This window comes from Scytonema sp. HK-05 (assembly GCF_963872035.1).
Classification (GTDB): domain Bacteria; phylum Cyanobacteriota; class Cyanobacteriia; order Cyanobacteriales; family Nostocaceae; genus Kalymmatonema.
Genome location: NZ_CAWMYC010000106.1, coordinates 1 through 57671, shown reverse-complemented (window position 1 = coordinate 57671; position 57671 = coordinate 1). Strand labels below are relative to the sequence as shown.

Genomic DNA, 57671 nt, shown 5'->3' with positions numbered 1-57671 from the left:
GCTTTCCAAAGTGATCAGTACCCCATCACTCGACGGTTATTTGTGATTGTGAAACAAAATGGTCAAACAGATCAGCAAGCAGGAGAAGCTTACGCTAAGTTACTGCTGACAAATCAAGGTCAGGAATTAATTTCTAAAGCTGGATTTGTTAGAATTCGCTGATTGAGAAGAACTCAGCTTCGGCTGAACGCAAAACACAGCTTAAGACAAGGATGTTCAAAGGGAGATTCCGCATGGAAGAATTCTTTTTCTTCTCTCGCCTTTAAATTCAAAGAGCCACTGCAGTCGACGGGTTCTGTGGCATAAAGCAAGTGGCGCGGGCTTAGTATTATTCCTCGGCACCCAGTCAGACAGAATTCACCTGGGAATTTTGACGTAGGTTGCTGAGTTGTTTGTTGCTCAAACAATTTGTGCAAGACGTCTTGGGTGGTCAAGCTTTGCTTGCCTAACGTGGAAGCAAGTTCCACGACCACCCAAGCGTCGCAAAAAAGCGGCTGGTCGTCCTAGTAGCATCTACTACACTTTTGCCCCAGAGATTATTCCTCAATGTTCAATCCAGCCCTTGCCGTTGGGGCACAAACAAGGGCAATTTGTTGCTCCCTACCAAAAAACTCTTGTCCTCCCTTATGAATTTCCTGGTAAACGAAACAAATTGAACATTAAGGCTTTCCAACCCGGAAAGTACCCAATTATGTGCAATCTGTTTGTGGTGGTCAAACAGATTGGTCAAATCAAGCAGCAAGCAAGTGTCGCTTTCGTCAACTTACTGCTAACTCAGCAGGGATACGAACTCATTACCCAAGCAGGGTTTGTCAAAATTCGCTCTCCACTGCATCTGGTCTTGTTTTAGCTGACTCTGTTAATGGACTCTGCTGGCAAGCAAATGAGATTGTCGCCTTGAGTGAGGATTAATCCGCGTTGACGCAGTTTGCCCATCAAGCGGGTGACGGTGACACGGGTCGAACCGATCGCACTGCCAATTTGGGCATGGGTGAGGGGGAAGGGCAGGCAATAACCGCGAATCACATCTGGATCGGTATCGCTCATTGCTGGCTCTCCATATTCCTCAATCAATAAGGTGAGGAATCCTAAGAGTCGGTCAATTGTGCGCCGTTGTCCTAAGGCACTCAGCCACAGCAGCTTGCGCTGGTGCTGATACCTAAAGGCATCCATAACTTCGCGGCGGAAGTGAGGCCAGTTGTCCAAATCGTGCCAGTACATCCACAACACCGCAGTTTGATCAACGTGGGCGTAGGCTTGGAGTGTGAACGGTGACTGAGCAACAATTTCAAACGGTTGTCCCGCACCAACAAACCCTAAGAAAGCTTCTTCTGGCGTTCTGTTGATACGTCGAGATGTTAGCTGACTGGCAGTTGCACTAACTTGGGCCGTTCCCACCATGCGGATCGCGCCCCTTTGCACCAAATACAGCAATCCAGGTCGGGCTGGAATGCGCTCATCTTTGCTAAAGGTGCGGCAGCGGTAGTGTTCCTGAGCCCAATCAAGAATTCGTTGCCAAGTCAAAAAAGGACGTGATGCCTCAGAAAAGGAGGATGGAGATTGCATAGGTAACTAAGAGCGTTCGGCTGAAGACAAAGACGTCATAAAAAGGTGCAAGGAGTGCCTTTTTGTTGGCACTTCAGGCATAAAACCTAGCCGTGCCAGTCATCCAAAAGGTAGAAAGCTATGTTCTACTCTTTTGTTATACTTCTTACTGTACAATGATGGTAGTAAAATTTACCCCTTATTAATTAAATTTTGCACAATTCTAATTTTTCTTTTTCTAAAATAAACTTATCTCCTAAGACAGATGACATAAACATCACACCTTCAGCCTACAGTGAGTTTACCTGAGAATTGCCTGCATCAAAATTTACTGGTTAGTAAAGACACAGCAATTAAGCAGTTCATATACAGCATTTTAGAGACATCAGTAAGTATTTATACGAAAGGTCAATCTAGGTCAATCACAACTGAGAAAAAGATTCCTCTATCCCAGGGTAGAGATGAAAGTAAAATTATTTATATTTCAGGCATAGCTTTGCAGCTGTCAAAATCTGAGAAATTTCCCGCTATAGAGATTGCCAATGGCATTGTTTCTCATATTTCAGGAAACTATGACTCATATTTCAAAATTCAAGTCGTTTCCCCTGGCTGGATTCATTTGGAAGTGACTCACCCGCTCTTGGCTGCTTGGCTGCAAAGCATCGCCGTTGGCACAGGGGGAGTAATCAATTCAAAATTCAAAATCGCCAAGCGTCCTGAGCGAAGCGAAGGATCTAATTCAAAATTAAGGCTCTCTCCCTCATCCCCCTCATCTTCCTCATCTTCCTCATCTCCCTCATGCTCCTCATCTGTCTTATTCACTGCTCAATACACTCATGCACGCTGCTGCTCACTACTGCGGTTGGCGATTCAAGAGGGATTGGTTCAACAGGGGGAAGCAAATCAAGATGATAGTGAAAGTTCCAAGCAAAGGCTTTTGTCAAGCATTCTTACCCCCAATCCTATTCCTTGGCTGAACTGTGATGAAAAACTCCGCTTCAATCACCCTGCTTCCTATCGCCTCATTAACGAGTTAGTACGAGTGGTAGACTCTTTGGGGTGTCCTGATTTGGGTACATCACTCAACTGGGAAAAAGCTGCGACGGCTTTAAATCGAGCTTTTGAAACTTTCTGGTGTAAATGCCGGATTTTTAGCGAGGTGAAAACTGCCTCACCAGAACTAGCTCAAGCCAGAATAGGATTAGTCTTGGCTACACAGTCAGTGTTGAAATTTCTGTTGGAAGAAAAATTAGGTATTATTGCGCCTTATGAAGTATAAAGAATAAAATCTACAAAAAATAAACTTTTTTTAACAACTATTGACTCGTCTAATCCACCAATGTATATTATCTGGTGTGTGAGGAGCGAACCAGCAAGAGCACCGAGACGAAACACGGCCAGTCGTCGGTGCTCTTTCTGATTTTGTTAGAGACGCGCCAGGTTGCGTCTGTAGATTTGTTAGTTCTCAAAAAGAACTACCAACCATTCAGGAAAGTAAAAATTTTTCAATAGCTGCTGCGGCTCCATCTTGCTCAACGTCAGGAGCTACCCACTGGGCGATCGCTTGCACTGCAGCTGGTGCATTACCCATAGCGACACCAATGGCAGCATACTCTAACATTTCCACATCATTGAAGTTATCGCCAATGGTCATAACGTTGGCTCTTTGCAGTCCCAGTAATTCTTCAGCTAAGTAACGAACTCCAGCACCTTTGTTGACAGTCGGGTTAGTCGCTTCAAAAAACGTGGCAACAGATGTGGTGAGATACAGTTCTGCTGGAGTATATTGGCGGCGCAAATTTCCCAGTAACTGTTGAATAACATTTGTGTCATCGCACAAAGCCAAAACTTTTGTGGGTTCGTCGCTAGTGACTTCGCGTAAGTCTCCCACAGCAATCGGGGTAATACCACTACGTTCTGCGTAAAGTGCAGTTTCCCTGGTTATCTCGCGTACGTAGAGCTGGTCATTAATGTAAAAATGAACAGATAAGAGCGATCGCAGTTCGGGTTGTTCAAAATAATCTAGAAGCTTGTGTGCTAATTCTCGAGAAACCGGCAAATGGCGATGAATTTTTTGGGTGGCAGGGTCTTGAATCCAAGCTCCCTGGTAGGCTAACAATGGTAGACTAGAGCCAATTTCTTGATGAAAGCGCAAAGCTGAACGATACATACGACCGGTGGCGATCGCCACCTGAACACCACGGGAACGCGCCGCAGCAATTGCCTGCTTTACGGCTGTGCTAATGCTGTTAGATTTTCCGGCGATCGTCCCATCGATATCTACAACCAGCAGTTGAATATCAACAGTAGATAGACTCCCAATACCAGGTGATGCCAATTCTGTGGTAGACACTTTATGCATAACTCATGAGTGAATATTAAAGTCCCAGTAAGAGATTAACAGCCTATTAATCTGCTGAAAGTGGTAAGGGCGAAGAAGGTTGACGAGTTAATGCTATCAAACGTATGAAAGCATAGTTATATAGATATATAGCTTAGAGTAGTGGAACTGTGGGTATTAGCTCGTAGATCTTAGATAGAAAGAAAAATCTTACCTACGAACTATTACTTACTACCGACTTACAAATTCTTTAAAAATATAAGATAAATAATTTTTATATTTATATTTTTTATAGAAATATAAAATGTGGGGTGTGATTTAGATCATTGATGGTGCAACGATTGTGCCATTCACTTAATGACAATGGGAAAATAGGTTTTTTCGGAAAACAACATTATAAAAAGCTCAAATTTCATAATTTTGAAATAGAGAATCGGAAAATATAAAAATTCAACAAATTCTGCTTTTAGATATAGTTACTTAATACAATACCAAGATATAACTTAGTTAATCAGCCAAATCACAGTATTGAAAGCAGGTGATTGAGCTTAGGAAGCAGAGTATTTTACAATTTAAGACTAAAAAATAAAGGGTTTTTATGATCAAGAAAAAATTAACAGGATTCTTTGCTGCTGCGGCTGCTATCACAAGTGTATTTTCCGCTGTTGCTCCTGCAAGCGCCGCCACATTTACCTGGGATAATTTACAAACCTATGGCGTCAAAGACAAATCAACTGATGATTCAGGGTTCCAATCTCGGATTCCCCAGTTCCAGCAATATGTACAACAAGAAGGAATTTCAATTCCCGAAGACAAATTAAATAAACTAGACCCCTCAAAGCTGAGCCTGAAAAGGGACAATAATATTCGCGTTTGGTTCCTAAATGAGGGTGCGTTCTACAAAGATCAGTTGGCTTATGAAGCCATCAAAGGCTCTGAATACCAAAAAGGATTGGTTTTCGATAACATTTCCTGTAATACCTCTAATAGCGCCAATTCAGCATGTCAGCTTGGGGAAAATTCTGGTGCTTTGGATATTGGGGATTACGTTGATTTAGGCAAGATATCAGGTGGCACACAGCTCAACTTCTTCCTAAAAGCAGATGGATTTAATAATCCGAATGGCAGTGTGTATGGCGCAGATCCAACTCAAAATCCAGACAACTTGGATCACATAGTAGCTTATGAAGTAGATGATTACCTCTTGTTGGGTTTTGAAGATTTATATGGACCACAAGGTTCGACAGCAGACGGAAATGGCAATATAGCATCTGATCGCGACTTCAACGACGTAGTTTTCCTAGTTGATTTTGGTAGGGACAATATCGCTACAGTTCCAGAACCAGCAAGTGCGATCGCTCTTTTGGGTGTAGGAGCAGTTGGTATGCTGAAGCTGCGTCGCCGTCGCCAAAACCAAGGTAAAGAAACAGCTTAATTCTTTCTACAGGTCAGATTCGTAGTGGAAGTCCCTGGCTAAAATAGGTTTATGTCCCAAACAATACCTGTAAACCAGTTGGCTTCCGATTCCTTGACGACAACACGCCCCACATTCATCCTAGTAGATGGTCACTCCCTGGCATTTCGTTCGTACTTCGCTTTTGCAAAAGGAAGAGACGGCGGACTACGAACAAAAACAGGGATTCCTACAAGTGTATGTTTTGGTTTTCTCAAATCCCTGTTGGAGGTTATGGGAAGCCAACAGCCACAAGCAATGGCGATCGCCTTTGATTTGGGCTTGCCAACTTTCCGCCACGAAGCAGACGATACATATAAAGCAGATCGTCCAGGGACACCGGAAGACTTTGTTCCAGATTTGAAAAATCTGCAAGAGTTACTTGATGCTTTGAATCTGAAAATTGTCACTGCTCCTGGTTACGAAGCAGACGATGTGTTGGGAACTTTAGCACAAACTGCGACGGCGGCTGGATATCAAGTGAAAATTCTCACAGGCGATCGCGATTTATTTCAACTTGTTGACCCCGCAAAAGAAATCAGCGTTCTCTATTTTAGTCCGGAAGCGCTGAAGGGTTCAAGAGCAAGCATTACCGAATTTGGACCAGAACAAGTTAAAGAAAAGCTTGGTGTAGCACCATCCCAAGTTGTTGATTATAAAGCTCTTTGCGGCGATAAGTCTGATAATATTCCTGGTGTCAAGGGAATTGGTGACAAAACAGCCGTGCAGTTGCTCAATACTTACGGTTCCCTTGAGAAAATTTATGCGGAGTTGGGTGAAATCAAAGGCGCAACTCAGAAAAAATTAGAAGCTGGAAAAGAAGATGCACAAAAATCTCGTTACTTAGCGGCGATCGTCGTTGATGTTCCCCTAGAAGTTGATTTAAAAAATTGCATTCTCCAAGGCTTTGACACAAACAACCTCACACCCATTTTAGAAAAGCTAGAATTCAAATCTTTTTTAGGCAAAATTAACGAACTTCAGCAACAGTTCGGTGGCAAAGTTGAAGAAACACCAGAAGCAGAAACATCAGAACCACTTCCCACTCCCCACTTCCCACTCCCCAGTCATGAGGATAATGAGGATAATGATTTGTGGTTTTTCACTGCGGCTGATACAGCAGCTCAACAGCAACCCGCTGCTTCTGCTATTAAACCACGCATCATTAACACGCCAGAGCAACTCAGCGACTTGGTGAACCTGCTGCAAAAATTTACAAACCCACAGACACCCGTTGCTTGGGATACTGAAACCAGCGATTTAGAACCACGGGACGCTTCGTTAGTGGGAATTGGTTGCTGCTGGGGAACAGAACCTGATGAAGTCGCTTACATACCCATTGGTCACAAAATTGGGGAAAATTTAAACAAAGACCTTGCACTAGAAGCACTACGCCCAATTTTAGAAAGTGCTGATTATCCTAAGGCTTTGCAAAATGCCAAATTTGACCGCTTAGTTCTACGGTGTCAAGGAATCAAGCTGGCGGGAGTCGTATTTGATCCGATGCTAGCAAGTTATGTCCTTAATCCAGATAGTAACCATAATCTGAGTGACTTGGCTCTGCGTTACTTGGGTTTGACAGCGAAAAGTTATGCCGAATTAGTTCCAAAAGGGAAAACTATTGGCGATTTGGACATTCCCACCGTAGCAGATTATTGCGGCATGGATGCTTATAGCACATTCCAACTGGTGCCAAAATTGCGGGAGGAACTGGAGAAAATTGATGTACAGATGAGAGGTGGTACGTCTCTACAGAAGCTACTACTGGAAGTGGAACAGCCACTAGAACCAGTTTTAGCTCAAATGGAGTATACAGGCGTCCGCATAAATACAGCTTATCTGCAAGAACTGTCGCAGCAGTTAGAAGTAGATTTAGCCAAGTTTGAACAGCAAGTTTACGGCATTGCTGGGGAGAAATTCAACTTGGGTTCCCCCAAACAATTGAGCCAGATATTGTTTGAAAAATTAAAATTAAGCACTAAGTCTTCCCGTAAAATTCAAACCGGTTATTCTACAGATGCTGCGACATTGGAAAAACTGCAAGAAGTCGATACAACTGGCGTTATTGATGCCATTATCGAGTATCGTACCTTATCGAAATTGAAGTCCACTTATGTAGATTCTTTACCAACATTGGTGCGTCCGGATACTCAAAGGGTGCATACCAATTTTAACCAAACGGTGACATCTACTGGCAGGTTGTCTTCTTCTAATCCGAATTTACAAAATATCCCGATTCGCACTGCTTTTAGCCGCCAAATTCGTAAAGCATTTGTGCCAGAACCAGGCTGGCTGTTAATCGCTGCTGATTATTCACAAGTTGAATTGCGCATTTTGGCTCATTTGAGTCAAGAGCCTGTTTTAGTGGAAGCTTATCAACAAAATGAGGATATTCATACCGTAACGGCGCGGTTAATTTTTGAAAAAGAAAATGTAACATCAGACGAGCGACGGTTAGCAAAAACCATCAACTTTGGTGTAATATATGGAATGGGTTCTGTTAGGTTTTCACGCTCAACTGGTGTAGATAAAGCCGACGCCAACGAGTTTATCAAGCGCTTTAACAACCGTTATCCCAAAGTATTTGAATATTTGGAGAAAGTGAAAAAGCAGGCGATCGCCCAAGGTTATGTACAAACAATTTTAGGGCGTCGTCGTTATTTCGAGTTTACCAGTAACAGCATACGCAAGTACAAAGGCAACAAACCAGAAGATATTGACCTGAAAAAACTTGGTAATTTAGGTGCTTACGATGCAGGGTTACTGCGTGCTGCTGCCAATGCACCGATTCAAGGTTCTAGCGCTGATATTATCAAAATTGCGATGGTGAGGCTGCATGAAATTTTGCAGAATTACCAAGCGCGTCTTTTGTTACAAGTACACGACGAATTGGTGTTTGAAGTTCCACCAAAAGAATGGGAAGAATTACAACCGCAAATTAAGTCCGTAATGGAAAGTGCAGTATCGTTGAGTGTACCGTTAGTTGTAGATGTGCGTGCAGGAGAAAATTGGATGGAGACGAAGTAGGAAAGTGACAGGAAATATTTAATATTTCCCCTTTCTACTTGTTCTGACTTAAAATAAAAATTCAATACGTGTTTATCTGATTTCTCTGTCAAATTTCTGTATTCCGAAGTTGAGAGAGGAGGGAAAAAGTAGGATTGGAATCGACTTAAGCTTTCACAAGTTTCTAAGGGAAAAGGTTTTTTCTCGGGAACATCATCCCACCCTATCACAAGGACACCACCTTCACGGAAACACTGATAGCATCCTCAAAATGCTTCTTCCACGTCTTTTCTATCATTAAATCCCCAACCAAAAACTCCATTACTTACATCTTGCACCAAGAAAAATCGTTGTTATTTAGTTACTCAGTATTAACCCAAAAGTCTTTTATTTAGCGAGAAAATCCAATAAAAATAATGTAGCTTTATCGCGCATCTTTTTAGCTTGTACGGTTTTCTACGGAGAGGTGCAAGATATGAGCCTCTAACTAGCGGCGCGGAGTCCGCTAGTGATATATGAAAGAAACACAGAAGAGGAAAATTTGAGAGCTTGGCGTTACAATTAGTAATTACCCTGACAGTTAAAACCGTCTTTACAGTGGTGCAAATTGTGCCCGTATATGAGCCTGGTTCTGGGTGATGTTGGTGAATTTATTGGCGAAGTGGCAAGAGTCACTATCCCGGTTAAGAGATTAGATTTAGACACCGCACCCAGGTCAGGGTATATTCTTCGCTCCATGCGTCAGCTGTCGCATTTAGGAGGCTAATATGAACAAACAGGAATCTGCACGTGATTCATTTAATACTAATCTACCATTAATTAACATTAATGCAGCGGGAATTGATATCGGAGCGGATAGACACTGGGTCAGTGTGCCTATTGGACGAGACAGCGAGAATGTACGTAGTTTTGCCTGTTTTACTGCTGACCTTTATGCGATGGCTGACTGGCTGCATCAATGCGGTGTAACAACCGTAGCGATGGAATCTACAGGAGTGTATTGGTTACCAGTATACGAAGTATTGGAAAGCCGTGGGCTTGAGGTCAAACTTGTTAATGCTCACTATGTCAAAACTGTACCTGGTCGTAAAACTGATGTACGCTTATTGCCAATGGCTACAACAGTTACACACTTATGGCTTATTGGCAGGTTCATTTCGTCCAGAAGACCAAATTTGTGTTCTCCGTAGTTACATCCGCCAACGCGATAACCTAATTAAAAGTACTTGTGTCCATGTACAACGGATGCAAAAAGCGTTGACTGAGATGAATGTACAACTGCATCGGGTAATTAGCAGCAATTGGGTACTACTGGTATGGCAATTATCCGTGCAATTGTTGCCGGAGAACGCGATCCGAAGAAACTAGCGGCTTTCAAAGATGGACGCATCAAAGCTAGCTCGTTAGAAATTGCATCCGCTTTAACAGGTAACTATCGTCCAGAATTGGTGTTCATTCTGCAACAGGAGTTACAACTTTACGAGTTTTACCAACAACAAATTGCTACTTGTGATTTCCAAATTGAGCAGTGTTTAATCTCCTTTGCAGACAAAGTTGATGTGACAAAAAAAACTTTACCTAAACCTAAACGCCGAGGCAAAAAGCAGCCAGGAAATGCACCTCAATTTGACCTGCGTACTCATTTGTATCGGATTAGTGGTGTTGACTTCACTCAAATTAATGGTTTTGGTGCTTTGACCGTACTAATACTGCTTTCTGAGTTAGGTTTAGACCCAACACGCTTTCCTACTGTAAAGCACTTTACCTCAAGGCTCACGGTTTGTGCCCTGGCAGCCGTATCACTGGTGGTAAAGTCAAAAGTTCTAAAACTCGTCCTGTTGTTAACCGGGCCGCCAATGCTTGACCTATGGCTGCACAAACTCTGTGCCGAAGTCACTCTGCTTTGGGAGCATACTATCGACGGGCAGCAGGCACGTTTGGGTGCGCCCAAAGCTTTTTCCCGCTGCCGCACATAAATTAGCACGTCTTTTTTATCGTCTTTGGACATCTGGAGGAGCCTATACAGACCCTGGTATTGATGCCTATGAGCAACAGTATCGCGATCGCACGGTGAAGTATCTCCAGAAAAAAGCTCATACTTTAGGCTTTAATCTCGTTGCTCAATCTACGGCGACGGAATGTGTTTCTTAAGAGATTACAGATAATTAAATCTAAATCGTTATCTTTGAAGTGAAGGTTTAAATCACTCATAGAGCCAGTAATATGTTTTTTGGCTCCATAATTTTTTTTCATTGGGTTAATATCAATCGTCCAGTATTCTTTTTTTTCAAACCATTTTTCATAGTGCTTTGTATAAGAACCACATCCTACAAATAGCACTTTAGTAAATTCTTTTCGCTCAACAAAATAGGCAATAATTTTTTGTTCCAATATGTAGCGATCGTGATTTATGATTGGCATTTCCCAACCAAGAACTGTGTAGGTAACGACTTTTAAGGCTCGCAAAATCATTTTCGGGTTAGTGAACATATGTAATTTTTAACACATAGATACTTGCCAATACGTGTATTACTCCCTTCCCAGTCTAAAATTACCTAAATCTCTCTAACTCTTACCTCTGTGTCCTCTGCGCCTCTGCGGTTTTTTAATTAGGTAATCTTCGGGCGGGAAGGGAGTAAACAGGACAGACTTAAAATTTAAGTTAATAAAAATTTAAATATGAGTAAAAACATGATTGTGCAAGTATGTTTTTACTAGTGGATGTATGTGCTGGTAAAAATAATTATTAAACCTCTTACACTTCTTTATGAATCAATAGAGAAGAACGCACCAACGCAGTATTTTTCCTGATTTATCAGTTTTGTGTTCTGTGTTCTCTCCCCTCACAAAAAATCGTTTTTTTCAAGAAGCCTATTCATCAAGACCGCACGAATTATTTCAGCGCCTTTGGTGAAACTGTACCCTCAAAACTCTTCATCGACAAAAAATTCGCTGTCGTCTGATTCAGAATTCCTTTCCTTGGAACCAGCAAGACCCCAAAGGGGTTGCAGCAGCGCCACCCCAATTATCCCTACGCCAGCACTGAAAGCTAGCACTAAACCTACTGGGATTTGAATGGACTGGAAGGTAAGAAATCTTAAAGATACTGGTTCAGCGTTTTGAACTGCGAGAATGGCTGTTCCCACCACCCATAATGCTACAACTATCGATATCAAAAGATTAGCAAAAGTTTTCATAGGAACCTCACGGGATGCGGGAAACCCTGTGGCTTTAGCCCTGGGAGGGAAGCGGCACGGGGCAATTTATTGCCCGTCGTATTCTCAAAATCCATAATTGTAACCATCTTTTTTGTGAACTGAAACACAGTTTTTATAGCCAATTCCTTGAATTAATCCGTTTGCAGTTGAAATGTTGAAACTTCCAGTAGAACGTACCGCAACCCTACCAACATACGTTCCAATTTTTTTACCAGTCGTGACAACCGCTTTGACAATATCGCCAGTCTGAAAACCATGAACAAATTTATTTTGTGGTACGTAACGAGAAGGAAATCCAAACTTATCAGTACGGCACATTTGACGAGTTCCGTGACCCGTCGCTTTAATTAGCAATGGCTTTTCAGTCAGTATTGAGAGCGTTTCAACTTGACCCACACACGCAGCATCTAGCCAGTGAGTTTTAGCTAATCCTAGTCGAGTGCGGTTGAACTTAGTCAAACCACCTGAGCTAGTTGATATTGATAGACCTGTTTCTTTAAGTCGATTGAATAGCGCCCATCGTGTTGAATTTACAGCCGCTGCATCTTTGAGTGGTTGTTTTGCTTGTGCTTTAATTTTTTTCAACAAATCCGGTTTCTTAGCTAAGAATTGCTCAATATCTTGCGTCCCCTTTTTTAAGTTACATTTCTCACAAGCGAGACTTAGATTATAAATCCGATTTGAGCCTCCTTTGGCTCTCGGATGAATATGTTCAACTTGGAGCGGGATATTTTCAGCGCCGCAATAAGTACATTTTCTATCCCATTTATTGAGAAGATATTCTCTGACCTCGTATCCCCTAAGTTCTCCTTGTTGATACTCGACACCAGAAATTTCAGGATTTTCTAACTGCTGCAAATCAAACCGAACAAGCTCTTGAATAATTGACTTTAGAGGTGTAAGTCGAATGAATTTCTTCACCCAAGTCATAGTTGTTTCCACACGATGTTGCAAGCTAGGTGCTAACCAACCTTTCGGTCTAGTTCGGTTCAAAAATCTGGCTTGACGATAGCGAGTATGCCGAGTTCGCCTACCGCGTCGCAAACTACGGCGGGATTCTAAACTAGCTTTGATTGTTTGACCACGGTGAGTTAGTTCGGCAGCAAAAATAACTTTTGAACCTTGAAGTAAGGCAATACCCGTTGTTTTAGATCCGGGGTCTAATTTGATTGTGATAGGAGCGGGGGTTGTATCTACTTTCTTTTTGAGGATTAGAGTAAATGGATAGCGGCGATATACCGATGCTTTGCCAGATTTAAGTAATGACCTCGCCATTCCGGGTGTACAAGGTGTAAGAGGTTTTAAATCGGCATCTAGAACGAAAACGAAATTAGATTTAGACATGGTTGCGTCTCTCCTGTTTTCACGTTAAGTTAGCTTCTCCCAAGGGGAGACGCTGCGCGAACGACCTTGATATTAGAGCTTGTAAAAAGTGCAACACTGTCTCAGTGACCTTAAGACTGTTTAATTGCAGATGACAGAGCGAGGAGCTAGCTACGCACTCCAGGGTGTCGTGACTCAAATATCGGCTACCTATCTCTAGGTGATCTGGTCAATATGGCTTGCTTGATTTCTCTTGCAAGCCCAGTGTCTTTAGACCTGGGTTATTGACAAACGAGTTATTCTCCCTTGGGTTGTGGTATTTCTCGACCAAAAATAACATCAGTCAGCTAGGGCTTAGGCTACTGTGCAGGCAAACTCCAACAGCTAGAAAGCGAGAATCCTAGGCAACAATAACTGCTTACTGTTTTGTGTAAACTGTTTCAAGCTAATTTGCGATTGGCAATGCCTGTGCCCCTTGGGCAATCGCCTCTGGGGAAAAAAGCATAACTTATGCATATCAGCGTAGGTTACCTGTAAGACAAGGGTTGAGGGGTGTGGCTTCGGGAGCCGTCGTGCCCGCAATTCCTTCTACCGCTGCTACGAACCCCCTTACACCCCATCTTTTACAAAGGCGGTAGTTCTTCCAGAATCGTAAACCGGATGTGATTAATTGCTAACTCCCCAATAGAAATATCTTCTTTGGTGAGCCGTAAACCCTTACTTGTTAAAGTTTCAAAGGTAATTCCTTTGCCAATTTCAATGTGATACCAGGATAAACCCATAAAAAACCGTGTAGGATAAGGTCCATCGTTGCCTATATCATCAGGATTTGATTCCATAGGCAACCAGCCAAAACCAGGTAGGTAGAACTCCAACCAAACATGATTAAAGTCCGGTTGCAGGGGAACGCGCTGGTGTTCAGCATAGGGGGGGCATTTGTAGCGACCTACTGTACGACAGGGAATGCCATTTAAACGGCATAAGGCAAGTAAAACGCCGACATACTCGCCACAGGAACCAACACCCCGTTCTAAAACTATATCTGGAGTGTCAATGTGAGGTTTTATGCCATAGGACAACTCGTCGTAGACATAATTACGGATGCTATACATTTTCCGCAGCAAATTGGTTTCACTACCAACTGCTTCACGCGCGCCGCGGCGGACAATGTTCGTATCCATTGCCAAATCGTCATCATCTACCAAATAGCGGTCTTGAAATTCTGGTGATAGTTCAGGAATATCTTCTACATCTGCTGGGGTGAGGCGATACTTAATTCCCCGGACTTCCAAAAGTGCTTTCCAACCAAAAATATGCCGTTCGCCTGGGGTGAGGGCATCAAATTTAAACACGGCAACACGTTGCCCTTCTATCAGTTCTTCTGTGAAAGGTAGACCAATCGGTTCAACGTGTTTCACCTTTTGGCGATCAGTTTCGGATGGCAGGGCGATACGCCATTCTACCTCTGGTAAATACACCTCTTCTAAGGGCGAGATTTCCTCTAAATAAGACATTTCTATTAGATAGCCATTAGAGAGGGCGTAGCGTTTATCTGGGTTGTAATGGTAATGTAACGGGTGAATAAAAGTGCGATCGCGGTAAGATAACTGATGACTCGGGTCAGCATTGGGGTTATCCCGAACATACGGCTCTTCTGAGGCGTAGGCGATGTAAAGACTTTTCTCGCCCGTTTCGGCATTTTTATGTATTGCTATCCCCGAGGGAGAATCAAACGGCGTCAGCACGCTGAATTGAACTTCCCCAGTCGCCCTGTCAATGCTGTAGACAGTTTGCTCGGTGCGATCGCACACCCAAAGCGTCTCCTCGTCCACTGCCAAACTTTCCACCCCGACCCCAGGGGCATAAAATTTAGTAATTTGTTTTCGCGTATCGCGGTCAAAAATCAGAATGTCCCCCTGCTTTTCACAACTGACGTAGACAGTTGATTCCCAAACAGCAATGCCATCAGCCGGATAAGGCAAGGTGACAAAATGTTCTAAACCCAACGAACTCAGCTTGGACAAATAAACACTATTACCCCGAGTCACCCAAAGAGTATCCTCCCAAACCGAAAGACCCGTTACATCCATAAATTCTCTGACTTGATGGGGATTGAGAATTTTGACGTTGTCAGAGTCCGGCTCAATTTGCAGCAGATGCCCTTTAACAGTATCAATAGCAATCAGTGTATCTTTGATAAAGGCAATGCCACAGAGGGCGGCAGCACCAAGGGGTCGAATTGTCCTTTTGCCAAACATTTGGCTAGTGGATGGAAAACTGGGGAGTGCAAAAGTCATATTAAACTTATTTAGTCAACGGTGTAGCACGCCTAGAATCGAATGCGGAATGTCTTATGTGACAAAATTCCTTACTTCTATTACTCATAATTATCAATATTTTGTGTAATGATATTCCTCCAAAGTCGTAAGCACACTCATGTTACCCGAAGGAGAAAATTGGCAACCGTTAAGAATAACACTTGTACTGTACAGCTTAGTCCTCAACCTAATGTAACTTTGTATTGATGGTATTCCAACCATTGCTAAATTATGATGGAATTTTGTAACCATTCCCTGTGACTTACACGATGTCTGCTCATTCTCTGCCTGAAAAAGCCGCCGCCGTTTGGCATAGTTTGGAAGTTGATAAATCACTGGAACTGCTCAAGACAAACGCAGAGACTGGCTTAACGCCCCAAGAAGTACAACAGCGGTTGCAAAAATATGGCCCCAACGAACTAGAAGAAACTGCTGGACGCAGCGCTTGGGAAATTTTGGTGGATCAGTTCAAAAACATTATGTTGTTGATGCTGATTGCCGTAGCCATAATTTCTGGGGTTTTAGACCTGTTAGCTTGGCAACAAGGCTCGTTGAAACCTGGTGAGTTGCCATTTAAAGATACAATCGCCATTTTAGCGATTGTTGTCCTCAACGGCATACTCGGTTATGTCCAAGAAAGCCGTGCAGAAAAAGCCTTGGCAGCCCTGAAAAAACTCTCCTCTCCCAACGTGCGACTTATTCGCGACGGCAAACCAGTGGAGGTGGTAGCCAAGGATTTGGTGCCAGGAGATGTGATGCTGGTGGAAGCTGGGGTGCAGTTCGCCGCAGACGGACGCCTAATAGAAGAGTCTAACCTGCAAGTGCGAGAATCGGCACTGACAGGTGAAGCCGAAGCGGTTAACAAACGGGCAAAACTTATCTTGCCTGAAGAAACATCATTAGGCGATCGCATTAATTTGGTATTTCAAGGCACTGAAGTCGTCCAAGGACGAGCCAAGATTCTGGTAACCAACACTGGTATGCAAACAGAACTTGGCAAAATTGCCTCCATGTTGCAAGCGGTAGAAAGTGAACCAACCCCCTTGCAACAACGAATGACCCAACTAGGTAACGTCCTAGTCACGGGTTCTTTGATTCTGGTGGCGCTCGTCGTCGCGGGCGGTCTTTTGCGTGGCGGTAACTTACAAGAACTCTTGGAAGTTTCCTTAAGTATGGCAGTTGCTGTCGTGCCAGAAGGTTTACCCGCCGTAATTACCGTTACGCTGGCATTGGGAACCCAGCGGATGGTGCGTCAGAATGCTTTGATTCGCAAACTGCCAGCTGTGGAAACTCTAGGTTCTGTCACCACTATCTGTTCTGATAAAACCGGCACCCTGACTCAGAACAAAATGGTGGTGCAATTAGTTTACACGAATAACAACTCTTTTCGGGTGACGGGTGAAGGATACGCCCCCGTCGGCGAGTTTCAATTGGATAGCAATAACGTCTCGGTAGACCAGTATCCAGAAATCCCGGGTTTGCTTGTCGCCTGTGCCGTTTGTAACGATTCGGTTTTGCAACAGCAAAAAGGGCAATGGACGATTTTGGGAGATCCAACCGAGGGCGCTTTGGTAACCCTAGCGGGGAAAGCTGGTATTGAAAAAGACCAGTGGGAGAGTAAATTGCCCCGTGTTTCTGAATTTCCTTTTTCCTCAGAACGCAAGCGGATGAGCGTAATCTGTCAAGTTGAGGAAGTCAAAACAGGGGTATCATCTTTGAGCGCGGTTGATCCAGCGATCGCTGGGATGTTGAAGTCCGAAAGATACTTAATGTTCACCAAAGGCTCACCAGAACTGATTTTGGCACGTTGCACTCAGATTTATCTGGGTACTAGTTCAGCGCCGTTAACCGATCAGCAACGCCAAAGAATTCTGGCAGAAAATGACACAATGGCGGGTAAAGGTTTACGGGTACTAGGTTTTGCCTACAAACCCCTCAACGAAATCCCGCCAGAAGGGTCAGATGAGGCATCTGAGCAAGGCTTAGTTTGGCTGGGATTGGTAGGAATGCTGGATGCACCCCGCCCAGAGGTGAGGGCAGCAGTGCAAGAATGTCGGGACGCAGGAATTCGACCAGTGATGATCACTGGTGACCACCAACTGACAGCACGAGCCATTGCTACCGATTTAGGTATTGCTCAACAGGATGACCGTGTTCTTATAGGTCAAGAATTGCAGCGGATGAGCGACGCTGAGCTAGAGCAACAGGTTGACTTGGTCAGTATCTACGCCAGGGTTGCCCCCGAACATAAACTGCGAATTGTTCAAGCACTGCAACGCCGAGGTAGATTTGTCGCCATGACAGGCGATGGCGTCAACGATGCCCCCGCCCTCAAACAAGCTGATATCGGCATCGCAATGGGTATCACAGGCACCGATGTGAGCAAGGAAGCCAGTGACATGGTGTTACTTGATGACAACTTTGCCACAATTGTCTCTGCCACCAAGGAAGGTAGAGTTGTTTTCACCAACATCCGCCGCTTTATCAAATACATTCTTGGTAGTAATATTGGCGAAGTTATCACAATTGCCGCTGCACCAATTATCGGGCTGGGAGGGGTTCCCCTTAGCCCCTTGCAAATTCTTTGGATGAACCTGGTGACAGACGGTTTACCTGCACTGGCATTAGCTGTAGAACCTCCTGAACCCGACGTGATGAAACGTCCGCCCTTCAGTCCTCGTGAAAGTATTTTTGCTAGGGGATTGGGTTCTTATATGATTCGCATCGGCATTATCTTTGCCATTATCTCAATTGCCTTGATGTGGTGGGCTTACAACCATACCCATGCAGCTGGGTATCAGGGCGATCCCGATACTTGGAAGACAATGGTATTTACTACCCTATGTCTCGCCCAAATGGGGCATGCTATAGCCATTCGCTCAAATACCCGACTGACTATAGAAATGAATCCCTTCTCAAATCCCTTTGTGCTGGGGGCTGTTGTCATTACGACAATATTACAGTTGATGCTCGTTTACGTGCCGCCCCTACGCGATTTCTTTGGTACCCACTTGCTGAGTCCAACAGAGTTGGGTATTTGCTTTGGTTTTAGTGCTTTGATGTTTGTGTGGATTGAAATTGAGAAGTTATTCCTGCGGTTGATGGGTAAAAAAGCTGTTTAACAGAGGGTTTTACTGGCATTAAAGATACTTCTTGTGGGGTGGGCAGAGGATTGCCCGCCTTTATTAGCGCTGGATAGTCCGCCATTTTTTGAATAGCACAACCCGGTTTATGCCGCCTCTATTTGCATGTTTTTCTCTCTCGAATGCTGTCGCCATTGCTTGCGGGTAACTAGTCATTAATCCCTTGGTTAACCCCTTATGTATCTGAAAACCCTTCACCTGCGACAATTTCGCAACTACAAAGAGCAGCAGGTTGACTTTACTGCTCCCAAAACAATTTTGGTGGGCAATAATGCCCAGGGAAAGTCCAATTTGTTGGAGGCGGTGGAATTGCTGGCAACTTTGCGATCGCATAGAATAGCACGCGATCGCGATTTAGTCCGGGAAGGGGAAGCGACATCTCAAATTCATGCCACTTTAGAACGGCAAACTGGCATCAGCGATCTGACCTTAACTCTCCGTCGAAATGGTCGCCGCACGGTTGCTTTAAATAGTGAGACTCTGCGGCGTCAGATGGACTTTCTCGGTGTCCTCAATGCAGTGCAGTTTTCCAGCTTGGATTTGGATCTGGTGCGCGGTGGTCCTGAAGGTCGCCGCAACTGGCTAGATACTCTGTTAATCCAACTCGAACCCGTATATGCTCACATATTACAGCAGTATCACCAGGTTTTGCGACAGCGCAATGCTTTTTTGAAACATAATGTAGAGACGCGCCACCTCTCGTCTCTACAATCTGAACTGGCTGTGTGGGATGCACAATTAGCTACCACAGGTACACGAGTGATTAGACGACGCGATCGTGCCATACAACGACTAGCCCCTATTGCCAGCGCTTGGCACGCTAGTATCAGTGGCAGTACAGAAATTCTAGAACTTAAGTACTCACCGAATATCTCTTTAGAGCAGAATCATCCAGAACAAATACAGCAGGCTTTTTTAGACAAAATACAGCTGCGTGCTGTTGCCGAGTTGCATCAAGGCACGACGCTTGTCGGTCCCCATCGCGACGAAATAGAATTGACGATTAATCAAACACCCGCTCGTCAATACGGTTCTCAAGGTCAGCAGCGAACTCTTGTACTAGCGTTAAAATTAGCAGAATTGCAACTCATAGAAGAAGTTGTTGGAGAACCACCGCTCCTACTGCTTGATGATGTCTTAGCTGAACTAGATCCATCCCGACAAAATCAGCTGCTTGATACGATTCAAGACCGCTTTCAAACCTTAATCACTACCACACATTTGGGTTCTTTTGATTCCCAATGGCTCAATTCCTCTCAAATTCTTTTTGTGAAAGCTGGAGAGATCTCGCTCATGAGTTATTAGTCATTGAAGAAGGAATCAGAATTGAAGTGGGGATTCAAACCTCCCACCAATTCATCAGATTTTGCTGAAGGGGGTAAGGACTCCGCGACTAGGAACCGGAACTCTACAATTTATACTTAAATCTTGCTTCAACATTGCTGATTACTAAGTACAGCATTTCATTAATTCGTAGCCAATTAAATTTGGTGACACTCTGCGTCCCTCCGCGCTACCTTAGCTACCTGGTGCGTTTAAAAAAGTTACGAACTTATGCAACGCCTGTACTAAGTTCCTAGCTGTGGAGTACTTTTTTAGCTTTCAAATCTTTTAAAAACATTTAGAACTAAAAAAGACAACAACGCACCTATTAATCCTAGCTGCCACCAACCACATCCAGCAGCAATTCCCAAAGCAGCACAAACCCAAATGGCTGCTGCTGAGGTAAGTCCGTGAATTTTACTTCGCGCTGATTCTTGGGAAGATTCACGTAGAATTTCCCCTGCACCAAGAAATCCCACACCAGCTGCAATGCCCTGAATCACTCGTGAGACAGCATCCGCATTCGGTTGATCTGTACCTGTTGCCAGCGATATGAGAGTGAACAAGGCTGCACCAAAACTCACGAGCATATGAGTTCTCAAACCAGCTGGTTTGTGTCTAATTTGGCGTTCTATGCCGATAATTGCCCCAACAAGCAAAGCAAGGCACAGCCTAAAGGTGATGTTCAACCAATCATTGGGTGCAATGTAGTAAATGCTAGGCAATGCTTAATCCTTGTTAATTCCTCATGGAGATTAATATACAATCACTCATGTACCTAATGGTAATATCCTGATAAGCACCTTTTGCGTTGGAAACTCGTTTATTATCATCGTTGTATTTTATCTAAACTCTAACCGCCATAACCACAGGCTAAATCAGCATAATTAAACATAAATGGTGGAAAAATGGTGGAAACTCGTTGTGGTAGTTTTTCAGTAGATGGCAACTGACTATCTGCCATTGATGAATCCGTAACTACTTATATGATTACGGCAATTCCGTGACCGGAGCAACTGACAACAGACAACAAATTAATTGAGTGGACAAACTCTACTGGCTTGATCAAATTAAACTGCAAGACCGCGCCAAAGCTGGTGACAAAGCATATTATTTAAGCAGAATCATGCAACGTGGTTATCCGGTGGTGCCTGGTTTTGTGGTTTCAGCGGAAGTTTTGCGAGAATTTTTAGAAACTCTCAACAGTTCCGAGGCGTTAGTCGCTGACTTACCACATTCTTCCTTACACCTAGATGTCAATAATTGGCGTCAACTTCAGCAGGTTGCTGGGCGCTTACGTCAAGAAATTAGTACTGCTGTTTTGCCAGCGCACCTGTTAAGTACAATCGTTAATGCAGCTAAAGAATTGGAATCTGCATACCTGATTTTTCGACCAAGTTTTGTCGTGCCAACTGCCAGACATGGGATAGGGAATACATCTGGATTACTCGAATCCGAAGTATGTCGATGTGATGAACAAGCGATCGCCCTAGCATTAAAGCGCACCTGGAGCCAGATGTTTCGTGCCAAGAGTTTATTGTACTGGCAATGGGCAGGAATAAAAGTGCAACAAATTAACTTGGGCGTTTTGGTACAACCCTTAAAGAATGCGATCGCCAGTGGCTCATTGAATGCGAACTCCTCTGAATGGGAAATATTAGCTACATCCGGATTAGGACTAGCAATAACTCAAGGTGATGTCTTACCAGATGTTTACTACATCCATCCGGTAACTGGTGCCATCAGAGAGCGGCAACTAGGCAATAAAATGCTGGCTTACTGTGTTAATGATACAGCAGCTGTAGCTAGTTTACAAACCGTGCCAGCTTCGCCGCTTACCTCAGATGACTCAAATCTTGTTACTTACCTATTGGACGAAGACCAGCAAAAACAGTATGCTTTACCAGAAGAATATCTGCAACCACTCATTCAATTGGCAAATCAACTTGTCAAAGAAATAGGTACACATTTTACCTTTGAGTGGACTCTCTCTTGTGACCCAACAAGGACGTTATACCTGACGCAAGTTAGCACCCCTCAAGCCACGATTTCTAATTTCCACTTGCTTAAGGGATTGGCAGCAGCACCGGGACGTGTGACGGCAACTGCTCATGTGATTACTAATTCACAGCAAAAACCAGAGCCACCACCTAAGCGAGTGATTTTAGTAGCACCTACAATAGCGCCTGATTGGTTACCGTTACTACAAAATGCTGCTGGCATTATTACTGAGCAGGGAGGATTAACTAGCCACGCTGCTATTCTTGCCAGAGAATTAGGAATACCAGCGGTTGTACGAGTAGGGCATGCTACAAAAATTATTCAGACTGGTGAAAGATTACTGATTGATGGCGACAAGGGAGAAGTTTATCGTCTCACAAGAGAAGCTGGAGAAGCTGTGGAGAGAGGAAAAGGGGACAAGGGGACAGGGAAACAGGGGGACGTGTTCACAAACCTCTCCGATTCCATCTCTTCATCATCCCCGCATCTGCCGATGATTGGAACTCAACTGCTGGTTAACTTGAGCCAGCCCAGCTTGATAGAGCAAGTGCAAAGCTTACCTGTAGATGGTGTAGGATTATTACGAAGTGAGCTGATGGCTTTGAATATACTAGAAGGGCAACACCCTAATACTTGGGTGCGCGAAGGACATCAGACACAATTGCTTGAGCGTTTGCGTGAGCAAATTATGCAGTTTGCTCGCGCCTTTGCACCAAAACCTGTTTTTTATCGGTCTTTGGATTGGCGTTCTCATGAACTGTTATCTTTTAACGATAGTCTACAATCTTCAACACAGTCTATGCTGGGGGAACGTGGCACCTTCAGCTATTTGCAAAATCCCGCAGTTTTCGAGTTAGAATTGGCTGCTTTGGCAGCTGTACAGAAAGCAGGATATAGCAATGTTCACCTACTGTTACCTTTTGTGCGCACAGTGGAAGAGTTTTCCTTTTGCCGTCAAAAAGTTGAGCAAGCAGAGTTAACTCAGGTACCGCAATTTCAATTATGGATAATGGCAGAAGTGCCAAGCGTGTTATTTTTACTGCCAGAATATGTAAAAGCAGGTGTAGCCGGAATTTCAATTGGTACCAATGACCTAACTCAACTCTTGCTAGGAGTGGATAGAGAGCAAGGACAACTCGCAAAAGCGTTTAATGAACGTCATCCAGTAGTCATGGGTGCTGTTGCTCAACTCATTCAAACGGCAAAAAGTGCAGGGATTCCTTGTTCTATCTGCGGTCAAGCACCAGTACTATATCCTGAAATCATTGAACAACTGGTACGGTGGGGCATCACTTCCATTTCTGTCGAACCAGAAGCTGTTGAGCGGACATATTTGGCGATCGCTCGTGCTGAGCAAAGGATACTTTTAGAAGCAGCACGGCGTCAACTCAATCAATCGACATAGCCCACAGACTTTGTAATATGACACCCAACTATTCCTTGTCTTTTCAAAACTCAATCTTTTTCAATCGGCTACCGTAAATTATTTATCAGAATTGGAACAATTATAGATTTTTATACTTATTCACGTTTGATATTGAAAATAGCTTGCACCAATACTCAGGATGCACCATATTACAGAAGAAGGTTAAGCGATACTTGTGATGAGTAATAGCGAAACATCACACCAAATCTATAATTTGGGTGGTCAATTATTGGTTGCGACTTTGAATCCCCAACCAATCGATTATGAATTATGAATTCTGTCTTGTACATCATTCTTTTCAATAATTCCTCTACCTTAAATAAGGTATTAATTTTAAATAAAAATGTGTTTAGAAGACAATATTTTGATCAAGCCTTCATTGTATTTCTGAATACAGCTTAGCTTTAAATTCAAAACATTCTTTAGATGGAAGTTAAGTGAAGTAGCAAGATTTATGCTTTTTCTATATGGCGTTGATTCTAAAGCTCTAACAGTCATGAAATTTGTTAGAAAATTTGTCACGCAATCTTAACTATTGCCTTTCTAAAACATAAATTCACAAAGCTACTCTATTATGCGTACTTCCTTGCTGCTGGGTCTGGCTACACTACCGATTCTTTTTAGCTGACTCGGGCAGAAGCCCCGCGCTGTAATCTTCGATTCAGCGACGGGATGAATGCCCGGACAAAAAGAGTGCATTCCCCAACCAATATCAACTATCGGTTGATGAGGCAGTGGGAATAGCACTCTTTTTGTCTATCTGTATGGTTGGCAACGAATCAATAAGCTCTTCAAGAACTTGGGTTAAGGTCTTGTCAACGTGAACAGCATACGTACGGATCTTGTTAAGTCTACGCTCACTTATTCTCATTTTTAATTGTTTATTCTTCATATAGTTACCCCAAAAAGTACACATTTATGTTACCATTAGTATACAAAGGAGGTGATTAAAAGTGTTGAAAGCAATAAAGGTCAGACTATACCCAACAACCGAACAAGAAATAGCTCTAGCCAAATCGTTTGGTTGCGCGAGGTGGTATTGGAATTACGCCCTTAATGCTTGCATTCAACACTATTCAGAAACTGGTAAATCTCTAAATTTAAGTGTTTACAAAGCTTACTTGCCTCAATTAAAAGTAGAGTATCCTTGGTTAAAAGAGGATTGTTATTCGGCTGTTTTGCAGTGCGTAGCAATCAATCTAAACAAGGCATATGCGAACTTTTTTGAAGGTCGTGCTAAGTTCCCGAGGTTCAAGTCAAAGCATCACAAACAATCAATCCAGTATCCTCAAAACGTTAAGATTGTGGGTGATTGCTTAGAAGTTCCCAAGATTGGTGTTATTAAAGCAGTCTTTCATAGATCCATTGAAGGGAAACTTAAGACAGTCACTATCAGTAAGACTCCTACAGAGAAATACTTCGCCTCTATTTTGTGTGAAGTGGAAGAAGGTGGCGGTCAATCGTCTGGCGACAAGATATTGGGCATAGATTTGGGTATTAAAGATTTCGCTATTGTTCATGATGGAGAACAAATTACAAAGCACTCGAATCCGAAATATTTAAAACGTCATGAGAAGAATCTAGCCAGGAAACAGAAAAAGTTTGCGCGTAAAGTTAAAGGTAGTAACTCAAGAAACAAATATAAAAAACTTGTAGCCAAGGTTCATGAACGAGTATCAAATTCCCGCCAGGATTTTCTGCATAAACTGAGCAGAAAACTGGTAGACGAAAGCCAAGTTATCGTTGTAGAAAACCTCAACGTTAAGGGACTGGTACGGAACCGGAAGCTGTCACGCGTCAATATCCGACGTGGGTTGGGGAATGTTCGTCAACTTCCTTGATTACAAGTTAAAAGCTGCATATGGTCAGCTTGTAGAGATTGGCAGATTTTTCCCTAGCTCAAAAACTTGTTCATGCTGCGATCATGTTCTTGATGGGTTAACGCTCGATATACGTGAATGGGATTGCCCATCGTGTAAAACTCATCATGACCGTGATGGTAATGCAGCGCTGAACATCAGGAATGAAGGATTAAGGATATTGCAAAATAATGGCGGAGGGAACCCCGTTATTGCTGATAGAGGCTGTGTAAGACCACCTACCCGTAAGGGCAAGGGGCAACGGTCTATGAAATCAGAAGCCCACACCGACAGACGTTAGGGTCGGTGCTGGGTAGTTCACTGGGTTATCAGCTCAAGCTGAGACTGTAAAATCTGCCAATTCTGGGGCGATTGTGCAAAGCGCAGTGCCAGAGGCGATTGCCCAAGGGGCAGTGGCAAAGCCAATCGCAATTGTTGAAAGTCAAAGGCTGAGTTTTCCAAAAACCGCGCCTCAATCTCATTCCGCTAGAACTTTGGCTCAATTAGTCAGTCCAATCGCTGTTAATTCTGCTGCCAAGCCTATCCCAGGAAAAGCTCTGACTTCTGCCTCTGCTCTGTTGGCTCGACCTTCTAAAACTGTAGCTCCTATGGCTCAAGTTGATACGACGACACTTCAGCTGATTTCCTCATCACTGGTGGTGTAGATGTTCCTTTGTCACCCCGATTTACGGCGACTGCTGCCGTAAATGTAACGGCTTTTGATGAGGCTGCTGTGGGGCTGTTAATCGGCATCGGCTACAACTTTTCAGGATTCTAGAGTTACCGCAATACTAAAGCAAAGAACTTGACACTCCCACGGCTCATCAGTCAGTACCAATCCGGGTGCTACAACATTAGCACGAATTCCGTGGGGACCCAGTTCCAATGCGAGGCTCTTTATAAAAGCATTTAATCCAGATTTTGCCGTGCTATGGGCAGAGAATCCCTCACTAGGAGAGCGAGACACGCTACTGCTCACTGCAATAATGCAACCCCGCTTCTGTTCAATCATGGATGGAACAACTGCCTTGCAAGGAAAAAAAGCACCTTTGAGTTCTCCAACCAGTTTTGCTTCAAAATCTTCCCAGCGATACTCTATGAAGGGAGCAATAGGAAACCCAGCATTGGCATTGATCACCAGCGTATCAATTGGACCAAACGCCTCTGCAACCTGTTGCACCATTGCGTCTACTTGCTGAGGATCTCTCACATCTGCCTTGACGGCTAGCGCTTGACCCCCTTCTGATGTAATCGCTTCCACCACCTGCCCAGCAGCTTCTTCACTGCCATAATAATTAACACCAACGGCTGCCCCGTGGCGTGCCAGTAGTTTAGCAGTGGCTGCACCAATCCCGCGACTCGCTCCTGTAATGAGAACGACGCGATCGCTCATCAATTTCTGATTGTCTAAAATTTGATCTGTTTGAGCCTGTGTAGCAACCATAGGTAATTTCCTTTCACGCTGTTAAGTATTTAATGGCTCTTGACTAGTGGTGAGGGTTGGTTCCACCTGCCGGAAAACACAAATTCTTCTAAGGGCTTGTCGTCATAGTCCTCCATTGTCATGGTTTCCATTGGACCAACAATGTCAGTACCCGCGTTGTTGATCAGGATGTTGATCGCTCCAAAGCGATCGCGCACCTGCTGCACCATCTGCTCAACCTGAGTTTGATCCGTCACATTACAAGGGAGAACCAGAACCTCTCCACCTCGTTGCTCTAGCTCAGTCCGCGCCCGTTCCAGTTCTGTTGTGTCACGCGCACAGATTGCCAAACGTGCGCCTGCCTCAATCAACTGGCGCGCCATCACCAGACCTAACCCCCGTGAACCTCCTGTCATCAGTACGGTCTTGCCGTTCAGGTCATATGTACGTTCCCGCCACCAGCGATCCAACAAAAGTGAACTCAGCAATGTACCAATGATGCCTGCTGTAAAAATAAGTAAATTCTGATAGTTTAGATTCATAAATAGCCAGTTCCTAATGATAATGCTTGCGGTTGATGTTTAAATCAGCCCCAATGTCTTGAAGATCTTAAATTGAAAAGTGCTATGGCTGATCCTAAATCCGCTCTTAAGGAGCTTCCCTCTTGCTAAAGTTGTGCTACCTAAGCGAGCGAGCTACCAAAAGGGGTAAAGCAGTTTTAAGTTTGGATGTATCAGCCCAAACACCATAGCCTTGATCTCCTTGGGGTGGCTCCTTTGAAGCATTACCCACTAACTACACTTGGTTTTATTGCCACTTTGGTCAAAACGTGCTATAATTGACAATAGTATTTATGCGTGTAGCACTTGTGCCAAAAGTGACACAGTGCTTTACATTTATTTACCGAAGAAAACCGAAGAAAAATTCAGAATTCAGGAACCAGAATCCAGCTTGGGGATTCTTTAGACTGGATGTCCAAGGGAGATTTAGAGCAAGCGATTTTACAGTTTTGTGAATAAAGACAAATATCTACGCTTGAAACCCCTGACTTGATTGCTGGAGTATTCTGACTCCTGACTCCTAATTCCTTTTCATCCCTAGTAGTCGTTCATCCTCCGACATGGATGGCAGGACGGCGCTCAGGATCTTTCTCAGCTTTACGAAGAACTTCACGCGTAACCACAGCAATATCCCCCTCACCAAACAAGATAAAGCGGAGCAAGTATTGTATCGGGTTTCCCTCAACCCAACCAAAATAAGCATGCGGAATCTTACCCGTTTGGTCGCGAATGTAGAGAAGTAAAGCGGCGATCGCGTTAGGGACGGCTGCACTCTCAGCACGCAGGATGCGGTACTGATCGACCTCGACCCCTTTAACTCTGATTATGTTTGCAAATTCTGAAGCATCAGATACCTGAATCTCTAGAAACAAGATCGGATCGCTGAGCGGAATATGGTTGTCCTCGCGCACCTCTTGCTCCTTTAAAGCATACTCTCGTATATCGCCCTTATTCAATCGGTTGGCAATCAGTCGTATCGCACCCCGGCTCTCTTCAGCAATGAACAGACGAGCATTTTCGTCAATTTCGATCCGTTCCAGTCGAAGTTCGGTGGATCGCCACACGCGTGAAACCAGCGAGCTGAGGATGATAGCACCGATGAAGAACGCAGCGATCCTAATCCCCTCGGGTCTCTCGATGATATTGACAACAGTGGTATACACAAACAGCAGCGTAATGATTCCAAAAGCGAGCCTTCCTCGCTTGAGTCTGTGGCGATGGGCTGATAAGGTCACAGCAAACGCAGCCGAGGTGATCAACACAAGCACGCCAGTTGCGTAAGCCCCACCTTGAGCTTCCACATTAGCTTTGAAGAGAATTGTGACAACAAAAGCAATAGCTGTATAGACTAACACCAGAGGTCGCGCTGTCCGTGCCCAATTCGGTGCCATGCCATAGCGCGGCAGGTAGCGGGGTACGATATTGAGAAGCCCTGCCATTGCGGATGCACCTGCAAACCAGAGAATGGTGATGGTACTTATATCGTAAATTGTGCCAAAGCCATTGCCTAGATACTGATGCGCTAAATAGGCGAGGGCACGCCCACTTGCCTTGCCCCCGGTTTGAAATTCTGCTGCTGGAATCAGTAGAGTCGTTACAAAGCTGCTGGTGAGCAAAAAGAAGCTCATGATCCCAGCAGCAACTGTGAGCAGCTTGTGCGTATTGCGAATGCGTCCTTTGGGCTGTCGGGAGGTGTCGCTGCTGCTGCCCTGCACCAGAGGCATAACCGTCACGCCAGTCTCAAAGCCTGACAATCCCAAAGCAAGCTTTGGGAATACCAGGACGGCTACGCCAAGCATGATCAAAGGGTTGTGATGGGTAGCAAAAAGAGTAGTCTGCCAATCAGCGATCGCAGAAGGTTGATTCAGAATCTGATACAAACCGACGCTCACGACAACGAAATTCAACACTAGATAGATTCCAACCAAAAAGACTGCAATACTGATCGCTTCTCGGAAACCTCTGAGGAAAACTGCGGCTAGCAATGCCACGAGTACCAGCGTAATACCGACCTGCTGATTGTGAAGCCAACTTGGCACGAGCGGATTTTCGATGATATGGGCAGTAGCATCAGCAGCCGAAAGGGTAATGGTAATGATGAAGTCGGTTCCTACAAAGCCGAGTAGGCAGAGTACAAATAGCTTGCCTTGCCACCAGGGGAGCAAGTGTTCGAGCATAGCAATTGACCCTTCGCCATGAGGACTTTTGGCAGCAACGCGGCGATAAATCGGCAATGCCCCAAACAGCGTCAGCAAAACCAGAATCAGGGTTGCCACAGGAGAGAGAGAGCCTGCTGCCAATGCTGCAATACCAGGTTGATAGCCAAGCGTCGAGAAATAATCTACACCTGTCAAGCACATAACCTGCCACCAAGGATGGCTGCGGTGTTGTTCTTCTTTGCGGTAGGGTCCTTCCTTCTCGTTTCGGTCTTCTTCGAGCAACCAGTTGATGAACTTTGTGCCGATCCTTTTTGTTGGAACGATTGATTTAGCCATCAAACGCTACTCCTGCTGTACAGCTACATTTATATAATTTGGCGCTACGATACATAGCTCTCATAATTATCTCTTTCTAAGAACTAAACTCCTTGAGTAGAGATAACACACCCGCTTTGAGAAGGATTTTCGTTGTGTCCCAATTTTAAAAGCCCAAATCATCAGTCCACAATGTTGATTTTCCCGAGGACTTTCTCTCTTGAGCTATAACAAGCAATGCAGAGGCGCATTTATGTTTGGAAATAGGAGTATCTAAAGTGAGAACCTATGATTAACAAAAAGGTCGCGCTGGTTACAGGAGCATCATCCGGGTTTGGACAGTTAACCGCTCATCTACTTGCTCAAGAGGGTTACTGTGTCTTCGGCACCAGTCGCAAGCAACATTCCGCCTCGCAGGGTGTAGAAATGCTGACGCTGGATGTAAAATCTGACGACTCAGTACAATCGTGTATAAAACAGTTGCTTGCACAAACTAACCGCATTGATTTGCTGATCAATAATGCCGGACAAATACACGCTAGCGTGATTGAGGAAACAAGCTTAGAACAAGCCAAGGATATTTTTGAAACAAACTTCTGGGGTGTTGTCCGCCTCACCAATGCCGTTTTACCAACGATGAGACAGCAGCGTAGCGGGCATATTATCAATATGAGTTCGCTGGGGGGATTGGTAGGGGCAGTCGGTCAAGGTTTTTACTCAGCAAGTAAGTTTGCACTCGAAGGTTATAGTGAAGCACTCAGTGTGGAATTAGACCCTTTCAATATCAAAGTGTCTTTAATTGAGCCTGGTTATTTCAAGACCAACTTTAATCACGCCATGTCGCAAGGAACCTGCACTTATGCCGATTACGACACTGTACGTGATGTGCTGCCCTCATCAATCAGTCAGGCAATTGCACGAGGTGATAATCCCGAAAAAGTTGCACGGATGATTCTTAGGGTGGTACAAAGCCAGTCGCCGCGATTGCGGTATCGTGTTGGCAATCAGGCATGGGTGCCTGCTTTGAGAGCTATTCTACCAGATAGGCTGTTCCGACTGAGTGCGCGCAAGTTCTTGAACCTGCCTTGACACTCCCCTAGCTATCAAAACACGGCGTTAGCTCGTTTTGATGTAAAGCCAGGGAATTCTAGGCTCAAGGTCGAAACTTGTTCAACCAGGATTGCTCCAGACTGAATATATAAGTAATTAAGCGGACTTGATATTAGACACCAGAGGGAAATGTCTCCGGCGGTTCTGTCATCTGGGAATCGGGGCTGCGATCAAGAGGTTCTACGCCTCTTGTGTCATCAATGTGAATCACTGCATCAAACTGTTCGGGGAGTCGTGCATAGAAGTAGTGGCTAATACGCTCGGTTTTGGGCAGGTAAATCACACCAATTGCCCGCTCTAATCGAGGTTCTTGCAGTCCTGTGACTGCTTGATTATCTTGTCGCAAATCCAGTAAAAACCGAGGCAAACCTGTATCGTGAAACAAAGCTTCATAACTACCTAACAATGCCGGACGAACTTGTTTGAGTTGTGTCACACCACCCCAACGAGAAGCAGCCGTGACCGTGCCCGTGTAGGTGCTAAAGCCTACAAGTACAGCATCACGACCATATTTTTCGCGCACAAGCTGCCCCACGTTCAGTTCACCCGCATCTCCCATGTCGGTTGCTCGCGCATCACCCAAGTGAGAGTTATGCTCCCAAACTACAACCTTTGTACGGTTGCCCTGTGTATCTAAATGGGCAACGAGATGATCTAAGGTTTCTGCCATGTGGCGAATGCGCAAAGCGCACGCTACGCGAACGCGGACATTCCATGACGATACCCGCCCCTGAAACATCGAGCGGTAGTATTCCTCGGCATCCTTCACCAGTCGGGCGTTCTGTTCAGCATAGAAAAACTCGTCTTCTGCAACCCGCCCATCGCGCCCTGCATACTCCGCAGTCTTACGTTGCAACTCCATCAATTGATTGACAGCTTCTTTCTCGCAAGACTCGCTCAGACCAAAACTGGCAGCATACCCATAAGCCTGGGAGTCTTCGCCAAAGTGTCCTAAGCACGAATAGCGGTGGCGTGCCCGTTCTGCGGCTTCTGGGTCAACCTTGTCCAAATAACCCACAACCTCTTCTATTGAGGCATGCATACTGTAAAGGTCAAGCCCATAAAAGCCAACCTTCGTTGCATTCTGTGGTAAGGCATCATTATATTGGCGTAGCCAGCCGATAAAATTCACCACATCGGTGTTACGCCACATCCAAGCGGGGAAGCCTTGGAAGCCGCCCAATGCTTCAGCAGGCGTAGGGTCATCATTGACTCCGCGCACATAGCGATTGATACGGTAGGCATCGGGCCAATCTGCTTCTACTGCTACAGCTGTAAAGCCTTTCTCTTGAATCAGGCGTTTGGTAATCTCTGCTCGTTGTTCGTAAAACTCATGGGTGCCGTGAGAAGCTTCACCAATAAGTACAAAACGAGCATCGCCAATGAGTTCCATCAGTGGGTCATAATCTTCGACTGCACCCGTAAGTGGATGCGCTGTTTGACGCACTGCATCACTTAGTTTCGTTATGCTTGCATTTGACATGATTCTAAACCTAATAACTACTTACCCTTATTCACAGCCCCTTGGAGCAGCTTACAAATCTCTTCATCAAGAGTCTAAGACCATAAAAAGGGTGGGGATTTTAGTGTAATAGAAGGTAATATATACAGTGTTTCAAAACTGCTTATCTTATAGACTCATTTTAGATACATAGAAGTCATTTCTCCTCTTACTCTAGTGGTGTTACTAAAATTGTTAGCATCTCGAAAGAGTGAAAACCGTTTTAAGTTTTGTGTAACTCCAAGCACAATCATCTATAGAGAAAAAATTTCTTCTGCAATTGATGGATGAATGCCGATACTTGTATCTAAATCCTTTTTAGTTGCTCCCAATTTCATGGCAAGGGCAATACTTTGAATAATTTCAGATGCATATTGACCTACCATATGAGCGCCTATGACTCGCTCTGATTTACTGTCAACCACTAACTTCAAGAGAGTTTTTTCATCTTTGTTAGTCAGACCGTAAAAAAGTGGTTTGAACTCCTGACGGTAACATTGCACTGATTCACCAAATTTTTCCCGTGCTTGAGCCTCTGTCAAACCAACTGTAGCAGCTTCAGGTATGGAAGAAACTGAAATTGGGATTAATTGATAGTTCAAAATGTGGGGATTTTTTCCAAATTCAGTATCAACAAAAGCACGAGCTTCAGCAATGGCAACAGGTGTCAATTTCATTCTATTGGTACAATCGCCAATGGCAAAAATATTCGGTTGTGTAGTGCTACTATACTTATCCACCAAAATGGCACCGTTTTGAGTCACCTCAACGCCTGCATTTTCCAAAGTTAAGTTACTTAAATTCGGTGCCATATATTTTAGGCATAAACCAGTATCTACTGTCAAATTGACATTATGATCAGCCATCAATGTCAGATTTAGACCATCTGCTAATTGTTCAAATTTTTCGACTTTAGTATTCGTGAAAATTTTTACACCATGCTTAGTCATGCTCCCTTGAACGCTTAGGGCAATATCTTCATCACAATTTGCCAAAATCATGTCTGATTCAGTAATTACAGTTACTTTAACCCCAAGCCCACTTAAACTCCCAGCAGTTTTTATAGCGACGTAATCTCCTCCAATAATTCCTATCTGCCTGGGTAATTTTTTGAAGCTAAGCAGTTCTTTTATTGAGATGGCATACTCTACCCCTGGTATATCTGGTTTGACAGGTTTTGCTCCCACCGCAATCAAAATTTTATCTGCCGTTATTTTCTGCCCATCAATATCTAAAGTGTGAGCATCTCGGAAGGTGCCATGACCCCAAATAATCTCTATTCCTAATTCTGTAAGGTATTTAGTATGTACCTCATGGAGTTGTTCCACTTTCTGGTCTTTAGCTACCTTGAATCTCGACCAGTCAAAGCTGCTATTACACTCACTCCATCCATAAGATACTGCAACAGGAAAAAGACTCGAGAAGTTAGCAGCATAAGCCATTAATTTCTCAGGAATACAGCCATAGTTAATACATGCACCACCGACAGCGACTGCTTCTGCAATTCCTACACGAGCACCATAAGAAGCAGCGCGTTTAGCAGCAGCAAGACCACCAGAACCAGCACCAATAATAAAAAGGTCGTAATCAAAGCTCATCACCGTCGCATTGCTCCAATTCAAAATTCAAAAAGAGCTAGAATTTTTAATTCTTAATTTGTAATTTCCCAAAGGGAGATGATATCTATTCTGGCTTTTTGTGCCAATTTCCATCTTCACCTTTTTGGTAATCACGCTTGACCGCACTCCATGCAACACGGAAGGCACGTTCTTCTTCGCCGTACTCTCCTTTTGCATTATTAAAGGCTGCTTGAAAAATTTCTTGGGCGTGTTTAGGAAGATGTTTTCTTATCGATTCCGGTAAATCATCAATTTCTTTATAAGGCATATATTTAACTCCTTTACCACCATACTAGGCATTGCTTCGTTTTCTTCGTGTCTACGTGCCTCAAAATATGTTTAACCGCAAAGACACGAAAAACACTAAGGTAAAGTGTCAGATGATTATGATTTTTCAACGCGCACCAAGAACATCAGGTGCTACGCGCCCATCTTTTTCTAACGCTATAAACAAATTAGCTTAACTTTCAAGTAATATATTTGATGATTGCGAAATGGTTTTAAATATAAATCTGACTCAAGATAGATAAACCTTTACCGAAAGGTGAAATTAATATGTTGTACTAAGTTTGTCTATTGGTTTTTCTTAAGGGAAGCTATATAAATGTTTGCCGTTTTCACTGATGACAAGCTTATTTTTAAGATAGTCTCACACCCAGTGGCAACCTCTCTTCAAAAGAGTATCTAAACCGTTCGTGTACTGACCTATTTTTTCAAGATTTCAAAGTCTAACAGTTTTCTCCTTGCTAACCGAGGCAAGTGTTTTTTCATGGTCTAACGCTGAAAACTTAGCTGTTTGAAAACGTTCAAGATAACAGTATAGGACAACACACTGTTTTGCAAAATTTAATCCTTTCTTTTGACAGATTTAACTAGATGAAATGTGAGTTGAATGGGAAGTGTTACGTTTCGTAGTGAACCGACTGAATAAGATTTATTTCTATCTGTTTCGCAAATTGGTAGAAACGATATTCCAGCGGGCAACTCGTAATTAAGTGAAGATTTACATGAAATTTGGAGTAACAATATGGAAAACATAAATGCGGGGAACATGACAGAGCGTTACTGCGCCCTGATTGTCGGAATGCTCTTTCTGATTTTAGGTTTGGCTGGATTTATACCAGCTTTGGTTACATTGCCTGGAACAGATGCGTCTTACGTGCCGTTCGATGCATCTCCTAGCGCCTATGCTAAGGGATTTGGCTATGTCTTTGGGTTATTTCCCACCAATTTCTTGCATAACCTTGTACATTGCGCTGTTGGAGTGTTCGGAATTGCCTCCTATAGCGATTTGAACAGTGCCCGCCTATTCAATCGTTTTTTTGCAGTTGCGTATATTGCGATCGCCATCCTGGGAGTGGTGCCCGTGGCTAACACGATGTTCAATTTAATGCCAATATTTGGTAACAATGTTTGGTTCAACGCCCTAACGGCAATAGCTGTTGCTTATTATGGCATTATTATACCAGCTAAGGTCAAGGGTGCTAGTGTATCGCAAAGTTCTTAATACCCTCTTCATCCTTAACTTTAGGGCTGTTTCATTTGGCCTTTAGACAGCCCGGAAATCCCTTTCCGGGCTACTAGGATAGTGTTGGGCTACTAAACTGAATTCCTATATAGCTTGTTGAAGCTTATACACCAGCAACAAGATTAATATCGGAAAATTGCCGCAATAGGTGTGCTAAATGGCACTTCTTCTGGGGCAACGGCGTAGACCGTACCACCGTTTAACAAGGTATGAGCAGCAACAAGATCCAACAAATCTTCATCGCCCGCTTCTTCTTCTTGGTGCAAATAAACGGTTTCTGAGGTAGGGTCAAACAATCCCCATTGCTGCTGACCAACTGCAACCAACAAGGAATCAATTCTTTGGTAATAAGCTGCCGGCACAATTTCCTTGAGTTCGTTGGATGCTTTGCCAGTATTACCACCAAACAATTCGTTAAATCGCTCTACAACCTGTTGTTGCGATTTATGGTAGTACGGTTCAACAATCGGCCAAGCTCGTTCGTGCAGTTCTTGTGCGCTGAGAATCTCTTGATTCCCACTGATACCTTCTTCGATTAAATGCTGGTAAGTATTTGCATCTCTGTAAAGAGGCAACAAGTACTCTACCCCAGCCAGCATCAAAGGCGCTGTTTGGTTTCGCAATTTCTCTTGCAATGCGCCATTAACAGCGTGAAAGAATTGCAGGATGGCTTCCTGATGCTTATCCCTGTCGGGACTACCCTGACCGTGAAACGCACCCGGCTGTGCCCCTGAGAAAGAATTGGCGGTTCCGCCTTTGGATGTAGCAATTCGGAACTGACCGTCTTGGGCAGTCTCATCATAATTGAGAGCTTCATCCAGACTTTTAGGCATATTTTCCACCTCTACCTCTTGGATGCTGTAGCGGCTTCCCTCAAAAAACCGCACATCCTTTTGACTTAAAGCCAACAGGTAGAAACGCCCATCGCCATTTAAAATCGGCAATAGTGGCTTAATGTGAAATCGGTCTGTCACCACCACCAACTCGTCAAATTGGTGAGGCAGGGTATAGTAGCGAAAAATATCTTTAGAAATAAAGACTGCTATTCCTTGCTCTCCCATTTGTTCCCAAAAATCCGAAGTATCCAGTTGATGGGCTTTTGCGAGCAATTCAACTGCATCGTTCTGCTCAACACCTGCATCAATTAAGCGAGCCTCAGCCTCTTTTATTAAATTCTTGAAGCGAATTGGGTCTTGTCGAACTTCTGGTCCGGCTGGGTGCGTCGGCATATAAATTGAAACAGAATTTTGTCTTGGCTGTTCTAGTAGTGTTTTTATTTCCTCTCTAGAAATTAATGTCATGCCATATCCCTCGTATTAACGTGAGTAGAAATTCCAAACAAAACCGCTGATATATTCAACGGTTCTATGAGAAATTTCTCCTTTGACTATTTGATCTGGATTTATTTCACGTCAAGCAAGGTTAAGTTTCATCTTTCTTATGGCAGGAAATCTAGGCATGATTTTTGTTCATATAGAGTGTAGGGCTGAAAAAATTCAAAAAATGAGTTTGAATTGACTATTCGTTAACAACCTTACACTCTTGTAGCTTATTTCCACCGAAGACTGGTCATTCAACATTAGGCGTGTTTGGGTTAATACGTTTTGAGTTCCTTCTTATGTTGTTTTCTCCTTGGTTAACAAAACCTAAAGTCACTCGTTTCATAATCCAATGCAGACCGACAAGTATGCCAAAAGTAATAGCAATAATCACCAGAGGCTGTTTGCCAAGAATGTCCTCTATTCCTTTAGTCAGCACAGCATCTGGTTGAGTCACAAAATCCCAGCTGTTAAAACGTAAGAAACGTCCCCAATAAACACCAACAGCGCAGAGAGCATGGGTAATTAACTCAACCCACAAAATCCATTGGCTCTTACCAATACGATGTAAGTAATAACCTAAATTAATTAAAGATATAACGTAAGCTTCAAATCCAGCGAAAATAACTAGCACATACAACGGGATGAGTAGAAGGGTTATTATCCAGACAGACTGAATTGTACGAATATCATCTATCAGGTGAATGATATCAGTCAGCAGGTAAGGCGCATTTGGTAAAAAAGCATAGAAAACTACAAATCCCAACCACCAAACCCAAGACTGTCCGCGCCTCCTGCGAAACAACCAAACACTTAAAGCCAAAGGTATAAAAGCTAGAAATAAGTTCCAAGTCATCCAACGCATATTGATTTGCAAGACTTGCACGACTCTGGTGATCAATTCAATGAGTTCTGCTTTCATAGCTGCTTCCTTGACAATGTGTAAATGATTATGGTTTCCCTGTATAGTTATAAGCTAGCTGATTGACAGTCAAAACTCCATTGAGTGGTAAAAATGGCTACTAGCCAAATGGTCAATCAAACACGCTAACTCACTAGTATAGCCAATGTGTCAATCAGAGCAGGTTTACCATAGAGACGTTTCTCACCTGGAATAGTGCTCTTGTGCTGGCTGTGATTATAGATTTCATCTTGCCCTCATTAAGTTCCAGAAATGATTGTAATGAGTTAATCTACAGTAGCGCCTGAGCGCTACTGCAATCCCATTGATGTCATTTTGATTGGCTACAGTACTTATTAACCTGAGATGCCAGGTCATCAGACTGCTTGGCAGCATTTGCCGCTGCTGTGAGAGCCGTATCGATTTCTCCTCTAGCCTTTTGAATTTTTATCCTACCCTCTGATGAGTCTTGTGCGTTCTTAGCTGAACCAAGAGCCTTACCTGCCTTGGCGATCAATTGACTGAAAGTCTCAAATACCTGCACAAAACGGCTCTGAAATTCTTGAAGCTTGGGATCTTTTAACTTCAGCTCCTTGATTTGTTTGGTCACAGCTTCCAAATCCTTGGATAGTTGCAAGCTTGTTGTCACCTGCTGCCCTTTATTGTTATCAATCAGTTCACTTCCTTTGTTTACGACATCAATCAGTCGCTGACATTGAGAGGCTTTGCTGTCACTACAAGCAGTAACCAAAAGGACGATGCTCAAGCTAAGAGGAACAATAACGGTATATTTACGTAAAATAGACATTAACACCCAACCATCAATAAAACCCAAACAATAGTAACTAATGATTCAGTAGTTTTTGTTGGTGTTTCGATAATTGAATTCTTTAGAATTGCTAAGGGTAGCCGAGAATTACGACATGGCTCTAGTAGTGGAGCCACTGACAACTTGAAGCTAAAACCTTTCAACGACTAAGTTCAGTAGTACTCCGGGACAGCGCAGGTGTACCGGGTTGCACGCCTGCAACCTTGAGGCGGATGCGGTAGAGACTTGTGGTTGCTGTTATGTAAAGCGTTTTGTAGTCCGAGTCGCCCCAAGCTAGATTTGTTACCACCTCAGGCACGATAATCTTGCCCAGTAGTTGACCTGCTGGGGAGAAAATCCACACTCCTTGAGGACCGCTACAGTAGACATTGCCTTGCACATCTACCTTCATACCATCGGGTACGCCAGAGTTGCTAGGTTCTTTCAATTGTGCAAAGACCTGTCCGTTAGTGAGCGTGCCATCTAAGTTGACTTGGAAGACACGGATGTGTCCTGTTTCAGAATCACTCACATACAGTTTGTTCTCATCCGTCGAAAAGGCTAGCCCATTGGGGCGCACTAAGTCTTTAGTAAGCAACATCAAAGTTCTATCTGGTGCCAGTCGATAAACGCCATAAAAGCCCAGTTCTTCTTGTTGCTTGCTAATGCCGTAGGGGGGATCAGTGAAGTAAATGCTGCCATCTGACTTGACAACAACGTCGTTGGGACTGTTGAGCCGCTTTCCAAGATAACGCTCTGCTAAGGTTATCTTGGTACCGTCTTTAGTGGTACGTACGAGGCGGCGGTCATGCTCAGCAGTAATTAACCGTCCCTGCCGATCCAATGTATTGCCGTTGGCATGTCCCGCAGGACGACGAAATATCGAAATCTTACCGTTAGGAGTCCATTTGTAGATAGTATCAGCACCGATATCACTAAACACTAGGAAGCCGGGCGGGTTCCAGAGCGGTCCTTCTGTGAAGTTAAAGCCGCCGGACACCTTTTCGACCTTGGCGTTGCTGCTCATGATGACTTGTAAGCCGCCAAAGCTATTTCCGCCGCTCTGCTGCGTGCTCAACACGGTCAGTAAGAAACTGCACAGGGCTATTAATTTACTATTAATTTAAAAATGCCCCCCCATCGCATTGAATTATTGAGAAATTCCAAGTTTAATTATATATTTCCTTGGATTGCATAATTTAGCTAAAAAATTCTTTAGATTAGGGATAAAATCGTGTTTCCTTTTATTCCATACTCAAGCTGGTTACACAGGGTGATTCAGCCCCAGTTAGCCATGCACATCCCAGATGGCTTTCTTAACTTACCTGTTATTTTTGTCACCTGGGTAATTGCGATCGCTTTAATTGCACTCGCGCTCTCGCGATCGCAAGCAGAATACCAGGAAAAAGCCGTACCCCTGATGGGAGTGTGTGCCGCTTTTATCTTTGCGGCTCAAATGATTAATTTCCCCATTCCCGGCGGCACTTCCGGACACCTTTTGGGTGGAACGCTAGCGGGAGCTTTATTAGGTCCGTGGGCTGGCTCTCTGGTGATGGTGGCGGTGTTTATCGTCCAAGCTGTTTTGTTTCAAGATGGCGGGCTGACGGTCTTAGGAGCCAACATCTTTAATATGGGATTGATTGGCACATTTGCTGGTTATTACTTATACAAAGCAATCCGGTTTGCCATTGGTCGCAATAAATTGTCAGGAATGGTAACTGGCGCAGCCGTTGCTGCCTGGACAAGTGTCATCGTTGGCTCACTTTTGTGTGCCATAGAACTGGCTATATCGGGAACAGTTCCCTTAACAGTGGCGTTGGCAGCAATGGCAACTTGGCACGTCATTATCGGTATTGGTGAGGCAGTGATCACCGTAATAGCACTGACGTTTATTTGGCGGACTCGACCGGATATGTTCTACGATCCGCCGCGCAAGGCTGTTGTCTCTCGTCCTCTCTCTCGGCATCAATAGGGATAATGCATATGAGTAATAATTCGCGATCGCGCAATCGTGCTTTTGTCATAGCTGGCTTGGGTGTTGCCCTGCTCATTGCAGTTTTCCTGTCTCCTTTTGCCAGCAAAAATCCTGATGGCTTGGATCGAGTCTCGCAGGATCTGAAATTTGAAAATAAAGCCGCTGAAGATGCACCAGCTAAAAAGCTACCCTTCTACGCTGTGTTTGAGGAATACGCCCTCAGAGGTGTACCGGAAGCCGTCGCCACACCCATAGCTGGGTTAGTCGGAACGTTAGCAGTTTTTGGCTTGGCTTGGGGTATTGGCAAATTGGTTGTGCGTGGACGTGATTCATCTCACCCTGAGTTAGATGAATCCGAGTACACTGATGATTGAGAATAAACCAGGAAACTTAATAAAAATTTAACTAGATGCTGCTGCATATTGGGGCGCTAGCTTTTGATGTCGATAGTAAACAGGTCACTCCTTGGCACAAACTTGCCCCCCGTACCCGGATACTGTGTACATTGCTGCTCGTGTTTGCCATTGTTCTAACGCCCAATGGACATTGGTGGACTTGGGCAATTTATGGCTTGGCTGTGGCAAGCGTTTTATTGCTCAGTAAAGTCACCCTCAGCGTGTTACTGAAACGCTTAGCACTTGAGTTCGGTTTTGTTGGTGTTGTGCTTTTGGGTACTTTGTTTCGGGGTGGTGGCACGGTTCTTTGGGCTTGGGGTCCGTTGCAGATTACCACAGTGGGGCTAACTGTCTTGGGTAGTGTCACACTCAAGACGCTGCTGTCGCTGCTGATGTTGAATTTGCTCACTTTAACAACTTCAGTATCGGCGCTACTCAATGCCTTGATTCAACTGCGAACCCCGCCCTTGTTGGTGGCAATTCTAGCATCAATGTATCGTTATATTGGTGTGTTGATTAACGAGTTTAACACCATGCGGCGAGCAGCAGCATCTCGCAATTTGATGAACAGCAACCGTACTATCCGCCTGGTTGTTGGTAACATGATCGGAGCGTTGTTTATCCGCACTTATGAGCGAGGTAATCGCGTTCATCAAGCGATGCTGTCACGGGGTTATCAAGGAGTCCCACCGATAGAAAAAGTACCACAGGGCGGACGGCGCGATGTTATAGCTCTGAGTTTGACTGTAATTTTGGCACTTCTTGGACAAGCAGTTTATTTAATTAAGTAGTAATCCTCTTCGATGCATCATAATCCAATAAAAATCAAGAATCTGACTTATACCTACCCTGATGGTACTCAGGCTCTCGTGGGAATTAATTTATCTATCGAAGCTGGGGAAAGGGTTGCATTAATTGGGGCGAATGGTTCGGGAAAATCTACGTTGCAGTTTCACCTCAATGGAATTATTCTGCCACAGGAAGGAGAGGTAATTATTGGTGAGTGGTCTGTAACGCCGGAAAATTTGCGAGAAATTCGGAATTTTGTTGGGCTGGTGTTTCAAAACCCAGATAATCAGCTATTTATGCCTACTGTATGGGAAGATGTTGCTTTTGGTCCGATGAATTTGGGATTACGAGACAAGGAACTCAAAGAGCAAGTTCTTCAAGCACTAGCAGCAGTTGATATTGATCCAGAATGGTATGGGCAACGCAATACTGATAATTTGTCTGGTGGTGAAAAGAAACGCATTGCGATCGCAGGCGTTTTAGCTATGAACCCGCAGGTTTTAATATTAGATGAACCTTCTGCCCAGTTAGATCCGCGATCGCGTCGCCAGTTAATTGATTTGTTGCAAACTTTGCCTCTCACTCAACTGATTGCCACTCATGATTTAGACTTAGCTTTAGAACTTTGTTCTCGCACCATTGTGTTAAGCAGAGGACAAATTGTGTTTGATGGTGAGACTGAACGGGTGATGAATGATTCAGAATTTTTGCAGGCTCACGCTTTAGAACCTCCTTTGAGCTACAGTCGCCCTTACTGTCTCATTGAACATGCACCTGTCAATCAAGTCAGTGTCCTTATGCAAGCGTAATCCAATATCTACGGTTTGCAACCCGCAGTAAGGTATAGAAAGAAATAATGAACCACAGATGGACACAGATGGACACAGATAAATTTGTACTTCATTCAATTGAGTTGCGCTATAAACCTGGTTAACGACCTTGCTTTAAAAGTAGCGAAATAAATTCAATATTCTTTGCCGTAAGCGTTCCAAAACAGGTCCCTCTTCAGCGACTCCGTCAGCAAATAACATTTCATATATGAGTGGTACTCCTAACTGTAACTCTTCTAAAATATCGCGTTGAGTAAACACATCCTGTGGCTTTCCCTCCAAAACAAGTCGTCCTTTATCCATGACAAATATCCAATCTGCCCAGCGGTAAACTAAATCAAGGTCATGAGTTGCCATCAAGATTGTTGTCCCAGCTGCATGAATCTTTTTCAGGGTTGCCATGAGGTTACGAGTATGTAACTTATCCAGATAAGCTGTAGGTTCATCTAATAGCAGTAGTTCAGGTCGTAGCACCATCACATCTGCTATGGAAACTCGCTTTTTTTGTCCCAAACTCAGATGATGAACTGGTCTTTGAGCTAGTTCAGTTAAACCAAATTCTACTAAAGCTTGCTCGACTCGCTGTTGAATTTCTACTTCTGGCAACCCCAAATTACACAAGCCGTAAGAAATATCTTCTTCAACAGTAGAAGCTACCAGTTGTTGCTCTGGATCTTGAAAAATTAACCCAACTTTTTGACGTAACTTCATCAAGGAGTTACGGTCATATTTGAGTGACTTACCTTGCCAATGCACACTACCTTTATTTGGTTTGTATAGACCATTTGCTAATAAAAATAGTGTCGTTTTACCACAACCATTCTGACCAATTAATGCACATCTTTTGTGAGCAGGAATCCGTAGTGTTAAACCATTCAGAGCCGATTGTTGCGCACCTAAATAGGTATAATGTACCTGCTCAAATTCAAGTAACCATTCCTGCATACTTCCACAATTCTAATCCTATTAATACTGCACAGCCGACAATTGCTTCTATGGTATGGCGCTTCGATTCATGATAGCGATGAGGATGCCAAACCCGCAATTCTCCACTAAAACCCCGTGCTGCTAAACTTAACGAGACTTGACGATAGTTTTCTATGGTTCGCTTTAGTAGTTGTCCAATCAACAGTGCTAAACTTTTCATCCCAGTACTAAAAGTTCGATAGCCTCCACGAGATTGTTGGGCAGTCCATAACTCGGCAGTAGTATTTAAAAGGACAAAGATAAAGCGGTACATCAGCAATAAAAGCTCAGTTAAAAGCACTGGAATTCCGATACGACGCAATGTTTGCAAAAGTTCGGAAAAGGGGATAGTTAACATGACAAAGTATAAGCAGGATAAAGAGGCGATCGCTCGCGTTAAAATTGTCAATCCCTGCTCAATACCTTTGTGACTGATGTATACATAATAAGAGCCAAAAGTCAATCCTATAATAGAGTCATGTTGCACAAAATCTAGATGAGATACCTCTATGCCATTGATTGCTAAAGCTGGCAAACTCGTTAACCAGAATAGAGTGGCAACATAGACTAATTTCAAATAAGTCTTAGCAGGAATGCCTGCATAAATCACTGTCCAAATACTCATCCAAAAGAATATCAAAACTTGAACTTGCGGATGAGCAAAGGCAGTGATTATCAGCAGGGCAGTGGCAAACAGTAATTTCTGCTCTGGCGCTAACCACCGTAAGCGATTAGTGTAAGCAAGCGTGTCAATCTGAATTTTCATTTTGTTTCTTGCTTTGTTCGGAGCGCCCTTTGTACAAACCAATCAAAAACCCAAGTGTCCCTGCACCCACGGCAGCCTGAGACGCAAATAAAAAGGTTTGCACTTCGCAACTAGCCACATTCATCAGTGGTTTAAACCAAGGTTGATATCCAGGTTGTACTTCAGTAACGGCTTTGGCAGCTCTGTCATCTGCACCCGCAAATTCAGCGTTACGGGCAAATATGAATGGTGCCGCTGCCAAAATCAGAACTCCTCCAAGTAACAGCCAGTTACTCAATCCTTTTTTAGACTGATTCATTGGTTTGAGGCTCCCGTTTGATTAATTTCAACAGTTCTAATTCTTGAGGAGTGTAAGATTGTAGCCAGTTCCACACCAGCACAGTCAGTAACCCTTCACTAATTGCTAAGGGTACTTGAGTAATGGCAAAAATTCCGGCAAACTTGGCAAGTGAGGCAAGAAATCCCCCAACTGGTGCAGGAAAAGCAAGGGCGAGTTGGATGGATGTAATGATGTATGTCAGTAAATCTGCCAAGGCTGCTGCTAAAAAGATAGCAATTTTTTGTTTACCACTGAGCCGCATTGTTAGATGATATATCCAGTAAGCGGCAAATGGCCCGGCGATCGCCATCGAAAATGCATTTGCTCCTAGTGTTGTCAAACCGCCATGCGCTAGCAGTAATGCTTGAAACAGCAAGACTAAACTACCCAGCACCGACATAGCTAAAGGTCCAAATAATACTGCGCCTAATCCTGTTCCTGTAGGATGAGCGCAGCTCCCTGTCACTGAAGGCATTTTCAAGGCTGAGAGTACGAACGTAAAAGCTCCTGCCAATGCTAGGAGTAATTTTAGTTCAGGATTAGCTTTGGTAATATGAGTTAGGGATCGTAACCCCAGAATAAAAAACGGTAATGCTACAACCCACCAAAAAATCGCCCAGCCTGGTGGTAAAAAACCTTCCATAATATGCATAGCATACGCTGGTTTGGGTAGGCACACAATGAAGTAAAAGCTTACCACTGCCATCAAGATAAGACTCACTAACCTTGATTTGCCTTTTGATTTAAGAATAATTTTTGACACGATAAGTACCTACAGATGCATCTAAAGCTTTTAGTTTAAATCGGGGGGCGTTTTGACTCAAGAATAATCTTTACTAGCAAAGGTTCCTGTTTATTTAGTCAAGTATGCAGAGGCATTTGGTGCAAGATAAGAGCTTGTCCAGTATCTCGCCTTTAGAAATATGCATCATACACCTTTTGACATTTTGTTGTTTCAAAAATAATTAAATCTATGTAACTATCGCAAGCAATAAAAAAAAATTAAAATTTTTCACGACACTACCACTTACGCACTGTACAGATTGAGCATCATGTGTATGAATGCACATCCAATCGGAAAGCGACCACAACTTGTAGGGTGGGCAGTACTGAGTAAAACCTGATGAGCCCGACATAAGTTTACGGCACTGCCCACCTGAGAGTCGAAAAATGGAAACCCATATTTGAGAACTTTGTCAATATGTAAGTCCTAGACACTTTTTAGTGTTGTACTGGCGATGCAATGTTAAGACAAGAAACCCAGAGAAATTAAGGCAATTCTAAATATAATCACTCTTATATTTTTTGTAAAACTTGAGAAATATTGACAATTATTATTGATTATTTTAGTATTCCAAAAGGAATTAATTGAAAAAAATTGGCAATTTAATTTTGCTGTAAAGTATCAATAATAACACCATGCCTAATATATTTGCTTTAGAAAAAGAAAAACTAATAAGCCGTCGTAATCTGTTGAAGCTGGGTTTAGTAGGCGCTGGTGTGAGTGGTGCGGCGTTATGGCAAATACTTAATGCACAAAGTAAGTCAATTGTGAGAGTGCCAACTCTAGAGATGGAAGCAACTTCCGGGGTTACTAACCCAGCCAAGATGCTACGGGATTTTGAATATGGCACACTAAAGCAAGAAAATGGACGCACCATCCGGGAATTTCGGTTGACTGCGGGTACTTCCACGATTCAACTCAACAATGCTGTCTCTTACAACATCTGGGATTTAAATGGTCGCATACCAGGACCGACACTGAGGGCAAAACAAGGCGATCGCATACGGGTGCTGTTCTTCAACCAGGCGGGACATTCCCACTCTTTACATTTTCACGGCGTCCACCCCTCAGAAATGGATGGTGTTCGCCCAGTTCGCCACGGTACAGCAACTATCTATGAATTTGACGCGGAACCTTATGGCGTTCACTTGTACCACTGCCATATTGAACCAGTAACCCGTCATGTTGCTAAGGGGCTATATGGAATGTTTATCATCGATCCACCCACTCCACGTCCTCCAGCTGATGAGATCGCATTAGTCATGGCTGGGTATGACGTGAATGACGATAGCCGTAACGAATATTATGCCTTCAACGGGCTGCCTGACTACTACAAGGATAATCCTATCCCCATTTACCAAAATCAGTTGATTAGGCTGTATCTTCTCAACATCATTGAATACGATCCAGCAATAACGTTTCACCTCCACGCCAACTTTTTTGACGTCTATCCCACGGGAATGACTACCAAACCCACTACTAAAACTGATGTGATTACGATGGGGATAGCGGAGCGTCACATCTTGGAATTTGCCTTTCGCTATCCGGGTATGTATATGTTTCATCCCCATCAGGATGCGATCGCAGAAAACGGCTGCATGGGTCAATTTGAAGTCATAGCTGAGAGTAACTCTCAAAAGACGGCAAAAACTTCCTGACTAGATATAGCAGTTCTCAGTAGTATTAAATACAGATTTTGTGGGGTGGGCCGGACAGCCCGCCCTGAATTAAACGCAAGAGATTGTGTCCCCCCTATGGGCGTGGAGGAGTACTGTAGCTTTAGCTCCTTTGCAGACATCTTAAAACAAATATTTTAAAGGTGACTTCTAAAGGTGACTTCCCATAACGTTCATAGTGGCTGCTTTCCACAGCAAAGCTTAGCCATGCATCGAATAATTACTTATCACTATTTTTTATTGATGAGAGATTTTGCCGTACTATGTGGTAGAACTTGTTATAGTATGGCGACAAACACAGAATTACTGAAGAAAGTTTTGACTTGAAATTTGTCAGGGATGCAGATGGGTAAAGGGTGACAATGGCTTTGTGCATCTTGAAACTCCTGTGAGGAGAAAAGCCAGTTTCTAAAAAATCGCTACCTACATGTCGTCAAAAAATCCTGATTCGACTCCTGTGCAATGACTGAACAACGATAGCACCAGTGGGTTAGAAACTCATGGTGCCAAGTGTAATATCTGGTGACATTTTTCCGATGAACATACATTTCACACATTTACTAAACTTACCTGGTGTAGCCGTAGAATCTTGTAATTTCTCTCACGATTCAGTATCTTTTCAGTTAAGTGTTTTAGCTGAAGGTACATACTGTCCGCATTGCCGTAACTACACGAAAGAATTACATCAAACCAGACCAATTGTAGTGAGAGATTTACCAGTTTATGGTAAAAAAGTGTATTTAAAAGTACCACGTCGGCAGTTTTATTGCAGAGTTTGCCAGCGATACATTACTGAGCGATTGCAGTTTATTGATTGGCGAAGGAAGTACACACGAAGGTATGAAGAGAGTATTTACTCCCAAATCAATCATGCCAACATTGAGCAGATTAGCCAACAGCAACACCTTGGTATTGAGCAAATCAAGAACATTTTTAACTACATCAGTCAAAAGCAAAAAAAACAGCATCGCTTTCAACTCAGTAAAAAGATGTTTTGCTATGAAACTCACGGAAAACAATAACAAAAAATTATCACCATTATGTCAAAGAATAAATCTATTATTTTTTTGACTGTAGATTTTTTCCGTAAAAGTATGTATGCTCAAATAAGTGTGTAAAACGCATTAAAAAAGTATACACTTTCGAGAAGTTTCTCTTAAGTACCAGGGCACCCCATTTACCTAATGGGAGGGGACTTCCTAATTTAGATTCCCTCATCATCAATAATTGTTTGTTGAACACCAACTGAGGATTTGTTATGGTGGGGAATTCACGTGTTGATTCAATTTTTGGGGAATTTTCAAAGCAGCTACATATTGCTAAAGTTGCAATTAATAGACTAAACTTATTGTCTGTTAGGATGTTTCTATTTTTGCCCTTATTCAACCTATTGCATCTTAGTCCTTGTCATGAATGGATGGGAATAGTTGACGGTTTGAGAGCATTACGTGCAAGGCTCGTTGTACACACAGGACATTTAGCATTTCCATTACTTTGCAGAGTGAGTAAAATTTTCCCTCAAATGCGTACCCTAACATTTTGGTCAACTGTTGCTGCATTTTTGGGTATTGCAACTGGCAACTTACCATATATGCATTACATTGCAGATTGTCACCTCAACAGTGTGCGGGCTTGGCTAAAAGAAAACTCCTCGATATTTTTTGCATTCATAAAATTTTTTCGCAAATCATGTTAAATCTTTGATACTTAACGGCAAGTTGAAACAGCGTCTCATCAAATAACAAGATTTGCAGCCACAGGCTGAAAAAGGAATATACAGTTTTCAATTTCTCCCAGTTGTGTTCCCCCCTTGCAAGCTACCTTATTCGGTATCGCAAGGGGGGTTTACTTTAGTAGGACTTACAACACTGATTCTATGATTAGAACATAATGTGCCTCCGACTGTCGGTCAGGAGAGTGGCTTTGTTGTTTATCTGGGAAAGGCAGAGGGCAGAGGGCAGAGGGCAGAAGGGAGGAATAAGTATTGAAGGCAACAAGTAATACCCTCTATTCCGTTTGACCTCTGCCAATGGGGTATAAAACCCCACTGTCTACACGCTGTCTACAATCGGTTGGGGTCAGAATCCCCATCCGATTGAGCCTTCTGCCCTCTGCCTCCAGCAAAGCTGCCTTCTTCAATCTTTCGTACCTAGCCTAATTCCTTTACAGCCTCAAATATGCAGATGTAGCATCAGCTGGTAATAAAGAAAATTGCCGCCCTATAAGCATTTCAGTGATTCAAAAACTGAGAATTGTTATGAAATCATGGTTAAAATCTTAGCAAATAGTTGAAAAATAATCTCATTTATGAGAAAGTATCATAGCAAAATGTAAGACACACTGTCAAATCCATCGATCAATACTCGTTTGAATGTTTTAATGATTACCTTTCAAATACTCATAGGAGCAAGAATGATAAAATTCCGTTACATCTGTTTAACTATTGCTACTGCAGCAATCTTCGCTCTAAGTTCCTGTAACGGTACACCAACGGCAGAAAATTCTACTACGCCTGCTGCGAACTCCAGTCCCCAGGCTACTGAAGCAGTGAGTCACAGTGGACACGGTAACAAAAAGAAAATCAACATCAATAACGCGATCTTGTCGGAGTTGGATAAGTTTGAAGCGCAGCTTGGTGTGCCTGCACTATCGCACAAAATTCAGGCGAGTCGTCCCTACATCAGTCCTGAGGATTTAGTCTCTAAAAAAGTGATCACTCAGGAGCAATTTGACCAAATTAAAGATCAGGTGACTATCCAGGAAGTGGTTCTGACTGGAGAAGCAAAAGATGTTGACTACATGACGAAACTCGGGTTAATGAAAGGACACCTTTTGGTAGCAAAAGAACTGTTGGATCAGAATCAGCCGAAACAGGCGGAACCTCACATTGGACATCCAGTTGAAGAGATTTATGTTGATGTAGAACAGCAATTGAATGACCGTAAAGTCAAAGAGTTTAAGACATCTTTGATTAGTTTGCAAGATTTTGTCAAATCTAACCCTAAAAATGCCAAGGTGAAAACTGATTTTGCCTCTTCCATGCAATCTATTGATAACGCTGTGACAGCTTTAGGAGCAGATCAGCGATCGCAACCTAGATTCGTGCTACAGGTGATGAACGGGTTGCTAGATGCAGCTAACTCAGAATATGGTGCAGCGATCGCAGATGGTAAAATTTCTGCAGCCATTGAGTATCAAGATTCCCGTGGCTTTATCAACTATGCTAACGACTTATACAAAGGGATTGCTAGCAAAATGGCTAAAGACCATCCCCAAGAACACAAAGCGATTGAAACTAGTATGACTCAACTGGCAACAGTTTGGCCCTCTGCAATTCCACCAGCTAAACCAGTCAAAACTCCTGAAGATGTCACCACCCTGGTGAAAACCATTGAACAAAATTCTCAAAAAGTGATTGATAGTTCCAGCACGCAAGCGCAGCGATAGCATTTTGAATTGTTTGTAGTGATACTTGGCTGACATTTTACTCTCACTCAAAACTTTAAAGTGAGTAAGCAGTGAACAAAGAGTCAGGAGTTAAGAGTTGGGTGAACCTGGATTGCCTCAGCTTTAACCCCTTGATTGTGAACCAACAAACCATAACTCATCACTCTTCACTCATTAGTTAAGAAACTTCGACGTATCACTAGAATTAGCAACATGATGCAAGAGCTTGATTACAAAAAAACAATCGACCTGCTAAACTCAATCATGGAGTGCGAGCTAGCAGGAGTAGTGCGTTATACTCACTATTCCTTAATGGTAACTGGTCCTTACCGCATTCCCATTGTGGATTTTTTTAAAGCACAGGCTACTGAGTCTTTACTTCATGCCCAACAAGTAGGAGAAATTCTCACAGGTATAGAAGGACATCCCAGCTTGAGAATTTCTCCCATCGAAGAAACTTATAAGCATTCAATCAAGGATATCTTGGCAGAAAGCTTAGTACACGAGAAAAAAGCACTTGAATTGTACAAACACCTGCTTGAAACTGTTAGCAATGCTAGCATTTATATCGAAGAGTTTGCCCGTAATATGATTGGTCAGGAAGAGATGCATAATCTCGAACTGAAGAAAATGTTACGCGATTTCACTGAATAGTTATTAGTGATAAGTCCTTAGTCATTAGTAAAAATTAAGGGACTAATGGCTAAGGATCAAGGACAAAAGACAAAGGATAAAGAATGAACTTTAGTGCTGCCTTACCTACTTTTGTGATTACGCTCCGAGAAGGAGTAGAAGCTGCTCTCGTAGTCGGCATTGTGCTGGCTTTGCTAAAAAAAGCTAAACAATCGCGCCTCAACCCTTGGGTTTATGCTGGTGTCGGCGTTGGCATTATTGTCAGTGCATTTATAGGTTTTTTGTTCACTTGGATAGTTCAAGCACTAAGTGCAATTAATCCCCAGTATTCATCAGTGGTTGAGCCATTGATGGAAGGTGTGTTCAGCTTATTAGCAATTGTTATGCTCAGCTGGATGCTCATTTGGATGACCAAGCAAGCCAGATTTATGAAAGCTCAGGTTGAGGGAGCCGTAACAGGTGCTTTAAAACAGGATTCATATGCTGGTTGGGGTGTTTTTAGTTTAGTATTTATTGCCGTTGTACGCGAAGGCTTTGAAACTGTTCTGTTCATCGCTGCTAACTTTCAACAAGGGCTGATTCCCAGCCTTGGCGCTATTGGTGGTATTGCAGTCGCAGCTGCAATTGGCGTGCTGTTATTTCAATGGGGCGTTAAAATTAACATTCGCCAATTTTTTCAGGTCATGGGGGTTTTCTTAGTGTTGATTGTCGCTGGGTTAGTGATGACGGCTTTGCATAAGTTCGACGAAGCTTTTACTACCCTTGCTCTGAGCAATCGCGCCTCAGAAAGTCTTTGCTTTTATTACGAACGGTTTACTAAAATCCACTCTTGTATATTGGGCCCAATGGTTTGGGATACTTCCAAGATTTTACCCGACGAACAGTTCCCTGGCGTTGTTCTCAAAGCCTTATTTGGCTATAGACAATATTTGTATGTTGTGCAAGCAGTGGGATATGTTGTGTTTTTGGTAACGGTTGGTGGTTTATATTTCCGCAGCATCATGGGTGCAGGAAGTGGTAGCGCAAAAAATCAGCCAGTAGCACAGAAATCAATGGGTTCTCTCAAGGATTGAACAATGGATAATAGGTTAGTAGTGAGCGCAAAGAGCGCTCATTACAAGCCGAATTCCCAATAACCAATTCCCAATGAGTAAGATTTGTGTCAAAGAGTTATTTATTCATCCATTTAAAGGGTTAAGTCCCCAGAACTGCAGTAGCGTTGAGGTGCAAGTTGGACATGGCATCAAGGGCGATCGCTCTTTTGCTTTAATGTTCCAAGAAGATGCACAACATCCCGACTCTACAAAAGTGCCGTGGATGAAAAAGCACAACTTCGCCATGCAAAATGACTGGGCAGGACTTGCAGCGTTAGATTGTTCCTACGAAGCAGCCACTGGTACTTTAACAGTCAAGCGCAAAGGCGTAGAGTTATTAGTTGGTGATACGAATAGCCCAACAGGACGCGATCGCATTGCTACCTTTTTCACAGGATACCTCGCAGGAATTTATCCCACTCAGGCAGCTAGACATCCAAACCGCGCACCTTTGCAGCTTGTGGGAGAGTATGGCAAAAGTCGGTATCCCGACCGGGAAGCCGTGCATATTTCTCTTGTCAGTCAAGCAACTCTTGACAATTTAAGTGAGTTAGCCGGACTTCAGGTAGATGTCCGGCGTTTCCGCCCCAATATTGTTTTAGATGGTGTACCCGCCTGGGGAGAATTTGACTGGGTGGGCAAAGAAATGCAACTTGGTTCAGCCCGAATTGCCATTACAGCGCGGATTAATCGCTGCTTAAATATTGATGTCAATCCAGAAACGGGAGAACGAGATATCTCCCTGCTGACTCTGCTGAAAAAGCATTTTCAACACACACAGACGGGAGTTTTGGCACAGGTTATTGAAAGTGGTAGTGTGGCAATTGGCGACATTATGACACAACTTTCAGAATGAACAAAATGCAACAGCACAAAGAGTGAGCTAACTCTGGTCACTTTGGAGGATGTTCTATTTTGCTGTTTCAAGTCAAAATGTTAAGTTTGAAAGCCTTAACGTAGATACTTTTTAGATAAATTATGACAAACGAGCTAACCGTTCGCCAAATCCTATTGGATAATGATGCGGGATTACTACCCTATCTTCGTCACCAACTCCAAACAGAGGAATTTTCACACTTTCGAGCGCAGTTCGGTTTTCATGTAGACGAGTTTCATACCCAAGTTAGTAAGAACGATGATTTTTCAGAAGCTCAAACTACGCTCAAGATCACTTTAAAGATATTGATTGTTGTAGACAGCCAAACGGATCCAGATGATGCAACACTACATGCGCTTGAGTTTCAACAGATATTGGATGCTTTACTCATTAATTGGAGCCAGCGCAGCGAGCAGTTGATAAAACCAATTTCAGAGATTAAAGGGGCGTTCAGCAACTTAGAAGAAATACCTTATCACGGCGGCTATCTTCCTGGTTTTGAAATCCAATGCAAGTTTGCTTTAACCTACAATGCTGTCACTACACTCTTGATGGGGGAAGAGGAGCCAACCAACAAACAACAATCCACCTTGTACAACCCAGGCGATCGCACTCCCATAAGCGGACAGTACGAACTCATCAACTCTAATGGAGAAGGTACGGGGCAAGAGGTGACATCAACCTCTGGGCGTCCCTTTCCTCCAACTCCTGAACCTAACCAGTCATACAAGTTAGTTGACCCCACAAAGCACAAAAAGCGTAACAGGCATTGAGCCGATTAACGCAACGACTCAAAAATGACTGTTGTTGCTATCAGACAAAACAGGATAAGTCCCAACCGCCCAACCCAATCGAATACCAACGGTAGGATAACGGCAATATTTACTACCCCAAAACTTATTGACACAACATAGGCGATCGCCAAGCCAAAGAATTCATTAACGCCAAGATTAACGCTAGGGGCAAACCAACAACCTTGTTTCTCGACAGAGATTTGCTAGCTGTAGATCTATTAAGCTTCTCAGGTCTAAAGACACTGAGATTTCTGAAGAGTCCATAAAAGAACTTTCTTAGGCTGACTTAAACAACCTCTACTGATTCCGGCTAAGTCAAACTTAGCCATCATCGCTACTTTACGGATGATATTGGCAGCCCCATTGCAGTCTGCATTTATCTTGATTCCGATTGAAGTTTTAAACAGACCGCGATTTGTTCTAATACCGCTACTTTTCCACCCTATGCGCCCTTCGGCGCACGCTGCGCTATCGGGTTTTTCACCGAATCTAGGTAGAGCATCATTGTCTAGGAAACTAGCTTTTGATGTATAGCTTTCTTCGGTTTCAATAAAATGTATTCCGTATTGTTCACATAGTTGTTCAATACGGTTTTTTAGTTTTGATGTTGGGATTTGAACAAATTTTTGATTGTTCTTTTTTCCCATATCAGCCCCGTCTTTCTGTCCTTGATTCCAACCGAATACGATTGAACCTATTTTATTATCGAAGCAGTGGTTAATTACAATTCTTGCAGCTTTATTCACAGCATCGCGCATTTGGGGATTATGCTTTTCTGTAATCGCTGCAAGCCTGTTAGACCAAAAACCTTGAGGTTTGTTATCTTTGATTTTGGCAATAGATTTGTTGTACCACTGATTTAATGATTTGAGATATAAGCCATCAACGATAAACGAAGTCCCAACATTGGAAACACAAGTTAGCCAATTGTTTAATCCGTGGTCGATTCCAAGTACTTTAGACTTGTCAGATTCAACAACCGACAATTCGGTTTTGTAAACAAACTCAGCATAAAAACACCTATTCCTCGGAAGAATTCTAATTTCTCTAATAGTTTTAAAGTCTAAGTTACTTGGCATTGGTAGATAAAAAGCATCTACGCCAAACCACGCTTTTACCAAGCTACCCAATGGAAAACGTAGCATTCCATCTTTCAGTTTAACTGAACGCCCCGTAAAAGTAGCGAGTGCCAAACCTCGAGATTTACGGTAACTTGGCAGTCTTGGTTTTTGTGTAACTGTCCCCTTTTTTATACCATTCAACAATCCAACATAAGATTTAAAAGATTCAGCTACGCCAGTTAATATCTGCTGCGCTGTATCTGAGTACAAAGCTTGATAGTGTTTGTTTTGTTGGATAGTTCCAAGTTGTTTGTGTAAATCAACCTTAGTTGGGAATTTACTAGTCTTAAAGTAGTATTGACGACTGTAGTAAACACCGCAATTGATTAAACTATTTGCCTCTGTACAGACATATTCGAGTAATGCCTTTAAATCCTTATCTGGAGTAATTAAAACTTGTTGGCATCCATAAGACATTGTTCTGACTCGCAAACTTGCGTTATTGTTAGTATATCAACATTTACAACAAAAATTAATGCCATTTCAAAAAGAAAACAAACTAGGTTTTACCAGTAGTCAACCATTCGATAAAGACCCGGTTTGTTTCAAGGTTATGCCTGGTTTTAAGGAAAAGTTAAAAGCCGTTCCTAATTGGCAAGAGCGGCTTAGGGAATTTGTCAATAAACTTATTGATGAGGCAAAAGATTGAATGCGACGCGCATTCGCTCGTGTCGCTTGCCTCTCAGCACGCTCTGTGACTGAGCTTCCCGCATACCGCGTTTCCTGTGAAAAGAGAAGATATGCGATCGCTCCTTTAGAGGATTTTGCTGGTATTTAATTGGATAATTGAATAGTATCTATCCTCAGTTGTTGCTACCATAACTCCGTCGTCGATGAAAAAAACTCGTCGAAAAGTCCCAAAACCTCGGATGATTAACAACTGCGACGGCGGCTTCAACGTCGTGCGTATAGGTGCATCCAACTACCGTTGGCGTGACCCATATCATTTGCTACTCACTCTTTGCTGGTACAAAACATTAGGAATTATCAGTTTAGGGTATATACTTGCTAATGCCTTGTTTGCCTTTGCGTATATTCTAGGAGGGGATGGTATTGAAAATGCGCGTCCGGGTAACTTCTTCGACGCCTTTTTCTTCAGTGTCCAGACGATGGCATCAATCGGCTATGGAGCGATGTATCCCAAAACACTGTATGCCAATGTCTTAGTGACTATCGAAGCGCTGTTGGGGCTGATAGGATTGGCGATGGCAACCGGGCTTATGTTTGCCCGGTTTTCTCTTCCCAAAGCACGAGTCATGTTTAGCCGTGTAGCAGTCCTGGCTCCCTATAACGGTATACCAACTTTGATGTTCCGGGTTGCCAACGAACGCCAAAACTGGATTTTAGAAGCACAAGTCAAGGTGAGTTTGGTACGTAGCGAAATTACGAAAGAAGGTGATATGCTACGTCGATTTTACGATATGTCCCTGGTTCGCAGTCAGTCACCACTTTTTGCCTTGACTTGGACTGTCATGCACCCAATCGACGAAAGTAGTCCTTTGTATGGAGTCACACCAGAAGCGATCGTTGAAGATGATATGGAAATCGTGGTCACTCTGACTGGGCTTGATGAAACGGTAACTCAGACTATCCATGCCCGTCACTCGTATGTCGGTGAGGAAATTCTTTGGAATATGCGGTTTATCGATATTTTGTCCAAGACACGGGATGGCAGGCGCAGTATTAATTACACCCGCTTTCATGATGTCATGCCGATTGGAGATTAAGCTGCATTTAGTTGCTGAGTTAACCAGTTGCGGAAACTGGAATGATACAAGCTGTAACGGGTTTTTCCTTCTATGGGTTCCACTTGTAAGAACTCCAGCCAATTCTCTAACACTTCCTCTATATCAAATTCATCTTCATTAATGGTTTGGGCAATATCTTCCGCAGACACACCTCCCACCTTTTTAAGGGGTAGCAGGTGGTATTGATCAGGGTTGGGGGTCGAGGTGGAGTGTTCATGGTTACGCCTCCATTCCTTCGAGGCGCAGGAAATGTATGCGTCCTGTTGCGTCGCCTACTGCAATTGTCACCCCATCCCGTGCAACCGCACAGCAAAGTAACGCACCATCCACAGTGAAACTAGTAATGACCTCCCCCGTTTCCAGATTCCAGACTTTGAGTGTGTTGTCCCATGAACCAGAAATCACGTACTTGGCACCAGGGGTGACGGCGACTGCTTGAACCGAGGCGCTATGACCAGTGAGGGTAGATTTCTCCTGTCCCGTTTCCAGATTCCAGATTTTGAGTGTGTTGTCACTTGAACCAGAAATCACGTACTTGCCATCAGGGGTGAGTGCGACGGCATAAACCCAGTGGCTATGACCAGTGAGGGTAGATTTCTCCTGTCCCGTTTCCAGATTCCAAACTTTGAGTGTGTTGTCCCTGGAACCAGAAATCACGTACTTGCCATCAGGGGTGAGTACGACTGCTTCAACTGAGTTGCTATGACCAGTGAGGGTAAACTTCTCCTGTCCCGTTTCCAGATTCCAAACTTTGAGTGTGTTGTCCCTGGAACCAGAAATCACGTACTTGGCATCAGGGGTGACGGCGACTGCTTGAACCGAGGCGCTATGACCAGTGAGGGTAGATTTCTCCTGTCCCGTTTCCAGATTCCAGATTTTGAGTGTGTTGTCACTTGAACCAGAAATCACGTACTTGCCATCAGGGGTGAGTGCGACTGCATAAACCCAGTGGCTATGACCAGTGAGGGTAGATTTCTCCTGTCCCGTTTTCAGATTCCAGACTTTGAGTGTGTTGTCACTTGAACCAGAAATCACGTACCTGCCATCAGGGGTGAGTGCAACTGCTTCAACTGAGTTGCTATGACCAGTGAGGGTAGATTTCTCCTGTCCCGTTTCCAGATTCCAGATTTTGAGTGTGTTGTCACTTGAACCAGAAATCACGTACCTGCCATCAGGGGTGAGTGCAACTGCATGAACCGAGTCGCTATGACCAGTGAGGGTAGATTTCTCCTGTCCCGTTTCCAGATTCCAGATTTTG

General features: G+C 43.5%; 50 protein-coding genes and 2 pseudogenes (1 of these 52 running past the window's edge). 28 read left to right on the top strand and 24 right to left on the bottom strand.

Annotated elements, in window-relative coordinates; all coding sequences use genetic code 11:
• Positions 1-162: the 3' end of a PstS family phosphate ABC transporter substrate-binding protein gene (locus AACT52_RS19920; protein WP_073633010.1), read on the top strand. The gene continues 867 nt to the left of window position 1, outside the view; only the last 162 of its 1029 coding nucleotides appear in the window; its start codon lies beyond the left edge, outside the window; its stop codon occupies positions 160-162.
• A 242-nt stretch (positions 163-404) separates the two neighbouring features.
• Positions 405-850: pseudogene (locus AACT52_RS19915) on the top strand (phosphate ABC transporter substrate-binding protein); the annotation flags it as partial.
• Here the strand turns inward: AACT52_RS19915 and AACT52_RS19910 are convergent.
• Positions 847-1566 (bottom strand): Crp/Fnr family transcriptional regulator, encoded by a 720-nt coding sequence (locus AACT52_RS19910; RefSeq protein ID WP_073633008.1) that lies wholly within the window; start codon positions 1564-1566, stop codon positions 847-849. The pseudogene AACT52_RS19915 and the gene AACT52_RS19910 overlap by 4 nt on opposite strands.
• A 274-nt stretch (positions 1567-1840) precedes the next feature.
• On the opposite strand from AACT52_RS19910, the gene AACT52_RS19905 reads away from it, so the two are divergent.
• On the top strand, positions 1841-2824 hold the full coding sequence (locus AACT52_RS19905; RefSeq protein WP_233154010.1) for a DALR anticodon-binding domain-containing protein: 984 nt from the start codon (positions 1841-1843) through the stop codon (positions 2822-2824).
• 207 nt (positions 2825-3031) lie between these two features.
• Here the strand turns inward: AACT52_RS19905 and AACT52_RS19900 are convergent, their stop codons facing one another.
• On the bottom strand, positions 3032-3907 hold the full coding sequence (locus AACT52_RS19900; protein WP_073633007.1) for a Cof-type HAD-IIB family hydrolase: 876 nt from the start codon (positions 3905-3907) through the stop codon (positions 3032-3034).
• A 577-nt stretch (positions 3908-4484) separates the two neighbouring features.
• On the opposite strand from AACT52_RS19900, the gene AACT52_RS19895 reads away from it, so the two are divergent.
• The 3 genes and pseudogenes from AACT52_RS19895 (at position 4485) to AACT52_RS19885 (ending at position 10496) form a co-directional block, all read left to right on the top strand.
• Positions 4485-5321 carry a DUF4114 domain-containing protein gene (locus AACT52_RS19895; protein ID WP_073633006.1) on the top strand — a complete coding sequence of 279 codons (837 nt, stop codon included), beginning with the start codon at positions 4485-4487 and terminating at the stop codon, positions 5319-5321.
• Between the two features lie 51 nt (positions 5322-5372).
• Positions 5373-8366 (top strand): DNA polymerase I, encoded by a 2994-nt coding sequence (gene polA, locus AACT52_RS19890; protein ID WP_073633005.1) that lies wholly within the window; start codon positions 5373-5375, stop codon positions 8364-8366.
• A gap of 746 nt (positions 8367-9112) precedes the next feature.
• Positions 9113-10496: pseudogene (locus AACT52_RS19885) on the top strand (IS110 family transposase).
• Here the strand turns inward: AACT52_RS19885 and AACT52_RS19880 are convergent.
• The 4 genes from AACT52_RS19880 to AACT52_RS19865 form a co-directional block, all read right to left on the bottom strand.
• Positions 10446-10817, bottom strand: a complete 372-nt coding sequence (locus tag AACT52_RS19880) for a hypothetical protein (RefSeq protein ID WP_339374997.1) — start codon at positions 10815-10817, stop codon at positions 10446-10448. The pseudogene AACT52_RS19885 and the gene AACT52_RS19880 sit on opposite strands and share 51 nt — an antisense overlap.
• A 452-nt stretch (positions 10818-11269) precedes the next feature.
• Positions 11270-11542, bottom strand: coding sequence for a lipopolysaccharide assembly protein LapA domain-containing protein (locus AACT52_RS19875; RefSeq protein ID WP_073633004.1), 273 nt, complete (start codon positions 11540-11542; stop codon positions 11270-11272).
• An 84-nt stretch (positions 11543-11626) separates the two neighbouring features.
• Entirely contained in the window at positions 11627-12907 is a 1281-nt protein-coding gene (gene iscB / locus AACT52_RS19870; RefSeq protein ID WP_073633003.1) for an RNA-guided endonuclease IscB, read from the bottom strand.
• Between the two features lie 602 nt (positions 12908-13509).
• On the bottom strand, positions 13510-15183 hold the full coding sequence (locus AACT52_RS19865; RefSeq protein ID WP_073633002.1) for a transglutaminase domain-containing protein: 1674 nt from the start codon (positions 15181-15183) through the stop codon (positions 13510-13512).
• Positions 15184-15473: 290 nt separating this feature from the next.
• Between AACT52_RS19865 and AACT52_RS19860 the strand changes: the two genes are divergently transcribed.
• Together AACT52_RS19860 and recF are read left to right on the top strand one after the other, a co-directional pair.
• Complete coding sequence (locus tag AACT52_RS19860; RefSeq protein ID WP_073633001.1) at positions 15474-18326, top strand: cation-translocating P-type ATPase; 2853 nt, start codon at positions 15474-15476, stop codon at positions 18324-18326.
• 198 nt (positions 18327-18524) lie between these two features.
• Positions 18525-19652: a DNA replication/repair protein RecF gene (gene recF, locus AACT52_RS19855; RefSeq protein ID WP_073633000.1), complete on the top strand. Its 1128-nt coding sequence runs from the start codon at positions 18525-18527 to the stop codon at positions 19650-19652.
• 290 nt (positions 19653-19942) lie between these two features.
• Here recF and AACT52_RS19850 read toward each other — a convergent pair whose 3' ends face one another.
• Positions 19943-20395 carry an MgtC/SapB family protein gene (locus tag AACT52_RS19850; protein ID WP_073632999.1) on the bottom strand — a complete coding sequence of 151 codons (453 nt, stop codon included), beginning with the start codon at positions 20393-20395 and terminating at the stop codon, positions 19943-19945.
• Positions 20396-20712: 317 nt separating this feature from the next.
• Here AACT52_RS19850 and AACT52_RS19845 point away from each other — a divergent pair, with 317 nt between their 5' ends.
• The 4 genes from AACT52_RS19845 (at position 20713) to AACT52_RS19830 (ending at position 25621) form a co-directional block, all read left to right on the top strand.
• A complete protein-coding gene (locus AACT52_RS19845) occupies positions 20713-23076 on the top strand; it encodes a putative PEP-binding protein (protein ID WP_073632998.1) in 2364 nt (787 codons plus the stop codon).
• 974 nt (positions 23077-24050) lie between these two features.
• The gene (locus AACT52_RS19840) at positions 24051-24938 is read left to right on the top strand and encodes an RNA-guided endonuclease InsQ/TnpB family protein (RefSeq protein WP_337251626.1); all 888 of its coding nucleotides are present in this window, start codon (positions 24051-24053) and stop codon (positions 24936-24938) included.
• Entirely contained in the window at positions 24919-25257 is a 339-nt protein-coding gene (locus AACT52_RS19835) for a zinc ribbon domain-containing protein (RefSeq protein WP_337251625.1), read from the top strand. Before AACT52_RS19840 ends, AACT52_RS19835 begins: the two co-directional genes overlap by 20 nt.
• A 73-nt stretch (positions 25258-25330) precedes the next feature.
• Positions 25331-25621 (top strand): hypothetical protein, encoded by a 291-nt coding sequence (locus AACT52_RS19830; protein ID WP_073632997.1) that lies wholly within the window; start codon positions 25331-25333, stop codon positions 25619-25621.
• A gap of 101 nt (positions 25622-25722) precedes the next feature.
• Here AACT52_RS19830 and AACT52_RS19825 read toward each other — a convergent pair whose 3' ends face one another.
• The 3 genes from AACT52_RS19825 to AACT52_RS19815 all read right to left on the bottom strand — a co-directional run bounded on the left by AACT52_RS19825 (position 25723) and on the right by AACT52_RS19815 (position 29434).
• On the bottom strand, positions 25723-26400 hold the full coding sequence (locus AACT52_RS19825; RefSeq protein ID WP_083630425.1) for an SDR family NAD(P)-dependent oxidoreductase: 678 nt from the start codon (positions 26398-26400) through the stop codon (positions 25723-25725).
• Positions 26401-26429: 29 nt separating this feature from the next.
• On the bottom strand, positions 26430-26921 hold the full coding sequence (locus AACT52_RS19820) for an SDR family NAD(P)-dependent oxidoreductase (RefSeq protein ID WP_083630423.1): 492 nt from the start codon (positions 26919-26921) through the stop codon (positions 26430-26432).
• A gap of 566 nt (positions 26922-27487) precedes the next feature.
• Positions 27488-29434 (bottom strand): amino acid transporter, encoded by a 1947-nt coding sequence (locus tag AACT52_RS19815; protein ID WP_073632996.1) that lies wholly within the window; start codon positions 29432-29434, stop codon positions 27488-27490.
• A 267-nt stretch (positions 29435-29701) separates the two neighbouring features.
• Here AACT52_RS19815 and AACT52_RS19810 point away from each other — a divergent pair, with 267 nt between their 5' ends.
• Positions 29702-30502, top strand: a complete 801-nt coding sequence (locus tag AACT52_RS19810; protein WP_073632995.1) for an SDR family NAD(P)-dependent oxidoreductase — start codon at positions 29702-29704, stop codon at positions 30500-30502.
• A gap of 133 nt (positions 30503-30635) precedes the next feature.
• Here AACT52_RS19810 and AACT52_RS19805 read toward each other — a convergent pair whose 3' ends face one another.
• The 3 genes from AACT52_RS19805 to AACT52_RS19795 form a co-directional block, all read right to left on the bottom strand.
• Positions 30636-32006: an erythromycin esterase family protein gene (locus AACT52_RS19805; RefSeq protein WP_073632994.1), complete on the bottom strand. Its 1371-nt coding sequence runs from the start codon at positions 32004-32006 to the stop codon at positions 30636-30638.
• A gap of 272 nt (positions 32007-32278) precedes the next feature.
• Entirely contained in the window at positions 32279-33622 is a 1344-nt protein-coding gene (gene gorA, locus AACT52_RS19800) for a glutathione-disulfide reductase (RefSeq protein ID WP_073632993.1), read from the bottom strand.
• Positions 33623-33707: 85 nt separating this feature from the next.
• Complete coding sequence (locus tag AACT52_RS19795) at positions 33708-33911, bottom strand: ChaB family protein (RefSeq protein ID WP_073632992.1); 204 nt, start codon at positions 33909-33911, stop codon at positions 33708-33710.
• Between the two features lie 759 nt (positions 33912-34670).
• Here AACT52_RS19795 and AACT52_RS19790 point away from each other — a divergent pair.
• The gene (locus AACT52_RS19790; RefSeq protein WP_073632991.1) at positions 34671-35150 is read left to right on the top strand and encodes a DUF4383 domain-containing protein; all 480 of its coding nucleotides are present in this window, start codon (positions 34671-34673) and stop codon (positions 35148-35150) included.
• Between the two features lie 143 nt (positions 35151-35293).
• Here AACT52_RS19790 and AACT52_RS19785 read toward each other — a convergent pair whose 3' ends face one another.
• The 4 genes from AACT52_RS19785 to AACT52_RS19770 all read right to left on the bottom strand — a co-directional run bounded on the left by AACT52_RS19785 (position 35294) and on the right by AACT52_RS19770 (position 39280).
• Positions 35294-36472, bottom strand: a complete 1179-nt coding sequence (locus tag AACT52_RS19785; protein WP_073632990.1) for a baeRF7 domain-containing protein — start codon at positions 36470-36472, stop codon at positions 35294-35296.
• Between the two features lie 268 nt (positions 36473-36740).
• Entirely contained in the window at positions 36741-37412 is a 672-nt protein-coding gene (locus AACT52_RS19780; protein WP_073632989.1) for a DUF1361 domain-containing protein, read from the bottom strand.
• 310 nt (positions 37413-37722) lie between these two features.
• Positions 37723-38199: a hypothetical protein gene (locus AACT52_RS19775; protein ID WP_073633037.1), complete on the bottom strand. Its 477-nt coding sequence runs from the start codon at positions 38197-38199 to the stop codon at positions 37723-37725.
• A 160-nt stretch (positions 38200-38359) separates the two neighbouring features.
• Positions 38360-39280 carry an SMP-30/gluconolactonase/LRE family protein gene (locus AACT52_RS19770; RefSeq protein ID WP_233154009.1) on the bottom strand — a complete coding sequence of 307 codons (921 nt, stop codon included), beginning with the start codon at positions 39278-39280 and terminating at the stop codon, positions 38360-38362.
• Positions 39281-39433: 153 nt separating this feature from the next.
• Between AACT52_RS19770 and cbiM the strand changes: the two genes are divergently transcribed.
• The 4 genes from cbiM to AACT52_RS19750 are packed head-to-tail and all read left to right on the top strand — an operon-like array spanning position 39434 to position 42167.
• Positions 39434-40171 (top strand): cobalt transporter CbiM, encoded by a 738-nt coding sequence (cbiM, locus tag AACT52_RS19765; protein ID WP_073632987.1) that lies wholly within the window; start codon positions 39434-39436, stop codon positions 40169-40171.
• A gap of 11 nt (positions 40172-40182) precedes the next feature.
• Positions 40183-40548 carry a PDGLE domain-containing protein gene (locus AACT52_RS19760; RefSeq protein ID WP_073633036.1) on the top strand — a complete coding sequence of 122 codons (366 nt, stop codon included), beginning with the start codon at positions 40183-40185 and terminating at the stop codon, positions 40546-40548.
• 35 nt (positions 40549-40583) lie between these two features.
• Positions 40584-41360, top strand: a complete 777-nt coding sequence (cbiQ, locus tag AACT52_RS19755) for a cobalt ECF transporter T component CbiQ (RefSeq protein WP_073632986.1) — start codon at positions 40584-40586, stop codon at positions 41358-41360.
• A 12-nt stretch (positions 41361-41372) separates the two neighbouring features.
• Positions 41373-42167, top strand: a complete 795-nt coding sequence (locus AACT52_RS19750) for an energy-coupling factor ABC transporter ATP-binding protein (RefSeq protein ID WP_073632985.1) — start codon at positions 41373-41375, stop codon at positions 42165-42167.
• A 135-nt stretch (positions 42168-42302) separates the two neighbouring features.
• Here AACT52_RS19750 and AACT52_RS19745 read toward each other — a convergent pair whose 3' ends face one another.
• The 4 genes from AACT52_RS19745 to AACT52_RS19730 are packed head-to-tail and all read right to left on the bottom strand — an operon-like array spanning position 42303 to position 44945.
• Positions 42303-43133 carry an energy-coupling factor ABC transporter ATP-binding protein gene (locus tag AACT52_RS19745; protein WP_073632984.1) on the bottom strand — a complete coding sequence of 277 codons (831 nt, stop codon included), beginning with the start codon at positions 43131-43133 and terminating at the stop codon, positions 42303-42305.
• The gene (cbiQ, locus tag AACT52_RS19740; protein ID WP_073632983.1) at positions 43114-43920 is read right to left on the bottom strand and encodes a cobalt ECF transporter T component CbiQ; all 807 of its coding nucleotides are present in this window, start codon (positions 43918-43920) and stop codon (positions 43114-43116) included. The genes AACT52_RS19745 and cbiQ (AACT52_RS19740) overlap by 20 nt, the downstream gene beginning before the upstream one ends.
• The gene (locus AACT52_RS19735; RefSeq protein ID WP_073632982.1) at positions 43904-44218 is read right to left on the bottom strand and encodes an energy-coupling factor ABC transporter substrate-binding protein; all 315 of its coding nucleotides are present in this window, start codon (positions 44216-44218) and stop codon (positions 43904-43906) included. The genes cbiQ (AACT52_RS19740) and AACT52_RS19735 overlap by 17 nt, the downstream gene beginning before the upstream one ends.
• Positions 44205-44945 carry an energy-coupling factor ABC transporter permease gene (locus tag AACT52_RS19730; protein ID WP_198940964.1) on the bottom strand — a complete coding sequence of 247 codons (741 nt, stop codon included), beginning with the start codon at positions 44943-44945 and terminating at the stop codon, positions 44205-44207. The genes AACT52_RS19735 and AACT52_RS19730 overlap by 14 nt, the downstream gene beginning before the upstream one ends.
• A 713-nt stretch (positions 44946-45658) precedes the next feature.
• Between AACT52_RS19730 and AACT52_RS19725 the strand changes: the two genes are divergently transcribed.
• The 7 genes from AACT52_RS19725 (at position 45659) to AACT52_RS19695 (ending at position 53523) form a co-directional block, all read left to right on the top strand.
• Entirely contained in the window at positions 45659-46681 is a 1023-nt protein-coding gene (locus AACT52_RS19725) for a multicopper oxidase domain-containing protein (protein ID WP_073632981.1), read from the top strand.
• Between the two features lie 554 nt (positions 46682-47235).
• On the top strand, positions 47236-47721 hold the full coding sequence (locus tag AACT52_RS19720; protein ID WP_073632980.1) for a transposase family protein: 486 nt from the start codon (positions 47236-47238) through the stop codon (positions 47719-47721).
• Positions 47722-49111: 1390 nt separating this feature from the next.
• Positions 49112-50146, top strand: coding sequence for a ComEA family DNA-binding protein (locus AACT52_RS19715; protein WP_073632978.1), 1035 nt, complete (start codon positions 49112-49114; stop codon positions 50144-50146).
• A 216-nt stretch (positions 50147-50362) separates the two neighbouring features.
• Positions 50363-50800: a ferritin-like domain-containing protein gene (locus tag AACT52_RS19710; protein ID WP_073632977.1), complete on the top strand. Its 438-nt coding sequence runs from the start codon at positions 50363-50365 to the stop codon at positions 50798-50800.
• 83 nt (positions 50801-50883) lie between these two features.
• Positions 50884-51852 (top strand): FTR1 family iron permease, encoded by a 969-nt coding sequence (locus AACT52_RS19705; RefSeq protein WP_073632976.1) that lies wholly within the window; start codon positions 50884-50886, stop codon positions 51850-51852.
• A gap of 73 nt (positions 51853-51925) precedes the next feature.
• Positions 51926-52729 carry an MOSC domain-containing protein gene (locus AACT52_RS19700; protein WP_073632975.1) on the top strand — a complete coding sequence of 268 codons (804 nt, stop codon included), beginning with the start codon at positions 51926-51928 and terminating at the stop codon, positions 52727-52729.
• Between the two features lie 122 nt (positions 52730-52851).
• Positions 52852-53523, top strand: a complete 672-nt coding sequence (locus AACT52_RS19695) for a hypothetical protein (protein WP_233154008.1) — start codon at positions 52852-52854, stop codon at positions 53521-53523.
• Between the two features lie 254 nt (positions 53524-53777).
• Here the strand turns inward: AACT52_RS19695 and AACT52_RS19690 are convergent, their stop codons facing one another.
• Positions 53778-55082 carry an RNA-guided endonuclease InsQ/TnpB family protein gene (locus tag AACT52_RS19690; RefSeq protein WP_073632974.1) on the bottom strand — a complete coding sequence of 435 codons (1305 nt, stop codon included), beginning with the start codon at positions 55080-55082 and terminating at the stop codon, positions 53778-53780.
• A gap of 58 nt (positions 55083-55140) precedes the next feature.
• Between AACT52_RS19690 and AACT52_RS19685 the strand changes: the two genes are divergently transcribed.
• Genes AACT52_RS19685 through AACT52_RS19675 form a run of 3 tightly spaced genes read left to right on the top strand, consistent with a single transcriptional unit; the run spans position 55141 to position 56392 of the window.
• Positions 55141-55314, top strand: coding sequence for a hypothetical protein (locus AACT52_RS19685; RefSeq protein ID WP_198940961.1), 174 nt, complete (start codon positions 55141-55143; stop codon positions 55312-55314).
• Positions 55315-55443: a hypothetical protein gene (locus AACT52_RS19680; RefSeq protein ID WP_272937112.1), complete on the top strand. Its 129-nt coding sequence runs from the start codon at positions 55315-55317 to the stop codon at positions 55441-55443.
• Positions 55444-55498: 55 nt separating this feature from the next.
• Positions 55499-56392 carry an ion channel gene (locus tag AACT52_RS19675; protein WP_073632973.1) on the top strand — a complete coding sequence of 298 codons (894 nt, stop codon included), beginning with the start codon at positions 55499-55501 and terminating at the stop codon, positions 56390-56392.
• Here the strand turns inward: AACT52_RS19675 and AACT52_RS19670 are convergent.
• Together AACT52_RS19670 and AACT52_RS19665 are read right to left on the bottom strand one after the other, a co-directional pair.
• Positions 56389-56562 carry a hypothetical protein gene (locus AACT52_RS19670; RefSeq protein WP_158054699.1) on the bottom strand — a complete coding sequence of 58 codons (174 nt, stop codon included), beginning with the start codon at positions 56560-56562 and terminating at the stop codon, positions 56389-56391. The genes AACT52_RS19675 and AACT52_RS19670 overlap by 4 nt on opposite strands.
• 70 nt (positions 56563-56632) lie before the next feature.
• A partial coding sequence (locus tag AACT52_RS19665; protein ID WP_143172828.1) for a WD40 repeat domain-containing protein occupies positions 56633-57671 on the bottom strand: 1039 nt, incomplete at its 5' end.

Coding starts and splice junctions, on each gene's coding strand:
- AACT52_RS19910 (WP_073633008.1), bottom strand. CDS start 1,566: ATGCAATCTCCATCCTCCTTTTCTGAGGCATCACGTCCTTTTTTGACT.
- AACT52_RS19900 (WP_073633007.1), bottom strand. CDS start 3,907: ATGCATAAAGTGTCTACCACAGAATTGGCATCACCTGGTATTGGGAGT.
- AACT52_RS19895 (WP_073633006.1), top strand. CDS start 4,485: ATGATCAAGAAAAAATTAACAGGATTCTTTGCTGCTGCGGCTGCTATC.
- polA (WP_073633005.1), top strand. CDS start 5,373: ATGTCCCAAACAATACCTGTAAACCAGTTGGCTTCCGATTCCTTGACG.
- AACT52_RS19880 (WP_339374997.1), bottom strand. CDS start 10,817: ATGATTTTGCGAGCCTTAAAAGTCGTTACCTACACAGTTCTTGGTTGG.
- AACT52_RS19875 (WP_073633004.1), bottom strand. CDS start 11,542: ATGAAAACTTTTGCTAATCTTTTGATATCGATAGTTGTAGCATTATGG.
- iscB (WP_073633003.1), bottom strand. CDS start 12,907: ATGTCTAAATCTAATTTCGTTTTCGTTCTAGATGCCGATTTAAAACCT.
- AACT52_RS19865 (WP_073633002.1), bottom strand. CDS start 15,183: ATGACTTTTGCACTCCCCAGTTTTCCATCCACTAGCCAAATGTTTGGC.
- AACT52_RS19860 (WP_073633001.1), top strand. CDS start 15,474: ATGTCTGCTCATTCTCTGCCTGAAAAAGCCGCCGCCGTTTGGCATAGT.
- recF (WP_073633000.1), top strand. CDS start 18,525: ATGTATCTGAAAACCCTTCACCTGCGACAATTTCGCAACTACAAAGAG.
- AACT52_RS19835 (WP_337251625.1), top strand. CDS start 24,919: ATGTTCGTCAACTTCCTTGATTACAAGTTAAAAGCTGCATATGGTCAG.
- AACT52_RS19825 (WP_083630425.1), bottom strand. CDS start 26,400: ATGGTTGCTACACAGGCTCAAACAGATCAAATTTTAGACAATCAGAAA.
- AACT52_RS19820 (WP_083630423.1), bottom strand. CDS start 26,921: ATGAATCTAAACTATCAGAATTTACTTATTTTTACAGCAGGCATCATT.
- AACT52_RS19815 (WP_073632996.1), bottom strand. CDS start 29,434: ATGGCTAAATCAATCGTTCCAACAAAAAGGATCGGCACAAAGTTCATC.
- AACT52_RS19810 (WP_073632995.1), top strand. CDS start 29,702: ATGATTAACAAAAAGGTCGCGCTGGTTACAGGAGCATCATCCGGGTTT.
- AACT52_RS19805 (WP_073632994.1), bottom strand. CDS start 32,006: ATGTCAAATGCAAGCATAACGAAACTAAGTGATGCAGTGCGTCAAACA.
- gorA (WP_073632993.1), bottom strand. CDS start 33,622: ATGAGCTTTGATTACGACCTTTTTATTATTGGTGCTGGTTCTGGTGGT.
- AACT52_RS19795 (WP_073632992.1), bottom strand. CDS start 33,911: ATGCCTTATAAAGAAATTGATGATTTACCGGAATCGATAAGAAAACAT.
- AACT52_RS19790 (WP_073632991.1), top strand. CDS start 34,671: ATGGAAAACATAAATGCGGGGAACATGACAGAGCGTTACTGCGCCCTG.
- AACT52_RS19785 (WP_073632990.1), bottom strand. CDS start 36,472: ATGACATTAATTTCTAGAGAGGAAATAAAAACACTACTAGAACAGCCA.
- AACT52_RS19780 (WP_073632989.1), bottom strand. CDS start 37,412: ATGAAAGCAGAACTCATTGAATTGATCACCAGAGTCGTGCAAGTCTTG.
- AACT52_RS19775 (WP_073633037.1), bottom strand. CDS start 38,199: ATGTCTATTTTACGTAAATATACCGTTATTGTTCCTCTTAGCTTGAGC.
- AACT52_RS19760 (WP_073633036.1), top strand. CDS start 40,183: ATGAGTAATAATTCGCGATCGCGCAATCGTGCTTTTGTCATAGCTGGC.
- cbiQ (WP_073632986.1), top strand. CDS start 40,584: ATGCTGCTGCATATTGGGGCGCTAGCTTTTGATGTCGATAGTAAACAG.
- AACT52_RS19750 (WP_073632985.1), top strand. CDS start 41,373: ATGCATCATAATCCAATAAAAATCAAGAATCTGACTTATACCTACCCT.
- AACT52_RS19745 (WP_073632984.1), bottom strand. CDS start 43,133: ATGCAGGAATGGTTACTTGAATTTGAGCAGGTACATTATACCTATTTA.
- cbiQ (WP_073632983.1), bottom strand. CDS start 43,920: ATGAAAATTCAGATTGACACGCTTGCTTACACTAATCGCTTACGGTGG.
- AACT52_RS19735 (WP_073632982.1), bottom strand. CDS start 44,218: ATGAATCAGTCTAAAAAAGGATTGAGTAACTGGCTGTTACTTGGAGGA.
- AACT52_RS19730 (WP_198940964.1), bottom strand. CDS start 44,945: ATGGCAGTGGTAAGCTTTTACTTCATTGTGTGCCTACCCAAACCAGCG.
- AACT52_RS19725 (WP_073632981.1), top strand. CDS start 45,659: ATGCCTAATATATTTGCTTTAGAAAAAGAAAAACTAATAAGCCGTCGT.
- AACT52_RS19720 (WP_073632980.1), top strand. CDS start 47,236: ATGAACATACATTTCACACATTTACTAAACTTACCTGGTGTAGCCGTA.
- AACT52_RS19715 (WP_073632978.1), top strand. CDS start 49,112: ATGATAAAATTCCGTTACATCTGTTTAACTATTGCTACTGCAGCAATC.
- AACT52_RS19710 (WP_073632977.1), top strand. CDS start 50,363: ATGCAAGAGCTTGATTACAAAAAAACAATCGACCTGCTAAACTCAATC.
- AACT52_RS19705 (WP_073632976.1), top strand. CDS start 50,884: ATGAACTTTAGTGCTGCCTTACCTACTTTTGTGATTACGCTCCGAGAA.
- AACT52_RS19700 (WP_073632975.1), top strand. CDS start 51,926: ATGAGTAAGATTTGTGTCAAAGAGTTATTTATTCATCCATTTAAAGGG.
- AACT52_RS19695 (WP_233154008.1), top strand. CDS start 52,852: ATGACAAACGAGCTAACCGTTCGCCAAATCCTATTGGATAATGATGCG.
- AACT52_RS19690 (WP_073632974.1), bottom strand. CDS start 55,082: ATGTCTTATGGATGCCAACAAGTTTTAATTACTCCAGATAAGGATTTA.
- AACT52_RS19685 (WP_198940961.1), top strand. CDS start 55,141: ATGCCATTTCAAAAAGAAAACAAACTAGGTTTTACCAGTAGTCAACCA.
- AACT52_RS19680 (WP_272937112.1), top strand. CDS start 55,315: ATGCGACGCGCATTCGCTCGTGTCGCTTGCCTCTCAGCACGCTCTGTG.
- AACT52_RS19675 (WP_073632973.1), top strand. CDS start 55,499: ATGAAAAAAACTCGTCGAAAAGTCCCAAAACCTCGGATGATTAACAAC.